This window comes from Nesterenkonia haasae, from assembly GCF_010119385.1.
Lineage (GTDB): Bacteria > Actinomycetota > Actinomycetes > Actinomycetales > Micrococcaceae > Nesterenkonia > Nesterenkonia haasae.
In genome coordinates this window covers 205,909-263,579 of record NZ_VFIE01000018.1, presented here as the reverse complement: position 1 = coordinate 263,579, position 57,671 = coordinate 205,909, and the positions used below count along the sequence as shown (strand labels likewise).

The following is a 57,671-nucleotide window of genomic DNA, read 5'->3' as shown; positions in this document are numbered from 1 at the left end:
CGCCGGGGGCGTCCCTGGCGGGGTTGTTGCGTAATGAAATATCTTAGAGACGCAACACCGAAATCTCAACGATTTACGTGTTTTTGCGCCCACTGTGAACTGTTTTTCAGGTTCTCAGCACCCGAAGCGCCTTAAGTCATCAGTCCACTAACCAGCAGGAGTCCACAATACCGGTGACGCCCCGGTACTCGGTGAGCAGTTCCGCGCTGTAGTAGTTGCTGCGGTCTGACTCACCCTGTCCCTCCTGAGGGCCGATGGTCACGATGCGTGCTCCGACGATCGCGTATGAGTCGTCCAAGGCGTGGAGCATGCACTGCGCAGTGTCATCGAAGTCCTTCGTGACCTCGAAATCCACCTCAATACGGGAATCAGAAACGACCGTATATCCCACATCCTGGTAGTCGAGCCGACCAACATTTAGGCTGATGGTGAACCATACGGTCGTGGCGAAAGCCACTAGAAGTGCGCTGAATATAAGGATTCGCTGGGTTCGGCGGGGCATACCTCGGGGCGTTGCCCCGTAACGCCTCGACACATCGGACTGCGAAGTGTGACCGTGGGATTCGGTGATACTCATCAGGGACTATTCTATGTGGTTATGCACCAGACCACGCCATCAGAAACCGCCCTGGATGCCTCCGCAGTTCCCGCAGATGATCCGCGCGCCTCTGTCGCAGCCCAGGAACTTCATGACCGTGCTCCGCGAGGGGCAACCTCTGTGCCGAATTCGGAAGGGCTGAGGTTACTCGCGGTGCACGCGCACCCCGATGACGAATCCTCCAAAGGTGCCGCCATGATGGCGGCCTATGCTGACGCCGGGGCTGAGGTGATGGTCGCCACCGTTACCGGGGGAGAAGCCGGAAGTCTGCTGAACCCTGCTGCTGCAGAGATTCAGCAGTGCCACCGTGATCTGACCGGGGTGCGGCGACGGGAGATGGCTGAAGCTGCACAGGCGCTCGGTGTCCAGCACGTCTGGTTGGGCTTCGTGGATTCGGGACTCCCGGAGGGCGACCCCTTGCCGCCACTACCCTTCGGCTCCTATGCGGCACTGCCGTTGGAGACGGCCAGTGCCCCGTTAGTCCGGCTGATCAGGCGTTTCCGCCCGCATGTTGTGACATGCTACGACGAGTCTGGGGGCTACCCGCACCCCGACCACATCATGAGTCATCAGACCACCGTCGAGGCCTACCACGCCGCAGGTGACGCAGCGAGGTACCCCGACTGCGGTGAGCCCTGGGAACCGCAGAAGCTGTACTACGATCGAGCATTCAATCCGGGCCGGTTCCGAGCACTCCATGACGCGCTGATCGCGGCTGGGATCAACTCCCCGTTCGGAGAGCGCCTGGCTCGTTGGGAGTCAGATGAACGACCGGACTGGCTGACCAACCACGAAGTGACCACCCAGGTCCCGGTCGGGAACTTCCTCGAAGCGCGCGACACCGCTCTGCGGGCTCACCGCACCCAGGTTGACCCGGATGGCTTCTTCTTCGCCACTCCCAACGATTTCCTCCGCGAAGTCTGGCCCTACGACGACTTTGTGCTGGCCCATTCCAGAGTGGAGACTTCCATCCCAGAAAATGACCTGTTCTCCGGATTGAGAGGCAACCCGTAGAATAGAGCTGTGCACTTTTCCGCTGACGCGTTAGTCCCCTCCCTCACCCAGTGGTGGCCGGGTGGCGGTGGAGGCGGTGAAACTCCCGACCTGCGGGATGGACTCTCCGAAGCTGATATCACGCCGGGCATCGAGGGTTTCTTGTTCACCCTGCTCATTGTGGTCATGCTGATCGTCGTAGTGCGGGACCTGGCAAAACGTATGCGCAGAATGAAGTACCGCAGCATGGCTGAGGCTGAACTTGCCGGCGAGGAGCCCGAATTTCCCGGCGAAATCACCCCGGCCGGGATGTCTGAAGCCCAGCAGCACGCCCGGAATGCAGCCGCTGATGCACGGTCCGGCTCAGCGGTGCCTGCCCCGGACTATCCAACTCCCGCAGCGAGCACACAGCCCGCGCCAGAGAACGAACCCCACACCTAACCCGAAGCGCAGAAACGCGCCTCCTGCTCTGCCTGGCGAGTGGCGCAACGTCGCAGCTTCCCCACCACCGCCGATATAAGCTTCCGTCATGGTGACTACCGCTCCTTATGGTTCCTGGCCCTCCCCGATCAGCGCTGAACAGATGGCGGTAGGAGGCAATAGGCTCGGTGGGCCGCAGTGGATTGGCAATCAGCTCTGGTGGACAGAGGGGATCGCCGCTGAAGGTGGACGGCAAGCGATTATCCGCACAGTCGGGGACGTCTCCGCCGCCTCCAAGAGTCCAGAAACGGCCACTGTGCTGCCGGCGCCATTCAACGCCCGTTCCCGAGTCCATGAATACGGAGGTGCCTCCTGGATCGCGATAGAGCACGACGGCGCCCCCACGCCCCTGATCCTGTTCGTCAACTTCTCCGACCAGCGCATCTACCGCTTCCATGAAGGCGAAGAGCCTGAGCCCATCAGCCCTGAAGGCTTAGAGGTGCCCACTGCTCACGGCCCCTCCTTGCGCTGGGCCCAGCCCACCGGCGTCGTGCTGGCACATGGGACTCACGAAGTCTGGTGGGTCTGCGAAGAGCACCAGCACGTTCAGGATGACACTGGCGCTCCGAAGATCGAGCGCTACATCGCTTCAGTGCCCCTGGACGGCAGCGCTGTTGATGACATATCCGCGGTGCGCCGCATCACTGACTCCTCGCGGTTCGTAGCCGACCCTCAAATCTCCCCAGACGGATCCCGTCTGGCATGGGTGACCTGGGAGCATCCGCACATGCCGTGGGATGGCACCGAGCTGCATATTGGTGAGCTGGCAGACAGTGAGGCTGGTGTCGTCGTTATCAAAGAATCTGTGGTGGACGGCGATACGTCCACCTCGGTGCTGAACCCGCGCTGGCGCAGCAACGAAGCTCTTGTCTACATCTCCGACCGGTCGGGGTGGTGGAACCCATGGACATGGGAAGTGGGGGAAGCCCCGCGACAGATAGTCCAGGTGGAGCAAGAGTTTGCCGGGCCGCTGTGGCAGCTCGGCATGAGTTGGTTGGAGGTGATTGACTCGGAGCGACTGCTGACTATCCATGGGACCGCCACTGACCAGCTCGGCGTTCTCGATGTAACGACCGGCCGGGTTTCGGAGCTCGAGTTGCCGCACACCGCCATAGCCTCAACGGCCTTCCGGCAAGACGGCGTGCTGGCCATCCACGGGGTGCGCGCCAACGATTTCGCCGCTATCAGCACCGCAGAGTTCGAACTCCCCAGCAGCACGTCCACCCCTACGATCGGGGAGCTGAGGACCATCCGGTCATCCCGTCACGATGCGCCGAACCCCGCGCTGCTCCCTACGCCCGAGCCGATCACCGTCATAGCGGAGAACGGGCAGCCAGTGCACGCCGTGCTGTACCGGCCGTTCCAAGAGGGGTACAGCGCGCCGGCTGGCGAACTGCCGCCTACATCGCCCAAGTACATGGAGGGCCCACGGGAAAGGCCAGTGTTGGGCTGTCGCTTGCCACCGCCTACTACACAAGCCGTGGCATCGGCGTGGTGGACATCAACTATGGCGGGTCCACCGGATTCGGCCGTGCTTACCGGGACCGGCTCAAGGGGCAGTGGGGCGTGGTTGACGTGGAGGACACTGTCGCGGTGATGGCCCACCTTGTAGATGCGGGGCTGGCGGATCCAGGTCGACTTGGCATCGAGGGAGGCTCTGCCGGGGGATGGACCACACTGGCCTGCCTGACCAGGACGGACGCCTTCCGTGCTGGCGTTTCCAGCTTTGGGGTTGCTGATGCGGTGGCACTTGCCCAGGACACCCACGATTTTGAGTCGCGCTACCTCGACCAGCTCATTGGCCGCTATCCAGAGGACGAGCACATTTACCGGGAGCGGGCACCCCTGAACCACGTGGATTCGCTGTCCTGCCCGGTGCTCCTACTGCAGGGCGATGAAGATCCGATCGTTCCGCCGAACCAGGCCGAGATGTTCCGGGACGCCCTCATGGCCAAGGGCATCCCGCACGCCTACTTGCTGTTTGAGGGCGAGCAGCATGGCTTCCGGAAAGTGGAGAACATCGTCGCCAGCCATGAGGCGTCGCTGAGCTTCTACGGCCAGGTCTTTGGGTTCGAGACCCCCGGGATACCCCGGTTGGCGCTCACAACCTGAGCCACGCGCCGTGCCGTGTGGTGCCAGATGTCAGATGTGACCGTTCTCAGGGGAGAGGCCAGGCTGAGAACGGTGTGTTTTGACACCTGTCAGCCGGACCACCGTGTGACGGACCGTTCTATCCACAGACCTGTGGAAAACATCAGCAAAAAGGCTGGCGATTCGGCAGTGTAGGGGTGTGCGCTATCCAGAGCCATTGCCACACCGCCTGCGCGGCAAGCCGCTGACGGCCCGACTGCTGCGCGATCACGGAATCGCCGTGTCCCGTCTGCAGCGCGGTGACGTCATCACACTGGGCTCAGGGATCTATCTTGAGCGTGAAACAGCTGAGGCCTTGGGCACCGAGGGGTGCTACCGGGCAAAGGCGTTCGGCCTAGTTCACGAATACCCTGGCAGCTGGCTCTCCCACACAACTGCCGTCAGGCTGCAGGGGCTCCCACCTCGCACCAGGGTTGATGACGTTGTTCACCTGTCCGTGCCCGCCACGCACCGGAACCCCGTGCGACGCCAAGGGGTGGTCGGCCATAAGGCAGCTGCCTACGCGGACGAGGTGCTCAACGTTCAGGGGACGTCCATGAGCGCGCCACACCGCATGTGGTGTGAATCCGCCGCTGAACTCTCAGTTGAGGGCCTCGTTGTTCTCGGTGACTCCTTGGTGCGCAGGCCTCGGCCCAGGTTCGAAGGGCGCAAAGAGCCCCTGGCCAGCCTTGAGTCGCTCCGCACTGCGATCCGTCGGCATGGTCGTGCACCTGGTCGGGCTAAAGCTCGGGCGGCTGCTGATCTGATCCGGGTGGGAGCCGATTCCGCTCAGGAGACGCTGTTGCGGCTAGCTATCCTCCGCGCCGGCCTCCCCGAGCCTGAATTACAAGTCCCCGCTGATCCGCGTCTGTCCACATCGCCTTGTGCAGACCTGGGTTATCCGCGATGGCGGATCGCTATACAGTACGACGGCGCATGTCATTTTGACCCCGAACGAGCCAAACGCGACCGAAGGGTTGACCGCCAATTCCACGCTCAGGGCTGGACGGTGCTGCGGTATTTCGACGCCGACGCCCGGGATGGCTTCCGCGGTGCTGTTCGGGAGATTGCCCAGATATTGGAGCAGCACCGTTGAGCCGGTCCGTGATGGGGTGCTGGTGAGCCCGCGGGGGCAGGGGCGCTGGATGGGTGGGACCCGCATCAGTCTCGCCGCTCGCCGTCCACCGTCTGCGGCCCGCCGTCCACTGAGGAATGTCGAATCGCACCGTTCCCAGGGCGAGACCAGCGGTGAGAACGCACAGATTCGACACCTGACGCGGGGCGGAAGGTCACTGCAGGGGAACCCGCACGGCCACGCGGGTTCCACGGAGGAAGCCCAGGTACGGTGGGGAGCATGGCACAGCGTCTGATCAATGCCCAGTCCGCGTATCTCCGGCAGCACGCAGACAACCCGGTGGACTGGTGGCCCTGGGGGAGTGAAGCGTTCGCCGAAGCTGCCCGTCGGGATACACCAGTTTTCGTCTCCATCGGGTACGCCGCCTGCCACTGGTGTCACGTTATGGCGCATGAGAGTTTCGAAGACCAAAGGGTCGCTGCCTACCTCAACGAGCGTTTCGTCAGTATCAAGGTGGACCGGGAGGAACACCCGGACGTTGACGACGCCTATATGGCCGCTACCCAGGCAATGACCGGCCAGGGCGGCTGGCCGATGAGTATCTTCGCGCTCCCCGATGGCCAGGTCTTCCACGCCGGGACCTACTTTCCGCCGCAGCGAGTTGGCCAAGTGCCATCTTTCACCGAGGTGCTCCAAGCGGTCTACGAGGCGTGGGACCAGCGCCGCGGGCAGGTCGAGGAGCAGGCGGCCACCATCGCGAAGGCGCTGAACCAACAAAGGCAGCGGCAGGCGCAGATGGCCACCGTGGTGCACACATCCGACGACGGGGCCCCCGCTTCCGAACTCGACCAGGAGCGTTTTGATGGGCTCACCGGTCAGATCCTCGAGGCGCTCATCGCCGATGAGGACACGGTGCACGGAGGTTTCGGATCGGCGCCGAAGTTCCCTCCCTCCCCAGTGTTGACCTGGCTGTTGGAGGAGTCCGCCTGGGCATTGCGCGAGGAAGCCCCTGACGGGAGCGGCGGGCCTGACCGTGCCGGTGGACTGGCCGTGCACACGCTGGAGGCAATGGCCCGTTCAGCGCTGTTTGACCATGTAGAAGGTGGGTTCGCTCGTTACGCGACAGACCGGGCTTGGCAGCTGCCGCACTTCGAGAAGATGCTTTCGGACAATGCTCAGCTGCTGGGAGCCTACGCCCGGCTCTCGCGCCATCCTGCGGCGGACGCAGACGTTCGTGCGCGCGCTAAACGGGTGGCCGAGACGACCGTAGAGTGGCTGCGACACCGGATGTGCACCGAGCAGGGCCTGCTGGCCTCCTCACTGGATGCCGACACAGTAGATGCCCAGGGCCATCGCTCCGAGGGTGCGACCTACCTCTTCAGTGATGAACAACTCGTGCAGGCAGCAACGAGCGCGGGACTCAGTCCTTCGCAGGCTCGCCAACTCGCGAGGCTGAACCAGGGCGTGCCGGCTGATGAGCATGCACTGAGGTCAGGGGCCCCGTTGAACATCACCGAGGCCACCCCTCGGACCGTACATTTCGATGAGCCGCTCACCGAGGATGACCGGACTCTGTGGGAGGCGGCACTGCCGGAGCTGCGTTCGATCCGTGCGGAGAGGGCCCAGCCTGCCCGTGACGACAAGGTGGTCGCCGCGTGGAACGCGCAGGCCATACGGTCCCTCGCTGAGGCTGCGATGATCTGGGACGACGTCGAGACGCTGGGTTTCGCCGAACAGCTCGCCGAGAGGCTCTGGGCAGTCCACACCGAAGCCGGTCCAAGCGGAACACGGGTATACCGGACCTCCTATGACGGGGCCCGGGGGCAGAAAATCGGCACGCTCGCCGATCATGCGCATACGGTCAACGCGTGCTTCAGTCTCGCCTCAGCACTGGCGGGCTCCGGCCGGGAGGCCACGTGGGTAGATCGCGGCCGCCAGGTGCTCGACTACACACTCAGCAGCGCTGTGGTGCGGCACGGCGATGAGGTGACCTGGTCGCTGGCGGACTCATTCGAAGCTATGGCGGCCCCGGGACAAAGCGGCCCCCAACTTGCCTCGCCGGTCGATGGGCCCGAGCCCAGCAGTGTCGCTGCCTTGGCGCAAGCTCTTCAGGCAGCTGCCGCACTCCAGCAGCCCGCAGGTGAGATCAGCACCGAAGACATCTTGCACCATGTACCGCTCATTGGGCCCCAAGCGCCACTGGCGGTGAGCGGATCCCTTTTGGCGGCCCGCAGAGTCGCTGCCGGGTCAGCAGCGTTCCGGATTCTCAGCGGCACTGCTGCAGATATCTCTGAGGCCAAAAAGGTCGGGGCGCTCCTGGGGATTCCTGTGGAGCCCCTGGGTGATGGCGTCGTCATCGGTTCCGCCCAGCCGTTGACGCTCAGTCTGTGTCTGTCCGGAGCAGGTGGTGGAGTGTGCCTGGCCCCGGTGTCCTCGATTGGTGAGGCGCTCTCGGCGATCAGGTGATTGAGATCATAATGGCGATGTAGTGACAGATGAACCCGACCAGCGTGCATGCGTGGAAAAGCTCGTGGAAGCCGAACCAATGCACCGAGATGTTGGGACGCTTCATTGCGTAGAAGATTGCGCCGGTGATGTAGGCCGCGCCCCCGGCGCAGATCAGCACTGCGGCGGGGACATCCGCGGCGAAGAAGTCGCCGATGAACCAGACGGCCGCCAGCCCCAGGACGATGTAGAACACCGTGTACAACCAGCGCGGCGCATCTGTCCAGAACAACCGGAATGCCACCCCGCCCAGGGCCCCGATCCACACCGTGGAGAGCAGAATCATCCGCTGCGGATCCTCCAGGAGTGCGAGGGTCATGGGGGTGTACGTGCCGGCAATGATGAGCAGAATGTTGGTGTGATCCAGGCGTTTGAGCACTCGCGCTGTCCGTTCCGACCAGCGTCCGAGATGGTAGATGGCGGAGACTGCGAAGAGCAGCAGCCCGGTGATCGCATAGATTCCGGCAGCGATCTGCAGCGTGGGCGTCGGGGCCAGCACAATGACGACGATGCCAGCAATCAGAGCCAGGGGCACCATGGCAGCATGGAGCCACCCACGCAGGCGAGGTTTAAGCGGCACGTCGGAATCAAGCAGTCGGTCTGCGGGTGCAACGCTTCTTCTGCGGCTGGTCTCAGAGCCCATGCCGCCAGTCTAATCTCATAAGATACTTACCGGTAACTTGCATGCAGAAAGTGCTGGGCGTGCCCATCCCCTACAGTGGTGCACGTGACTGAACGCGGACCGTTGAAGCGCTCGCTGTTGGGGCTTACGGATATGGCCTATGCCGTCTACGAACGACGGTTGCGCAGCGACTTGAACTCTTGTCGCCTGCCGCAGCACATCGCAGTCATGGTGGACGGCAACAGGCGGTGGGCCCGCTTGGCCGGCGCTCATACCGCCGATGGGCATATGGCTGGTGCGGACAAGATCGTTGAGTTCATCGGGTGGTGCGCTGATCTTGGGATTCCCACTGTGACGCTCTACATGTTGTCCACCGACAATATGAACCGTTCCGAGGAGGAGCTCGAGCAGCTGATGGGAATCATCAGCGACACCCTGGACCGCCTGACGGAAACGCGGCCCGGGGGCCGTCCCGTTCGGGTACATCCCGTAGGTCAGCCTGAGCTCCTCCCGGAGCCTCTGGCCACTAAACTCTGGGATGTCACCACTGCCACCGGCGCCATTCCCCGCGTGGATGCTCAGTCGCGCAGCAATGAGGCGGATGAACAGCCCTGCATCCATATCAATGTGGCGGTGGGTTACGGAGGCAGACAAGAGATCGTTGACTCGGTCAAAGACCTGATGCGCGCCGCTGCGAAGAAGGGCAGGACTCTCTCCGAAGTCGCCGAGTCACTGACTCCTGCGGAGATCGGTGAGTGGTTGTACACCCGGGGTCAGCCGGATCCGGATCTGATCATTCGGACTTCGGGCGAGCAGCGCCTGTCCGGGTTTCTGATGTGGCAGTCCGCCTATTCGGAGTTCTACTTCGCTGAGGCGCTCTGGCCTGATTTTCGGCGAGTGGACTTTCTCCGGGCGGTTCGCGACTATTCGAACCGCCAGCGTCGCTACGGCCAGTAGCCCTGGGGGCTGCCTGCGAAGCCCTTGGCGAGAATGTCACGGAGCCGTTAGCGCGTGTTTACCGAGATGTCACACAAATTTCGGTGTGTTTGCCCTCATCGGCGCGTTACGAGGTCTACATTGGGAATTGTCAGAACACTGACCGGAAGGCCCACAGCTTGATGCCACAAGGCAGATGGGGCCGGCTCGGTCCCTGGCCGCGGAATCGGCTGAGGGTCTGCCGCCCACCATCCGAGAACTGTTGCGGGGATGCACCAGGTCCTGCAGCCGAGTACTGGGACGAGCACGTCGAAGACCTCGAACTTGGGGAAGAGTTCGAAGAGGACGACGAGTCCGTCACCGCGATCTGCTCGCCTGTGGGGCCTTACCTGCACTCCGCTCGGAATACCCTTGTCTGGAGATATTGTGGCCTCCTTGAACACCACCCCCGACGTTACTGAGGATTTCGAGTCTGCCGTAGCTGTTGAGCTGGCACAGAAGTCGTATGTGCTCGACACCTCAGTCCTGCTCTCTGACCCTAAAGCTGTGCTCCGTTTCGCGGAGCACGAGGTCATTATTCCAATCGTGGTGATTTCTGAATTGGAGAGGAAGCGCCACGATTCCGAGCTCGGTTACTACGCACGCTCTGCGCTGCGCCTGTTGGACGAGCTGCGGGTCAAACATGGCGCCCTCAACTGCTCCATACCGCTCAATGATGAGGGCGGGCACCTCCTGGTGGAGCTCAACCACATTAACGAAAACGTGCTCCCTGCCGGTTTTCGACAGGGAGACAACGACTCTCGAATCCTCGCAGTGGCCAAGAGCTTCGCTGATGAAGGCCGCGAAGTCACCGTTGTCTCCAAAGATCTACCCATGCGAGTCAAGGCATCAGCTATGGGCCTGGCTGCTGATGAGTACCGGAGTGAATGGGTCACCGACTCCGGCTGGACGGGAATGGCGCAGATCAGCGCAACCGAGGAGCAGGTGGGCGAACTCTACGATGGTGAGCGCATAGAGCTCGACGTCGCGGACGACCTTCCTGCCAACACGGGCTTGGTGATTCAATCAGGTCACGGTTCTGCACTGGGGCGGGTCAAGGTGGACGCCACCAGCCGAAAGTACGTCCAGGTGGTGCGCGGGGACAAGGAGGTCTTCGGGGTTCATGGTCGGTCCGCTGAGCAGCGGCTCGCCATCGACATGCTCTCCGACCGGGAGATCGGCATTGTTTCTATGGGCGGCCGGGCCGGTACGGGGAAATCCGCGTTGGCGCTCTGCGCGGGGTTGGAGGCTGTGCTGGAGCGCCGCGAGCACAAGAAGATCATCGTATTCAGGCCTTTGTACGCCGTCGGGGGTCAGGAGCTGGGCTACCTGCCGGGTTCAGAGTCGGAGAAGATGAACCCCTGGGGGCAGGCTGTCTACGACACACTGGGCGCTCTGGTCAGTGAGAATGTGCTCGATGAGGTCATGTCCCGGGGTCTGTTGGAAGTTCTGCCGCTGACCCATATCCGGGGTCGCTCACTGCATGATGCCTGGGTGATAGTCGACGAGGCGCAGTCGTTGGAGAAGAACGTCCTCCTGACAGTGATGTCGCGAATGGGGCAGAATTCCAAGATTGTGCTGACTCACGATGTGGCCCAGCGAGACAATCTTCGTGTGGGCCGACATGACGGCGTTGCGGCAGTGGTGGAAATTCTCAAGGGGAACCCACTCTTTGCGCATGTGACACTGACCCGGTCCGAGCGAAGCCGGATCGCAGCCTTGGTCACGCAGCTCCTTGAGGAGAACTAGTACTGGATCTGCGGATTCCCGGAGGAGGAGGCCTGTCCGCGTTGCGCACGGGCCTCCTTCGTCAGGAAGAAAGCCACCGCGATGCCTGCGATGGCACCGGCCAAATGGCCGGTCCAAGAGACTCCGGTGGTCATGGGCAGCATGCCGATCAACATTGTGAGGCCGTAGACGAAGGCGACGAACAGGCCGAACAGCATCGCCAGGAAGCGCCGGGCGAGGATCGCATACGTGACGATGAAAGCCGCAAAGCCGTACACCACGGTGGACGCTCCGATGTGGTTCACCACACAGCCTGTGCCCTCTGGTGCGTGACACACCCAGGGAGTGCCGATGATCCACAGCACTGCACCGGAGATTAGCCAAAGGCTCACCATCACGGTGGTGAAGCGCTTGGTCAAAAGCGAGGTCATTCCGCCCAGGACCAACCAAGACATCGTGTTCCCGATGAGGTGACCGAAACCGCCATGTAGCAAGGGCATGAACAAGACCCCGATCAACCCGCTGAAGTCCCTGGCCTCCAGAGCCAGTGTCCTGTTGAACCAGTTGCCGAGCACCAATGACACGACGAACATCACCCACATCGCCAGCAGGGGCAGGACCACCGGCACGAAGGTTCGCTTTAAGGTGGTGCCAAAGTCGTTGCTGATCGAGCGCACTGAGTCCTGAGAGGCCATACAACCCATGGTACGGATTCAGAGGAGCAGCTGAGCCCTGACTCAGCCCTGAACCGACCCTGACGTTAGGATGATCCCATGAGCGATGCTTCCACTGAGACTGAATACCGTATTGAGCGCGACACCATGGGCGAGGTCAAGGTCCCCGCTCATGCTCTCTACCGCGCACAGACCCAGCGTGCGGTCGAGAACTTCCCAATTTCGGGTCGAACATTAGAGCCGGCCCACATCGAGGCGCTGGCTCGTGTTAAGAAAGCTGCCGCCCAGGCCAACGCTGAAGTCGGTGTGCTGGATGCTGAGCTGGCCGAGGCGATCGTGAAAGCAGCAGACCAGGTGGCTACGGGGGAGCTCAACGAGCACTTCCCTGTTGATGTGTTCCAAACAGGCTCGGGCACCAGCTCCAATATGAATACCAACGAGGTCCTGGCGACCCTAGCCAACAGGTACTTGGCAGAGCAGGGCTCGGACAAGGAAGTCCACCCCAACGACCACGTCAATGCATCCCAGTCCTCCAATGATGTCTTCCCTACGAGCGTGCACGTGGCGGCCACTTCCGCGCTGATCAACGACCTCAAACCAGCCTTGGACTACCTGGCGGAAGCGTTGGAAGAGAAGGCCGGAGAGTTCGCCGAAATCGTCAAATCGGGCCGGACCCACTTGATGGACGCCACACCGGTGACTTTGGGACAGGAATTCTCCGGGTACGCCGCCCAAGTGCGGTACGGCATCGAACGGATCGACTCCTCGCTTCCCCGGGTGGCGGAGGTCCCATTGGGCGGCACGGCAGTCGGCACCGGCATCAATACTCCTTTGGGCTTTGCGGAGAAAGCCATTGCCAATTTGGCGAAAGACACAGGGCTGCCGCTGACGGAGGCACGCGATCATTTCGAGGCTCAGGCAAACCGCGATGGGCTGGTCGAAGCTTCCGGACAGCTGCGTACAATCGCATACTCACTGATGAAGATCAACAATGATCTGCGCTGGATGGGTTCCGGTCCGAACACCGGACTCGGTGAGCTTGCACTGCCTGACTTGCAGCCCGGCTCCTCAATCATGCCGGGCAAGGTGAATCCCGTTATCTGTGAGTCAGCCATTCAGGTGTGCGCACAGGTCATCGGCAACGACACTACTGTGGCACTCAGCAGCACCAACGGTGCCTTCGAACTCAATGTTGGCATCCCCGTCATGGCAGCCAACCTGCTGGAGTCGGTTCGACTGCTGTCCAACACCTCGCGAGTGATGGCGGACAAGATGATCAAGGACCTCACCGCCAATGAGGAACGGTGCTCTTTCTTGGCAGGGGCCTCACCTTCTGTGGTGACTCCGCTCAACAAGTACATCGGTTATGAAGCCGCCGCTGACATCGCCAAGCACGCAGTGAAGAACAAGCTCACGGTTCGCGACGCCGTGGTGGAGCTGGGCTACCTGGAACGTGGTGAGTTGACTCAGGAGCAGCTCGACAAGGCTCTTGATGTCATGTCGATGACCCACCCGGGCTAATCGGGTTCCGCGCTAGGAGTTTCTTGGCCAGTTCAGCGTGTGCGAACAGTTAGCTGCTGGGACAGTGAACCGACAGGTCCCCGCACATCATGCAAGATGCTGTGGGTGAGTCCGAGCCCTGTGGGCCCGAACGAAACATGGGTGTCATAGCCGACCTGTTCACCTTCTGGGACTCGGAAGAATGAGGCGGTGAGGTCGACATTGGGGAAAGCTATGTGCTGCGGGTCTGCGCGCACGGCGAACCCGTTGGCAACATCGAGCAGAGCGCAGAACTGGGCGAAGCTGCTGACCGAGGTGTCCTCGACCAGGGGGAGTGAAGCCACCGTCCAGCCTAGGGCGCGGCCCGGCTCGCGGTAGTCGCGACGGCCTGTGATGGAGGCGATGAAACCACCGGGCCAGACTGATGTCGCGTCCCAGGCAGGGGTCTCATCAAAGGGCTGAAGCCCCGGGAAGGTGGAACCCTGAATGGACGCCGTGCTGAACTCGGCAAGTGCCCAGGCGCGCAGGATGACAATGGTCTTGTTCTGGTAGCTCATGCGTGCCTCCACCAACTCAATGGTGCGACCTGGACGCAACACGTCGACCTGTATGTGGACTTCGCCGACTGGAACCGTGCCGAGGATGTCGAAGGAGAGTCGACATAGTTGGAGCGGCTCACCGCGCCGAGTGGCCGCGTCCTTCTCGACGGAGTGAACCATCAGACCCAACGGAGCGGAAATGTGCTGCTCCGCCTCATTCCATGCTCCCGAGACGGCCTTCGTCGCGCGGTACCTCTCGTCTCCCAGCGGAATGAAGTACGCGGGCGGTTTTCCGCTCCTCATCACGTTGACCTCAGGTTTCTAGAATGGCGACAGGGTGCGGGGGTGCCTTCCTCGGTCTCACTCAATTGGAGTTCTCAGCTCGCGAATCATCTACCGCACCCGGTATGGCCAGCAGATCCAGTGCCTGCTGGCGCATTTGAATCTTCCGGACTTTTCCGGTGACCGTCGTTGGGAACTCATCAACTATGACCAGATATCGAGGGATCTTGTAGCTCGCCACCTCACCCCGGCAAAAGTCCACCACCTCCTGCGAGGTCAGCCTAGGAGCGCCCTGGCGCAACCTGACCCATGCCATGAGCTCTTCCCCGTACTTCACGTCTGGTACCCCAATGACCTGAGCATCAATGATGTCGGGATGGGTGTAGAGGAATTCCTCAACCTCTCTGGGGTAGATGTTCTCACCGCCGCGGATGACCATATCCTTGATACGGCCGGTGACTTTGACGTATCCCTGGGCGTCCATCCTGCCGAGGTCGCCGGTGTGCATCCAGTTGTCACTGTCAATGGCTTCGGCGGTCTTTTTGGCGTTCTCCCAATACTCCTTCATCACCAGATAGCCGCGGGTGCAGACCTCTCCATCGGTGTTTACCGGAAGTGTCTCTCCCGTGCTGGGATCTACTATCTTGACCTCCGCATGAGGGCCCACCCGTCCGACGGTGCCGACGCGCCGCTGGAGAGTATCTTCAGGGCGGGTCTGGAGGGAGACGGGGGAGGTCTCAGTCATGCCGTAGCAGATGGTCACCTCAGTCATGTTCATTTTGGCGATCACTTGGCGCATGATTTCTTCCGGGCACGGTGACCCGGCCATAATCCCCGTACGCAGGCTGGTGAGGTCAAAGTCGTCGAAATCCGCCAGGCCCAACTCGGAGATGAACATGGTGGGGACCCCATAGAGGCTAGTGCAGCGTTCCTCCTCCACTGTGCGAAGCGTGGCCGTGGGTTCAAAGGCAGGCGCGGGGATGACCATGGTCGAGCCGTGTGTGATGGCGGCCAGATTTCCCATCACCATGCCGAAGCAGTGGTAGAAGGGCACAGGGATGCAGATTCGGTCGGTTTCGGTGTAACCATTGATCTCCCCAACGAAAAAACCATTATTGAGGATATTGCGGTGGGTCAGCGCGGCACCTTTGGGGAAGCCGGTGGTGCCGGAGGTGTACTGGATGTTGATGGGATCCTCAGCGTCCAGCCCGGCGGAGATGTCGTCGAGAGTCTTCTCGTCGGCCTCGGCAAACAGCAGCCGGTCCCAGCTGGGGCTTCCCATGATGACTTTGAGCTTCAGGGCGCCCAGTTCCTGCTCGGCTGCTTCGAGCATGGCGGGATAGTTCTGGCTCCTGAACGGGTCCGAGGAGATGACTGAACGTATCCCGGCCTGCTCAATCACGTAGTTGAGTTCATGCTGACGGTAGGAGGGGTTGATGTTCACCAGGATCGCTCCGAGTTCTGCTGTGGCGAACTGTGTCAGCGTCCATTCCCACCTGTTGGGTCCCCAGATCCCGACCCGTTCGCCCTTCCGCACTCCCGAAGCGTGTAGGCCTGTGGCCAGGCGCCTGACATCATGGCGCAATTGGCTGTAAGTCCAACGTCGAGCGATGTGAGCATCCACCATCGCCTCGCGTTCACCAAACTGGTCAGCAGCCAGCTGCAAAGCTTGACTGATCGTCATTTCCAATAAGGGTGGTTCAGTGGGGCCAACGTCGTGTGAGAACTTCAAGCGAGCTTCATCAGCTGCTGGGGCAGTCGTGGGGACAGCGTCCACAGTGAGTCTCCTGCACGATTGGAATTCAGTTAACGGCGCCAAACTCAAACTAGCATGATGTGAGCTAACTCACAATGCGTGCGAATTCCTCGTCTAGGGCGTCGGATTGCTCTGCGGAAGGGGAGGCGGCTGCCCGCTGTCATGTACTGGGACGCGGCAGTCGATGGCAGCCTGAGCCATGGCGGCAAGAATAGGCGCACTCTCGGTCACCTCCTGGGAGTCAGGGAGCCGTTGGTAGGCGTGCTTCATCGAGTGCGCAGTGGAATTGATCAGCCCGAACACCCCGTGAATCCGTGTGCGTAACTCCACTGAACTTATTGCTGGGTGCAGCTTCCCGATTGCGGCACTCCAGATGTCGAGATACTGCCGCTGCATTCGCCGAACAGCATCCCTGTCGGCCTCCAGCAGCTGCGGCATCTCCCGTTCCTGTACGCGGATGATCTCCGGCGACGCTAGGGCGAAGTCGACGTGGAAGTCTATGAGTTGGGCAATCTGGTCGTGCACCTCGGCGGAACTGGCGCAGATTTGCTGACCACCCTCCAGGAGTTGTGCGCTTATTTCCACCAGTAGCCTGCCCAGCATGTCCTGTTTGCCCTTGAAGTGTCGGTAGATGGCCTGGCCGGAGACGCCCACCTCGTTGCCGATATCGTCCAGGGCTACCGAGGCATATCCGTATGTCCCAAAGAGCCTGCCCGCCGTCTCTAGCAGATCCCTGTAACGCTGTTCCTTCTCGGTTTGTCGCCGGGTCTTCGATTTGGCCCTGGCGTGGCCGCCCACTGTGCTGGACAAACGTGATCACCGCCACTATGTTGGATTTCAGTTATTCAACATTAACTCAAATGATTACTCCTGGCGAGCCTGATACGGAGGATACCTAGCGTGGAGCCACTCCTCAGCAAGGCTGATCCGCAGTCACCGGCGTTCGTGTCCAATGCGGAAACGAATCGCCGATTGGCCGCAGCGCTGAAGGACAACCTCCACCGCGCGTCGCTCGGCGGTCCGGAGAAGTCGCGGCAGCGGCATATCGATCGCGGGAGACTGCTCCCGCGGGAACGCGTCAACCGACTCCTGGACGAGGGAAGCCCCTTCCTCGAGGTCGGTGCTCTCGCAGCCAACGGGATGTACAACGATGACGCCCCCGGTGCAGGGATCATCACCGGAATCGGCTTGGTGCACGGACGTCAGGTGATGGTGGTCTGCAATGACTCCACGGTCAAGGGCGGGACCTACTTCCCCATGACAGTCAAGAAGCATCTGCGTGCCCAGGAAATCGCTGAAGAGAATCACCTGCCCTGTGTTTACCTTGTGGACTCCGGCGGAGCCTTCCTGCCGCTGCAGGACGAGGTTTTCCCAGATCGGGACCACTTCGGGCGCATCTTCTACAACCAGGCCAATCTTTCCGCGAAAAAGATACCGCAGATCGCCGCCGTGCTGGGCTCCTGCACCGCCGGTGGGGCCTATGTGCCGGCTATGAGCGATGAGTCCGTCATCGTGCGCAACCAAGGCACGATCTTCCTTGGCGGTCCGCCGTTGGTCAAGGCCGCCACCGGGGAAGTGGTCACCGCGGAGGAACTCGGCGGGGCGCGGGTTCACACCGCAGAATCAGGCGTCGCTGATCACTTGGCCGAGAACGACGATCATGCTCTGCAGATCATTCGTGACATTGTAGAGACCCTTCCTCGCCCCACTTTCGGGGCCTGGGCCATGAAGTCGCCACAGCCGCCACGCCATCGGGCTGAGGACCTCTATGGCGTCATCCCCAGCGATGTGAATCAGCCGATGGAGGTGCGTGAGGTGATCGCCCGGTTGGTGGACGATAGCGCTTTCCACGAATTCAAACGTGACTACGGCAGCACGCTGGTCACGGGATTCGCCCACATAGACGGTCACCCAGTTGGCGTCGTCGCCAATAACGGGATCCTGTTCTCTGAGTCTTCGCTGAAAGGGGCGCACTTTATCGAGCTCTGCGACCAGCGCGGCATCCCACTGCTTTTCTTGCAGAACATCTCCGGTTTCATGGTCGGCCGTGACTACGAAGCCGGAGGTATCGCTAAGAACGGGGCAAAGATGGTGACGGCGGTTGCCACTACCCGGGTCCCCAAGATCACCGTCATCATTGGCGGCTCCTTCGGCGCGGGCAACTACTCGATGTGTGGCCGCGCCTACTCCCCACGGTTTCTGTTCACCTGGCCAAATGCCCGAATTTCGGTCATGGGCGGCACTCAGGCCGCCTCGGTGCTGGCCACCGTCAAACGTGACCAGCACGAGTCAGCTGGTCACGAGTGGCCGACAGCGGAGGAAGAGGCGTTCAAAGCACCGATCCGCGAAAAGTACGAAGCCCAGGGGCAGCCCTACTACTCCACAGCAAGACTCTGGGATGACGGCGTTATTGACCCGGTGGACACCCGCAGAGTACTGGCCATGGCACTAGGGACTTGCGCTCGAGCACCTCTGCCCGAAACCGGCTTCGGCCTCTTCCGAATGTAGGGGGTAGACATGTTCAGCACTGTCCTCGTCGCTAACCGCGGGGAAATAGCCTGTCGGGTCATCAGCACGCTCCACAAACTGGGCATTACGGCGGTGTCCATCTACTCAGAGGCCGATGCAGAAGCCAAGCACGTTGCCCTGGCCGACCACGCCATATGCGTAGGTCCGGCTCCGGCAGCAGAGTCTTACCTCAGCATCGACGCCGTGATGGCCGCGGCTCATCAGGCGGGTGCGGAGGCTATCCATCCCGGTTACGGTTTTCTTGCAGAGAACGTGAAATTCGCCCGGGCCTGCACAGCAGCGGGCATCACGTTCATCGGTCCAAGGGAGCACGCTCTAGAGATCATGGGCGACAAGATCCGTTCCAAGAACCATGTCGCCGAGGCAGGGGTTCCGCTGGTGGACGGCATCAGCGAGCCCGGGCTTACCCACGAGCAGCTGATCGAGGCGGGATCACTGATGAACTTTCCCGTGCTGATCAAACCCTCCGCTGGTGGCGGCGGCAAGGGGATGCACGTGGTGGAGCGCCCAGCTGACCTCGCGCAGACCCTGACCACCGCCCGTCGCGTGGCCGCTGCCAGCTTTGGCGATGACACGCTCTTGATAGAGCAGCTGATCCGCTCCCCCCGGCACATTGAAGTGCAGGTTCTCGCCGATGGCTACGGGCATGTCATCCATTTGGGCGAAAGGGAGTGTTCCCTGCAGCGCCGACACCAGAAGGTCATCGAGGAGGCTCCATCAGCGCTCCTGGATGAGTCGACCCGACAACGCATTGGTCAGGCAGCCATCGATGCTGCCCGCAGCGTGGACTACCTCGGTGCAGGCACCGTGGAGTTCCTGGTCTCCGACGAGCAGCCAGACACATTTCACTTCATGGAGATGAACACTCGACTGCAGGTGGAGCACCCCGTCACAGAACAGGTCACAGGCATTGACATAGTCGAGCAGCAGATCCGCATAGCTGCTGGCGAGCCGCTGACTCTGAAACAGGAGGACGTCACCGTCACAGGGCACTCCATTGAGGCTCGCATCTACGCTGAGGACCCGGAGTCGGGCTTCATGCCCAGTACCGGCGAGATCCTCCGTCTGATTGAACCGGCCGGGGAAGGGATCCGTGTGGACTCCAGCATGCTCACTGGGCTCGCCGTCGGCACGGACTATGACCCGATGTTGGCCAAGATCATCGCAACTGGCGCTGACCGGGAGCAGGCTTTGGCCAGGCTGCACCACGCCCTGGGAAAAACGGTCATCCACGGACTTACAACCAATACATCCTTCCTCCAGCATTTGACGGCGGACCCCGACGTACGGGCCGGGCGCATAGACACCACCACCATTGAGCGCAAGCTGCCGGACCTGCAATTTCCCCTCCCAAACCAATATCACGCCATGGCCGCCGCACTGTTCGCCGCGCGGACCGATATTTCCGCTGTACCAGACGCGCATCCTGCTGGTCCCACCGGATGGAGGAGCGACGGGTGGAGGCACAGCGGCCCTCATTTTCCAGCATTCCAGGTCCGCTGGGAGCGGCCTGGCTACCCTGCTGAGCTGTTCGACGTCGTCATTGATGGTCAAGCGACACTGCGGCGCAGCAAGCTCGCTGACAGCTATCTGTTGCGCACCCCCCACACCGCCGTCGAGGTGCAGCTGAGTGCAGGGAACAATACGCGCCAGGGGAGCCCAGTGTGGGTGACTACGGAAGACTTCACTGCAATGCTGACCGTGCTGGACCACGAGGCGCGAACCCACCGGCAACTGGCCGAGATTGAGGCAGAGCTGGCAGAAGCCAAGCCAGAGGTCACTGCCCCGATGCCCGGAACCGTCGTTGCCGTCGGCCCAGATTCCGGATGTGAGGTCAGCGCCGGCCAGATGCTGGTGATCATAGAGGCCATGAAAATGGAGCACCGTCTCAACGCGCCCGCTGACGGCACCGCCCGCATCCACGTTGCTGTCGGAGACCAGGTGTCTCTGGGGCAGGTGCTGGCCGCAGTGGAACCAACAGCGACGACTACACCCTCGGAGAACCCCGACCACAGTAAGGACCAGTCATGACGCACCTGCTATCCGAAGAGCATCAGGCGCTCGCCGAATCTGTGCGAGATTTCGCTGAACAGGTCATAGCTCCCGTATCGGCGAAGCACGACGCCGAGCACAGCTTTCCCTATGATGTCGTTGCGCAGATGGGCGGTATGGGCCTGTTCGGGATTCCCTTTCCAGAAGAGTACGGGGGAGAAGGTGGAGACTACCTTGCCTTCTGTCTGGCGCTTGAGGAGATCGCGAAAGTCGACCAGTCGGTGGCCATCACTCTTGAAGCTGGAGTCGGGCTTGGAGCTATGCCGATCTTCAGATATGGCTCCGAGGATCAGAAGCAGAAGTGGCTGCCCGATCTCCTGAGCGGCAAAAGGTTGGCCGGATTTGGGCTCACCGAGTCGGATGCCGGATCGGATGCATCGGGCACGCGGACCTCCGGAAGGCTGGAGGGCGGGCACTGGGTGATTGACGGTACTAAAGAATTCATCACCAACTCTGGAACCGAGATCACCTCGCTGGTCACGGTCACTGCCGTGACAGGCACCTCTCAGGAAAGTGATGGCACGACAAAGAAGGAGATCTCCACCATCATCGTGCCTGCCGGGACTCCGGGGTTCACCGTCGGTTCCGGCTATGACAAGGTCGGCTGGAATGCCTCAGATACACACCCACTGTCCTTCACGGACTGCCGGGTCCCCGAGGACTATCTGCTGGGGCAGCGCGGGCGAGGATACGCCAACTTTCTCGGCATTCTGGACGAGGGCCGGATCGCTATCGCAGCTCTGGCAACTGGTGCAGCCCAAGGCTGCGTGGACCAGGCAGTTCGTTACGCCAATGAGCGTAAGACCTTCGGTTCGCCGATTAGCGCCTACCAGGGGATATCCTTCAAGATCGCCAGGATGCAGGCCCGAGCGCACACTGCGCGGCTTGCTTACTATGAGGCGGCCCACTTGATGGCGGCAGGAAAACCGTTCAAGACGGAAGCATCCATCGCCAAGCTTGTCGCAGGTGAAGCGGCCATGGACAACGCTCGTGACGCGACCCAGATTTTCGGTGGCTATGGGTTCATCAACGAGTACACAGTGGCTCGGCACTACAGAGACTCCAAGATTCTTGAGGTCGGCGAAGGTACCACTGAAGTGCAGCTGATGCTGATTGCCCGATCGTTGGGGCTCGTCTGAGATGGGTGTCGTCCAGCAAAGGGGCCTCTACTTCGACGAGATGGAGGTCGGCACAGTGTTCAAACATGCGCCGGGGCGCACCGTCACCGAGGCAGACAATGTTTTTTTCACCACTTTGACAATGAACACTCAGGCCCTCCATCTTGACGCTCACTGGTCTGCACAGCAGCCATTCGGCCAGCCGCTGGTGAACTCGATGTTCACACTGGCCACCCTGGTGGGGTCCTCGGTGGCGCAACTGACCCAGGGCACAATGGTGGCCAACTTGGGCTTCGAAACTGTGAACTTTCCGCACCCGCTCTACCCGGGTGACACGCTGTACTCAGCATCGGAAATTCTGAGCAAGCGCGCCTCCTCGTCCCGGCCCGGTCAGGGTATCGTCAGCATCAGACATACGGGCCGCAACCAGGAAGGGATCGTGGTGGCCGAGTGCACCCGCCAGGTGATGATGTGGATGAAGGAGCACCATGAACAGAAGTGATGACATTCCTTTCACTCTGGGACCAGCGCTGCTTTTCTGCCCTGCTGACCGGCCGGACCGCTTCGGCAAAGCCGCTGAACGTTCCGATGCCGTGATTTTGGACCTTGAAGACGCCGTGGCCCCTGAGGACAAAGCCAGGGCCCGCCAAAGTGTCGCGGAGTATCTGAGTGGAATCGACCCGGAGCTGGCGTCCCGGACCGTGGTGCGGATGAACCCTGTGGGAACATCGGATTTTGCAGCAGACGCAAGGGTGCTGGCCGACTTCCCGCCGGAGCATGTAATGCTCGCCAAGACTGAGAGCGCTGAGGACGTCCAAGCAGTACACAGCAGTTTCCCGAGCTCCCAGGTCATCGCGCTCTGTGAGACTGCGGCGGGAGGCGCGGCCGCCTACGAGATCGCTGACCATCCCGCCACCTCAGCCATCATGTGGGGAGCTGAGGATCTTATGGTTTCCATCGGGGGCACCTCCTCCCGTCATCCTGATGGCTCCTACCGCGATATCGCTCGCCACGTGCGCAGCACAATCCTCCTGGCAGCAGCGTCCCGCGGAAAAGCAGCCGTGGATTCGATCTACGCGGACATCAAAGACACTCACGGTCTCTCCGTGGAAGCTGCTGACGCCGTCGGCAGTGGGTTTGCCGCCAAAGCTTGTATCCATCCCAGTCAGGTCGCAGCGATCCGCGATGCCTTCCTGCCCACCGACGAAGAGGCAGAGTACGCCCAGGCCCTTCTGGAGGAAGCCAGGCACCACGGGGGCGCGTTCCAATTCCGTGGGGGAATGATTGATGCTCCGTTGCTTCGCCACGCCGAACGGATCGCTCAGCGGGCGGTCGGAGTTAGGAGTTGAAGCTCGCGGGAGCACCTGAATCCAGCGCCGCGTGAATCCGCCGTCTGTGCTGTGCGGTGAAAGGCTCGGGCAGCTCTTCGGCGGAGAACCAGCCGACGTGAGTCGATTCGTCGTCGGCCACATGTGCCGCACCGGAGACATACTCCATTTCGAAACAAATGTCAGTGAACCGGCACCGGTCTCCATTGGGGTAGACCACCAATCCATGGTCGGAGACACTCGCCACGCGAACTGGGCGGGCGACGATCCCGGCTTCCTCCTTGACTTCGCGAATCGCTGCGGAGGCTGGCCCTTCCCCGGGCTCCATAATTCCTGAAGTGACTCCCCAATGTCCGTTATCAGCACGTTTGACCAGGAGTACTTCCGGGACGGGCAACTGCACTGAGTCACTGCCCATGCGTCGAATCACCACAGCTGTGACCGCAGGCAGTAGGAGTTCTTTGTGCCCAATATCCTTGCGCAGATCTTTGATGTACTCCGGAGTTGGCATGAAATCCACCCTACCGTCGCAGTAGGGTATGACACGTGAAACTTCTCGTAACCGGCGGTGCCGGCTATATCGGTGCCGTTGTAGCCCAGCAACTGCTTCGCGACGGTCACACCGTTGAAATCCTGGACAATCTCACCACCGGTCATGGAGATCTGGGCCTTCCCGGAGCAGTCTGGCATGAGGGAGACATCAGCGACGCCAGCGAGGTGTTGGATCCCAGCTTTGACGGAGTGGTGCACCTCGCTGCCAAGTCCCTGGTGGGCGAGTCCGTTGCACACCCAGAGCGATATTGGCACGGAAATATCGTGGCCTCACTGCGGCTGATTGACGCTATGCGAGCCGCGGGTGTGCCACGAATGGTGTTTTCATCCACCGCTGCCGTATACGGCGAGCCCGGAGTGGACAAGATCACCGAGGATGTCCCCCCACGGCCCACCAACCCCTATGGTGCTTCGAAACTGGCCATCGACCATATGCTCACCGCAGAGGCTCATGCCCATGGACTCGCCGCAGTGAGTCTTCGCTACTTCAACGTGGCTGGCGCGGCTGGGGCGCTGCGAGAGCGCCACGACCCGGAGACACATCTGATCCCCAATCTGCTTCGCGTAGCACTCGGAGAGGTACCGCAGGCCAATATATTCGGCACCGACTATCCCACGAGGGACGGCACCGCCATCCGCGACTACATACATGTGGTGGATCTTGCCGACGCCCACGTTCGAGCCGTGCGGTCAGCCACGGCCGGCAAGCATGCAGTGTACAACTTGGGTACGGGCACGGGGACCTCAGTGCGGGAGATCATCGATGCAGTCCGAGTTGTCACCGGTCGTGACGTGCCGGCCGCAGAGTCTCCGCGCCGTGCCGGTGACCCGGCAGTGCTCGTCGCCTCAGGGGATCGTGCGGCAGAAGAACTCGGATGGCGCCCGAAACGGGACATCCGAGAGATGGTTGCCGATGCGTGGACAGCCCTTCAGCAATTCAGCTGAGGACTAAAGCAGCAGCGGCACCCAGGATGAGGAACGGGCCGAAGGCAATTCGGGACGACGACGTCGCCCGTCTGGTCATGAGCAACCAGATCGAGACTAGTCCGCCCAGCAGGAATGACAGGGCAACCCCGGTTGCCACCACCTCCCAGCCCAGGAAGCCGGTATAAAGACCAAGCACCACGGCGAGTTTTACATCACCCATACCGATGGAGGGTGGGTGGATCATCCGCACGCCGAAAAACAGCATTCCCCACAATGCGCCAGCTGCCAGGGCCCGGCCCAACCCTGTGATGTCGCCGAGCAGGAATGTCACCAGCACAAGAAGTCCGGCGGTAAAACCCGCCCAGGGGTACACGATGCGGTTGGGCAGGCGGTGCTGCTGAACATCTATGAACGCCAGTGCTGTCCCACACACCCCGAAGACGACGCCGCCGAAGAGCAGCAGAAGGCCTGCCACCACCGGCGCCGCGGCCCCGGAGGAAAGCAGTTCACCGATGTACGACATCACCGGTCTAGAGGTCTCCTATCTGTGAGACCACATCGGCTCTGCCTTCTTCAAGTCGATACGTCACCCCGACTACTGCGGTGCGTCCCTCTCCGACAGCGGCATGGAGCACTCGTGAGTGGTCGACCATCCGAAGAGCAGTCTGCTTGACGTGTTCCTCCACCGCGTCGTTAACAGTGGGCGTGCCAGTCTTCTGCGCACTGAGCACCGAGGGAAAAATCCGTTCGACCAGTACGCGCACATAACCAGCGGGTAGGGACCCCGTCTCGGCAGCGTTCAAAGCTGCTGACACTGCTCCGCACGAATCGTGCCCCAACACCACAATCAGGGGTACGTTGAGGACATCAACACTGAATTCCAGCGAGCCCATGACCGCGTCGTCAATGACTTGACCCGCAGTCCGCACCACGAAGACATCGCCGAGACCCACATCGAAGATGATCTCGGCGGCCAGCCGCGAATCCGAGCAGCCGAAAATGGCGGCAACGGGATGCTGAGACTCGGTCAGTGAGGAGCGCCGGGCTGCGTTTTGGTTGGGGTGGCGGACATCTCCGTTGACGAACCGGGCGTTGCCCTGCCGCAGTAGCTCCCAAGCCTCAGCAGGGGTGGGCTGTTTCACTGCCTGCTCAGTCATTACCCTCCTCGGCGTCATCGTTCTGGGGAACGTCCCGGCCGATCGAATCAATGATCGCGTCCAAACCTGCCTGGAACTCGGCCTCCTGCGCATCTGTGCTGATCACGACTGTGGTGCCATCAATTGAGTTCTCCTCAGCCTCCAGCACATAGTAGCGCCGGTCTCCCTCCTCGCGGGTCTCCAAGGTAAGCCCTTCCGCAGTGATCGAGCCGGTCGCCGGTGCCATGTTCGTCTCCGCGTTCACCCACGCTGGGTTGGCGTGGTCGGTCTGGGCGAAGCCGAGGAAATTGACGTTCGCAGTGGTGTACCCGACCTCCCAGACCTCGACACCCTGCTCGGCTCGGGTCTCCCACCGGGCATAGTTGGCCGTCCAGCCATCTGGTACATCAGCTGCTATTGGAGAGTAGTCCGTGACATCGGCCGCCCAGGCGGCAGCCTCATGAACGTCCTCATCGCGGCTGTATGTCACATCCGGCTCAGGGTTCATGAACCAGAAAACTGCCAAGATCCCGGAGAGCACGACCATGGTGATGATCATGCCCATCATCGGTGTGCGCAGGCGCTGAGCCTGTGAGGGGGTGATCTGTACGGGGCGCTCATCATTCACACTCCCCATTCTCTCATTAGCGAGACGAGAGCCACCCGATATGCTGGTCTTCAGCCAGACATGGACGTCGGGCGCATTCTGAGATCCGGAAGGTGGACCACAGTGACCCCAAACACTGAAGCCCAGCAGGACGATGACTACTCTCACCTGAACCCACGACTTGCTGTGGGGGACGATGAACCGGACCGCAACCTTGCTCTGGAGTTGGTGCGAGTCACTGAGGCCGCTGCCATCGCCGGCGGCGCCTGGGTCGGCAAAGGTGACAAGAACGGTGCCGATGGGGCAGCTGTAGACGCCATGCGGTCCCTATTGGACACCGTCAACCTCAACGGGGTGGTTGTCATCGGTGAGGGGGAGAAGGACGAAGCTCCCATGCTGTTCAACGGCGAACATGTGGGCAACGGCAGTGGCCCTGAGGCAGACGTGGCAGTAGATCCCATTGACGGAACCCGACTCACCGCCCTGGGCTATGACAATGCCCTGGCCGTATTGGCTGTAGCGGAGCGGGGCTCTATGCTCGATCCCTCCGCTGTGTTCTACATGGACAAGTTGGTCACCGGGCCCGAGGCTGCTGACATGGTCGATCTTCGACTGCCCGTGAAGCAAAATCTGCATTTGATCGCGAAAGCCACCGGCAAGAGCGTCGACCAGCTCAACGTCTGCGTTCTTGACCGACCCCGGCACTCCAAGCTTGTTGAGCAGATCCGTGACGCTGGGGCCCGGACCCGTTTCATCATGGACGGTGACGTAGCCGGCGGAATCGCCGCGGCTCGTCCCGGCACCGGCGTTGACGTCCTGATGGGAACTGGCGGCACGCCTGAAGGCATCGTTACTGCCTGCGCCATCCGAGCCGTGGGTGGAGTCATCCAAGGCAGGCTCGCGCCCAAAGACGACGAGGAGAAACAACGGGCCCTCGACGCTGGTCACGATGTAGAACAGGTTCTCACCACCAATGACTTGGTGAGGTCGGACAACTGCTACTTCGCGGCCACTGGTATCACCGACGGGGACCTGCTGCGCGGAGTCCGCTACGAGGGTGACCGAGTGACGACCCAGTCGATTGTTATGCGCGCTAGGTCCGGCACTGTGCGAATCGTTGAAGCCGAGCACCGCCGCCGTAAGTGGCAGTCCTACACCCGCTAGCTAGCAATAACCAAGGTCGCGAAGCCGAGTCTGGGATCCGACCAAAGGGATAGCCTTGGGAGACCACTGCTCTGATGTGGAAGAAAGTGAGGTGTCGTTCCTGTGAGCGACACATCGCAGCCGGATATTGCACTGGATCGCCGCTTCGCTCAGGAGTTCCCAGAGCTGTCGATTCCGTGGTCGGCCGAAGAGGCGGCCGCCCCGCGGCTGATCATGCTCAACGAACCTCTGGCTCGTCTCTTGGGCCTGGACCCTGCAGACTTGCAGAGCCCCGATGGCGTCCGCCTGCTGCTAGGCAACCGAGTCCCCCGCGGTGCTACGCCAGTAGCGCAGGCGTACTCTGGCCACCAATTCGGCTCATACTCTCCGCGCCTGGGTGACGGCCGCGCGCTGCTGTTGGGTGAACTTACCGACGCGGAGGGCCAGCTGTGGGATATGCACCTCAAAGGATCGGGACGGACCCCTTTCGCCCGCGGCGGCGCCGACGGTAAAGCTGCACTCGGCCCAATGCTCCGTGAATACGTCATCAGCGAGGCCATGCACGCCCTCGGCATCCCCACCTCACGTTCTCTGGCGGTCCTCGCCACCGGTGACGTTGTGCAGCGCGAAAAGCCGTTACCGGGTGCGGTGCTTACCCGGGTGGCCGCAAGTCACCTGCGGGTAGGGAGTTTCCAGTACGCCCACGCCACCGGTGGCAGCGAGCTGGTCCGCCGTTTGGCCGACCACGCCGTCGACCGGCATTATCCTGGCGCCGCGAATGCTGACAACGCGTGTCTCGCGCTGTTCGCCTCGGTGGTCTCTGCGCAAGCAGAACTGGTCGCGCAGTGGATGCTGATCGGATTCGTCCACGGGGTGATGAACACTGACAATATGGCAATTTCCGGAGAGTCCATCGACTACGGCCCCTGCGCGTTTGTGGACGCCTTCGACCCCGCGGCGGTCTACAGCTCCATCGATCAGAGCGGCCGCTACGCCTATCAGAGCCAGCCCGTCGTTGCGGAATGGAACCTCGCTCGTCTCGCCGAGACGCTGCTCCCACTGTTCGACGATGACGCAGACGAAGCACTCGCCCTGGCACAGGAAGCCCTGGGTGCCTTTCGTTGCGAGTACAGTGCCGCATGGGTGCTGGGTATGAAGGCCAAGCTCGGGCTGTCGCCTGACCCAGACGACGAGACCAGCACTTCGGTGGCCAATGACGTGGTGGTCCTGCTGCAGGCGCAGTCACTCGACTACACCTCGTTCTTTAGGGCACTCAATCACGCAGCCCGCGGTGACGCTGAACCTGTTCGGGAGATGGCCCTAGATCTCGAGGCGCTCGATGCCTGGTTGGATCGCTGGCGCGATCTCGCCCCGAATGCAGAACAGATGGACAGGGAAAACCCCGCCTACATTCCGCGAAACCACCTGGTGGAGGAAGCCCTCGAGGCAGCAACCCGGGGTGACACGGCACCGTTTCACCAACTCCTGGAAGCCGTCACCGATCCATACCGCGAGCGTGAGGGTTTCGTTCGCTATGCTTTGCCAGCGCCTGCGAGTTTCGGTCCCTACCAAACCTTCTGTGGGACGTAAGGACCCGACAAAAGGTGAAACAAGGGCCGGGTTCGAATCCACAGACTTGTTGATGCTTACACAACGTGCGTGAAACTGCGAGGGTGAGATCCCCCTCAGGAGTGTGGCGTTCAGGCCCCTGGGGCATCAGTCGAGAGCCGATACTGCTGTTTGCCACCACGATCGCGAACGACGATGCCGTGGGCGGCCAACTGCTCCCGCAGAGCGTCAGCTTCCCCCGCTTTCCCGTCTGTCAGAGCTCGATGTCGGGCTCGCAGCAAAGAGTGCGTGACGGAGTGGAGATTACCGCTGCGGTCCACCCATTCGATGAATGCCTCGTCCCTTGGATCTTTCGCCCCGGCCCAGGGATATTCAAATTCGATGAAAGAAGTGGCAAGTTTGGATGCCAGCCCGTTGTCTGAGGCGGTGCGAGAAAGCTCCCGGAAGCGGTGATCCAGAATCACCAGCTCATCTTTGTCCAGGAACACTTCAGCGATTTCTTCACGGGAGTAGACGCTGGTGGTTTTCTTCGACTCGAGACGGACGGCCTGGTGATCGATGACGACTCGCCCTACCTCTTCGTTCCAGACTGCGAAGACTATCCATCCGCCAACTGCCCCGAGCACCGTCAGCAGTGGGATCGACCACAGCAGGGGCAGCTGATCGATCAGACGGAGTGGCCCGGGCGCTGTGTCGATGCGGTTCAGCAACCAGGACACCACGGGTCCGACCAGCAGCGCGCCGACGAATCCCGCAGCGGCACCTGTGGCAGCGAAAGCGGGGGCCATTTTGGAATCGATGGTCACAGTGGTGCTGGGTGCGAACACGAGGCCCTCCTACTCGGTTTCGTAATGACTGTTCACGGCTCTCGGCATGACGAATAGTGGACATAGTAGCCTATATCCGAGTGATCACTCGATTAATTCCTGAGGAAAGGCCGCTGTGGCACGAACCGTGGATGTGGAAAAATACGCGCACAATAGGCAACATGTCCTTGACTGCGCCGCTGCTCTCTTTGCGAAACGGGGTTACGAGCGCACTACAACGGCGCTGATCTGTTCGCAGGCAGGCATCAGCCCGGGGAAGCTCTACCACTACTTCACAAGTAAGAAGCAAGTGTTTCTGGCGGTGCTGAGCCAAGACGAGCAGGACACGAAGATGCTGCTGGAGAGCCTCGTGAGCGATCCGGATCCGTTGGAGGCCCTCTTGGCTTACGTGGCGCATTTGGCAGAGCCGGCAGCCGCTCATCCGATGGTCCCACAGCTGGTCTTGGAGGCGATGCTGCAAGCCCACCGCGACCCCGAAGTGCGGCAGGAGTTGGAGAGGGTCGATCAGGGAGAGAAGGAGGGGATCCGACTCCTGATGCGCAGAGCAGCAGACGCCGATCAGATCGGAAGGTCTCTGGCCATTGACCACGCCGCCTCCTGGATCAGTGCCATGGTCAGTGCCGTGTATCTAAATGCGGCGCTGGACCCTGATTTCGACGCAGCAGGGCACATTCCCCAGCTGGTGGTTACTGTGCGAGCCTTCCTTGCTGTGAGCTGAGGCAGCCTGTGTCCGTTTCGCATCGCCATGGTTGTGACAGAGTCGGTCTCCGTCAGGCTCAGTCGGAGTCGCTAGGCGCGACTCTGTAGCGCCGTGCCGCATCGACCGACGCGACGCCTGCAACCGCAGCGAGCGCCTGCCGGAGCGATTCATCATCCTGCTGCGTCGATGTCGTCTCTCCAGTCACTTGGCCCAGACTGCGCAGCACTCCGCTGGCACGAAACCCGACTGCCTCGAGGGCGTCGACCACCTCATCTATGCCCTGGACATGCTCGTCGTCCACAGTGATGATCCATTCCTGGTGTGTCATCCTCAGACTTCCTTCGCTGGAGTCACCAGCTGTGGGGCTCCGGGAGTTTCGCCAAACCGGCACCGACATCTTCCGGATCCTCGTGCATCAGGGGCACGGCGTGCCCAACCACAGTTCTCCACAGGGCTTCACCGCGTGAACCGGTGGCCCCGGATATCAAGGCAGCGATCCCAGCCACATGAGGTGCTGCCATAGAGGTGCCACTGATGCTCCGGTAGCGCTCATCGCCCGGCCAGGACGAATGCACCTCAACGCCCGGGGCTGTGACATTGACCTCCCCGCCGTCCTGAGACGAAGACCGCGCAGAGAAGTCCGCGGTGCTCAGGTGCTGCCCAACCGCCGCCACGGCCAGCACATGTGGACTGTTTGCCGGCGCCCCGACGAACCCAGGGTTCCCAGCGCTGCGCTGGGCGTTGTTGCCGGCAGCGGCGACGATCAATGAACCCCGCTCCAGGGCTCGGCGCCCTGCGGCGACATACGGCGGATGGACCTGCCGAACATCTGCACCCAGAGACATGGAAATAACCTGGCACCCATTCTGCAGCGCCCAGTCGATGCCAGCGAGGATCGAGGAGTCGGATCCGGTGCCGTTATCCCCCAAGACCTTCGCGGCGTAAACCTCAGCCTGCGGTGCCACACCATACCCTGGACCGGAGCCGGATTGCCACGGTCCACAAGCGGTGCCCAGACAGTGCGTACCGTGACCGTGAGCATCCTGCGGCCCTTCGTTGGCAACGAACGACTCCGCAGTGACTCCACGCGAAGCAAAGTCCGGATGAGCGAGGTCGACACCAGTATCCAGAATGGCCACACGGACACCCTCCGCACAGTGACCACGCTCCATCGCGGAGCTGATCCCGATCGCCTGCAACCCCCAACTCAACTCGGAAGTATCCCGGTAGGTCGGTTCAGCCGCACCAGCCGCTGCCGGGGAGTCCGAGATGGCGTAATACGTCAGCTCCGGTGTGAACGTCATAGGACGCCGCTGTTCACGACACCGGCTGCTGAAACTCTCCAATTGCTCGGGCTCAGCATCAACCACACCAATGCCCAACTGGGAGAAATAGGTATCAGCGGAAAACCCATGGCTCACCAACAAGTCGGGAGCGTCCGCCTGCAAGACCCCGGGATCAGCCGTGTCAAAAGTCACCACATACCGCGCCATAACTCTTTATCCCTCCCCGACACACTGCGTTCAACAACTCGACAATAGAATGTCAGCCTCCACATTCGCAGAGTGCTTGAGGTCGCGACCGGTGTGGTGATTGCAGTATTGAACCGGTCCGTGGCACATAATGGGGGACTGTGAATACTTCTGTGCCGAAAATCGGAGTGCTGGGTGACGGCCAGCTGGCTCGTATGATGGCGCCCGCTGCTACACACCTCGGTATAGAGCTCCACCTGCTCGCCGGGTCGGCAGAGTCCTCCGCTGCTCAGGTCATCGCGCACACCGTCATCGGTGATTTTCGCAACGTACAGGACGTGCTTGCATTCGCCGAGCCGCTGGACGCCATTACCTTCGACCATGAGCATGTGCCCGCGGACGTGCTCTCGGCCCTTGTCCAGTCCGGAGCGACCCTGAACCCGTCGCCTGATGCGCTGCTCTATGCCCAGGACAAATTGGCCATGCGCCGAGCCGTCGAAGAGCTTGGTCTGCCCAATCCCCACTGGGCTGAAGTGCGTACTCCAGAGGACCTTCTAGCATTTGGCAACGCTGTCGGGTGGCCCGTGGTCCTGAAGACACCACGCGGCGGTTATGACGGTAAGGGCGTCATGGTGCTCGACGACGCCGCGCGCGTTGACGACGCCGCAGTGAACAGTTGGTTCGAGCGAGCAGAGAAAGAGAAAACGGGCCTCCTCGCGGAACAGAAAATGCCCTTTACGAGGGAACTCTCCGCACAGGTGGCGCGACGGGCCTCCGGAGCCACCGCGGCCTACCCCGTCGTCGAATCGAACCAGAAAGACGGCGTCTGCGATGAGGTCGTCGCGCCGGCGCCGCGCACCTCACCGGCTCATGTCGCCGAAGCGGAGAGAATCGCCACCGTGATCGCAGAGAAGCTCGCCGTCACCGGCATGCTCGCGGTCGAGCTTTTCGAAATCGCCGAAGATGATGGCGTGGCTGGGGCATCACCTGGTCTCTATGTGAACGAACTGGCTATGCGCCCTCACAATTCCGGTCACTGGACGATGGACGGTTCAGTCACCAGCCAGTTCGAACAGCATCTTCGTGCGGTCCTCGACCTTCCCCTCGGGGCGACCTCAGTCACCGGTGGGGCTGGGGGTTATGTTGTCATGAAAAACCTGCTCGGCGGGGCGAATCACGACCTCCATGCTGCGCTCCCAGCTGCCATGCGACGCTCGGGAGCGTCCAAGATTCACATCTACGGTAAGGACCCCAGGCCCGGCCGCAAGGTCGGCCACGTCACGCTCCTGTCCCAGACCAGCAAACGCGATGAATCCTTCGACGCCACACGCGCCCGACTCGGCCGGGTCCGCCAGAACGCTGCTGAGGTTGCGCGCATCTTGACTGATGGGGAGGCCCCACTATGACATCCCCAGCTGAGCAGAGCCGCCCGCAGGTGGGTATCGTGATGGGATCCAACTCCGACTGGCCGGTGATGAAAGCCGCTGCAGAAACACTTGACGAATTCGGCATCACGTTCGAAGCCGACGTCGTTTCCGCTCACAGAATGGCTGCCGAAATGATCGATTACGGCACTGAGGCGCACACCCGCGGGCTGCGGGTCATCATCGCTGGTGCCGGCGGCGCTGCGCATCTGCCGGGAATGCTGGCCTCTGTCACGCCGCTTCCTGTCATCGGCGTGCCTGTGCCATTGAAATACCTCGACGGCATGGATTCGTTGCTGTCGATCGTTCAGATGCCAGCGGGTGTGCCGGTGGCCACCGTCTCCGTCGCGGGGGCGCGAAACGCCGGTCTGTTGGCTGTGCGAACCCTGGCCTCTGGAACTGACCAGCAGGCAGCAGACCTCCGCGACAAGCTCTTAGCCTTCCAGTCTGACCTGGCTGCTCAGGCGCACGCCAAGGGAGAGGCGCTACGCAGCGAGGCAGCGCAGCTGGGAACCTACCGGGCGAGAGGCGGACACCCCGGGTGATGAATCCGACCATCACGTACCACGAGTTCCAAGGGCAGAATGATGCGCTGCGAAACCCTCGCTCTGCCAGCGAGCGCGATCGGACCAAACGAGCCTGCCTGCTCACCCTGCTCACCCTCGTGGTCCCGGGCGGAGCACAGGTCACAGTGGGATCCCGGGCACTCGGCAGGATCGCGCTCGCTGTCACAGTGGGCTGTTGGTTCACGGCATTGCTTGGACTCGCGATGTATTTCACCATGCGCTCTGTGCTACTCAGCGCATTGACTCAACCTTTCGTGATGTGGGCAGCGTCTATCGTTCTAGCTGCGCTGGCGATCGGCTGGTTGCTCCTCTGGCTGGATACATTCCGGTTGATTCGAATAGGACAACTGGCACCCGGTTTCAAACCGATTCTCGTGGTGCTGATGGTTGGGCTCATAGTGCTGACCTCAGGCGGGCTCGGCTACGCATCACATATCATCAACGAGGGACGCCAGGCGCTGGCTGGAATTTTCAGCGAGGGCGCAGCCATTCCTGCCGATGAGGGGCGCTATAACTTTCTGATGCTCGGCGCGGACGCAGGTGAAGGACGCCAGGGGCTGAGGCCCGACTCCATCCACGTCGTCTCCGTCAGCCAGGACACCGCAGAGACCATCATCTTCTCCATCCCCCGCAATTTCCAGAACGCACGATTCAGTGAAGACTCTCCCATGCGGGAGGTCTATCCCAATGGATACAACTGCGGCAATGAGTGCATCATCAACTTTCTCTACACGGAAGTGCACAACTCCTACAGCCACCTGTACCCTGAGGCCGAAGACCCCGGTGTAGAGGCCATGATGGACGCGGCCTCAGGAACCCTCGATCTAAACATGCACGGGTACGTCATGGTGGACATGGGCGGTTTTTCTGATCTCATTGACGCGATGGGCGGGATCACCGTTGAATCCGGTGGTTGGGTCCCCTACCGCGGCCGCCACCCTGAAACCAATGAATGGGGAAATCGCTGGTTCGAACCCGGCACGCTCGAACTTAACGGTGACGATGCCCTCTCCTTCGCGCGCTCCCGTGACTTCAGTAATGACTATGCTCGCATTGAGCGTCAGCAGTGCGTCCAGCAGGCGATGATCGGGCAGTTTTCCCCGCAGACGCTGCTGACTCGGTTCACTGAGCTGATGACGGCAGGGGAGAACCTCGTTGACACTAATCTGCCGCAGTCTCAGTTGGGCAGTCTGCTCAGCCTTGCCGCAGAGGCTCAAGACCATTCCCCGCAGCGGTTGACGCTCGGCGCCCCAGACTTTGGCAGCGCAGGAGACCTCTTCTCGACCTACCCAGACTTTGACCTGATTCATGCTCGAGTTGACGAGCTCATCGCCAGGGAAGGAGATGGTCCCGAAGAACAAGATGCCGCTCCCCAGCCTGAGGCCGATACCCGCGATGATGAGGCCGATCCCGAGGAAGACGCTGAACCGCCAGGGCCCAGCCCCGACCACAGCGACGAGGCCGTAGCAGGCGATGAACCAGAGGTAGCACCAACGCCGGAGCCGACAGAGCTGACCCAGCCCGACGGCTCACCGCTCACCGAGACGTATCTGATTGAAGCCCAACAACGTGGAGAAGTCGGCATTCTGGAACAGGCCGCAACAGGCAATGGTGACTGCAGCCCAGCTGACTGAGTCTCCTGTGCACTCACACTGAGTGCAGGGTCCGCTGGGACCTTCACCACAGTTTGAGCGGCACAGGGCCAACCCGCAGCCTAGTTCCTGGAGGCCGCTGATAGAGTCTAAGTAGTGTTCAGAATGACAAACCCCATTCGAGAGTATGCATGGGGCTCAAGAACGGCGTTCAGTGACCTTTTTGGTTGGGCGCCCTCAGTGAGTCCGCAGGCCGAAATATGGATGGGCTCCCACCCCGCGGCCCCCTCGTTTCTTGAGACTGGGGACAAGCTCTCAGATGTGCCTTTTATGGTCAAAGTCCTTGCCGCAGAGATACCGCTCTCCATTCAGGCACACCCGTCGCAGCAACAGGCTCAGACAGGCTTCGCCGACGAGCAGACAGCCGGGATCGCCGTAGATGCCCCAGAGCGGACGTATCGCGACCCACACCACAAACCTGAGCTGGCGCTCGCCCTCACCCCATTCATCGCGTTGTCCGGATTCGACACGCCAGATGCCGTTGTAGGCCGTCTCACCCAGGTCCAGCGCCTCATTGCGGAAGGTGACCTCGCCGTTGCCATTGAAGCGCTGTCTGTGGACATCCTTCGAGAGGATTACGCCACCGCTGTGCGCAGCGCGTTGGAAGACCCATCAGGTCTGCTGAGCGTTGCGGCTGAGGAACTGTCCATGAGAGACACCTCATCATTGGAACCAGCCTTGGCTGACACTCTCAAACGCACCTCAACGAGTTTTCCAGGTGACTCCAGCATCTTTGTTGCCTTGATGCTTCATCGCGTCGACCTGTCCCCGGGTGAGGCGCTCTATGTGGCTCCGGGCACACTTCACGCCTACCTGCACGGTGCAGCGATAGAGGTGCAGGCCTGCTCGGACAACGTGGTGCGTGGAGGTCTGACATCTAAGTACATCGACGTCGGTGGGCTGCTGAAAACTATCAACACCGCACCAGAGACCCCCCGTATCGTAGAACCGACACCACTGGGTTCGGGCGTCCTGCGGTATGCGACCGAAGCCAAGGAGTTTCAACTGACCCAAATAGACTTCCCGGCTGTTGGTGCGGAATACCGGACCGACGGCGCAGGGCCCATGATCGCGCTCTGCACGTCGGGCCATCTCACTACAGGCGAAATCTCCCTCAGCGCCGGCGAGTCGGCATACATCGCCGATGGCGTCTCCGAGGTTCTGGCTGGGGATGACGCCCGATTGCTCATCACACAGCCGCGCAGTCCGGAAACCCAGCACTGGGCCTCCACAGGGCGGGGACTGTGATGGTCGACCTTTTGCGAAGAGGACTGCGACTTTTCCAGGCGCTGTGGCGCGAGCTCGCCAAGTTCGGAGTCGTCGGGGCTGGTGCATTCGTCATCGACTCCGCAGTGTTCCTTTGGCTGATCACGGGTCCGATGGGTGAATCTCATGTCAAAGCCAAAGCCATAGCTGTGGCAGTAGCCACCCTCTTCTCATGGATCGGGAACCGCTACTGGACCTTCCGGCATCAGCGCACTCGCACCCGCCTGCGCGAACTCGCCATGTTCGTCCTGATGAATGTGATCGGTCTGCTCATCATGTCTGGCTGCGTCGCCTTCAGCTTCTACATCTTGGGCCTGCGCAGCGAACTAGCCTCATTCGTCTCGGGCTCGATCATCGGTATGGGACTCGCCATGTGTTTCCGATTCGTCGCGTACAAACTTTGGGTCTTCACCGGTGACGATGAAAGTGACACGATTCGCGCCGTCGCACATGCAGCTCCCTACACTGACGAGATTCCGCGTATCACGGGATCCGCTCACTGAGCCCCTCGTTGCGCAGCATCTGTTCCCACATCTCGCCGTCCTCAGGTCCCTGGAACAGCACGACGACGCCGCCTGCCGCCCATGTGCCCACCATGTGGGCGAGGCTGTGAGAATCCCACCGCCGGATCACCAGCGGGCCCCCACCTGCCGCGGGTTCCACTGAAGGCAGCGCCACTGTCGGAATCGGGGTCAGCAGCTGATCCGGGAACTGGCGTGCCTCAGCTGAGACATCGGTGACCCACACTGGGAGTTCAGCGCCGGTGGCCTCCTGGTAGGAGGCATCCACCATGCCCAAGGAGACTGCAGCGAGTTCTGCGTCTCCCAGCTCATCTCCGGTGAGCCACCGCATCGGGCGGTCGGTCACTACCAGGCGAGGGTCCGGATGAGGCGGCTCAGCGTCAGCGTGCTGAAACAGAACCGCAGCCCCTGCTGATGCAGCTGCCAGCGCCACCGCTGCGGCTTTCCAATGAGGCATCATGTCCACCAACACCGGGTCACCCGTGGAGAGGTCATGTTCCTCCGTGAACAGTCCGATGAGTTTGTTAGCCCAGTTCGCGAGGACTTTGCCCGAGAGTTCGATCCGTGCCGACTCCTCAAGGGAGGCCGAGCTGCCGTCGTAGTAGACCAGTGCAGGCTGCGGACGTGAGTCCAGAAGGCGGAGAAGTTCGCCGAACTCTGTGGGTTGCTTCTGCTGGGAGCCTCCCAAGCTGAGTGGGCACATAAGTGATCGTCCTTCTGATAGGGGCTGACAACGGCATCGTCCCAGATGGCGCCTCCGCAGCGCCGGCTCGGCGCGACTCGCCGACGGCACTTGACGAATGTTTACTCACACCAGTGTAATTAGGGACGAGACAAGGACCGTTACGAGTGTATAAGCGTAGGGAAAGAGCCGGGGGAGGCCCACAGCATGGGGAAGCCGCAGCGGCTGAGTGAAATCGGCCCCGAGCAGGACCAAAAATCTGTCCGCAGCAGCGGACTCGACGTGCCGCCAGACTGGTTCGTCGATCCGGCTGACCCAGCAGCAGCAGAAAGACTCGAACACGGCACCGCGTTAGAGGATCAGGCGACTGCCTTCCTTGCAGCGGCTGAGGCCGCGGAAGCTGAGACCCGCGGGACGGTGACGGCTCTGAGTGAGGCGCCTTCCCGCCGCACCCAGGCCAACCCCGGGACGAGCACCTCTGAATCGACCGATTCGATTTGGTTGGGTATCCCTACACTGATGCCAGCCGAGCAGGTTGAAGGTGAACTGTCCTGGCAGGTAGATGCCCTGTGCGCCCAAACTGATCCAGAGGCATTCTTCCCTGAAAAGGGTGGATCCACCCGCGATGCCAAAAAGGTGTGCGGTGCCTGCAATGTCAAGCAGGAGTGCCTCGACTATGCGCTGGCGAATGACGAACGATTCGGTATCTGGGGTGGGCTCTCTGAACGAGAACGTCGGAAGTTGAAGAGACGAGCTCGCTAAAGTGCTCCCGATAGACCCCCCAGGGGACACTAGGTGAGTGGCACTCCTGCTCGCCTCCACATCGCCGCCGTCGTAGTTCATGACGGCGGCGGTTTTGCGTCCCCGCAGTGGGACACTCACGGTCGGGCACTGAACGTTGCTGCGGGTCTGGAATGGCAGAGTCGACAGGCTGACAGTGTCATCGAGCTGAGTTCATCGGACTACACCGGACCCCAGGACTTATCCCGGTCGCTCCACTCGCGTTTGCTCAACGACCGCCGTCAGCCTAAGCGAACACTATCCACTGGACCCGGGGGAGTGAAGTCCACCCCGTTGTGGAGAACTTTTGAGCGGCAACTGGGGGATGGCTTTACGCCCCGTTTCCAGTGGTTGTGGATTCTTCCCGCGGATGCCGTACCGGAGCCGGAGGCGCTGAAAGACCTCGAAGACCGAATCTTCACCGTCAAGGATGAGGAGACGCATCGGTCCGTGGAGATCGTCGGAGCCAAACAGTGGGTGGCCGGAATAGAGGAGCCCCGCTTGCTCAATGCCGGTCTCTGGAGCACCCGATCAGGTGAAGTGACCACGTTGACTGAGCCCAAGGAGCTGGATCAGGGCCAATACGACGGGCGAGACGAAGTACCAGGGGTCTCTGCCCACGGAATGCTTGTCCGAGCCAGCCTCTTTGGAGACTTAGGTGGATTCAGTCCAGAGTTGGAGGCGGATTACGCAGCTGCCGAATTCTGCGCCCGCGCCCGCGAAATAGGCTCTCGCGCTGTCCTGGAGTCCCGCGCGGCAGTCCGCCGAGTCGAACCACCCCAGCGAGAGATGGTGCACCGGCTGGCAGGCAGCCTCCTGCTTCCCGCAGCCCAGCGGAGCAGCCAGATTCGGGTCCGGCTGAGCCAGGCGCACCCTGCCCTGCTGCCGCTTCTGTGGTTGGGTTTGTGGCTCGCAGCCGGAGGCCGCCTCGTCGCTCTCCTGGTCTGCAAGGCCCCCGATGCCGGGCTTTCCCAGTTCGGCAGCTCAGCCGGCGCCCTGATGAACTGGGCCGCCATAGCTCGACTTCGCCGCCACCGCGCTGCCGGGCGCAGAGCGGCCCTTTCCCGACCCGAGAGGTCAGGCGACTCCGGCAAAGAAGTGCTGGCGAGAGGTAAACAAGCTGTACGTGAGAACCGACTCGACGGGGCCCAACTGCGTGACCAGCGTCGCCGAGACACCACCGCTGAGACAGTTGGCGTCAGTGGCGAGCACACTGCAGCGGTCAGTGGAGCGCCGGGGGATGAGCGGGCTCTGCTGGAAATCGGCTCGGGTGACGGTGAATTCGATCAGCTACCGGCCCGAGGGTCGGGGGACCGTTTAGGGTTATTTCTCCTGCTGACAGCACTGACTGGTGTGTCGTTGGTCGGGTTCAGGGAGCTGCTCCTGGCAGGGGCATTGGGCGGAGGCGCCGCGGTGCCGGTTTCCGCATCAATCAATGAGGTATGGGCCCATAGTCTGTCGTTCTTAGTAGCAGACTCGTTGGGCGAACGTGCTGCTGCTGACCCCTTCAACCTGGTACTGCTCATTCTGTCAGCGGTGAGTGTCGGTCACGCCTCAGCATTGCTGCTGTGGGTAGTGATCCTCGCAGCGCCACTAAGCGCTCTTACGGCCTGGTGGGCGGCGGGACTTTGGAGCTCCGCGTCCTTCCACAGAGTGATCACTGCGCTGGTCTGGGCGCTTCTTCCAGCGCTGCAGGCAGCAACGGGCCAGGGCAGAGTTGGTGCCGTGATGGCGCATATTCTCCTTCCCGTGCTTGTCCTCACCACTGTTCGAGCGGTCCGCGCCCACGGTCGGCGGCGGGACAATACAGGCCGTGTGGCTGCTCTGCGCCTGACCGCAGGATGGGAGACTGCTGCAGGAGCAGCCCTTCTCTTGGCAGTGGTGACGTCTGCCGCTCCTGTCTTGCTGATACCGGCCGTGCTCTGCTGCGTGATCGCCGCGTTGCTGCTGCGCGGGCAGGGACGCGTGCTCTGGCTGCTGCCGATTCCTGCACTGGCGATATTCTCGCCGATGCTGATCTCTGCGCTGGACCGCGGGTCCAGCGTGATCGCCGTATTGGTCTCGGAGCCAGGCCGGACCCTGACAGGCGCAGAGGCAGGTGCCTCCGCTCCGGTGTGGCAGCAGCTGCTGGGATTTTCACAGGCCTTCGACCCCGTGGCTGGGCTTCCAGGAGCCACGAATTCGGGGGGCCTCGTGTGGCTGCCGGAGGTGCTCGGCGCTGACTTTTGGGCATTGCGACTGGCGCTTCTGATCGGCGCGCCACTTCTGGTCATCGCATTGCTGGCGATGTTGGCAGCGGGTCGCCGAGCTCTGGTGATCACCTGTGGGCTGATAGCACTTGGCTTGGTGGGATACTCCGCACTGGTGAGTCGACTAGCGGCCGGTACGGTGGGCGGCGAAGTCGTGGGAGCCTACACCGGACCTGTGGTTTCGGCACTGGCCCTGTGCTTGGTCGCTGCAGCAATCAGCGGCCTTCAAGCGACCCACCGTTCCTCCTCTGCTTTGGGCGGGGTCTTCAGCCCCGTGGCATCAACCCTGTTGGTGTTGGCGATCTTCGCGGCCGGTGTGTTCTGGGCTGCGCCGCGACTGATGCCGGCCACCGAACTCTCGGACAAGACGATTACGGCAGTCAACGACGAACAAGTCCTCATCCGACCTGGTACCGTCCGGACGTTGCCCGCCACCGCTGCAGACCTGGGCATGGGGCCAGCGGCCAGCCGAACATTGGTGCTCTCGTCTTCGCATGAGGGCGTGACCGCTGAGATCCGCTCTCGCGGCGGTGAAGCTCTGGATAAACACCGCAGCGCTGCCGCCGGGCAGCACCTTCCCGTGTGGGCATCCGCGACCATCGAGGCCTCATCGTTCGGGGCTGGGGACAGCGTTCCAGGGGAGCTCAGTGAGTCCGAACAGCGGCTGGCGGACTTGGTTGCCGGCGTCGTCGTACCCGGTTCTGAGGGCATCGCAGAGATGGCCTTTGAGCTTGGCATCGGCTATGTGCTGGTCACAGAAGGCACAGCTCTGCGGGAGGCCGCTGACACCTCTGGTGGACTGACATCGGTCGGTGAGACCGAGTACGGTGCGCTGTGGCGGATAGACTCGGGGCTATCTGACGAGCTCGCTGCCACAGAAGAAGTAGTCGGAGCACCCGCAGCCTGGGCCCGGATCGTTGCTGCCGACGGTGAGCAGGTTGCTCTGCTGCCCAGCGAACACCACCGGATCGACGTGGATCTCTCCGCGGTTCAGCAGCCCGAAGGCGGAGACCTTGAAGTCATCCAAGGCACCGACTACTACGTACAGATCGCCGCAGAGAGAGCATCCGGCTGGCAGGCCTCGCTAGACGGAGAGAGACTGCGGCCGGTGACAGCCGACAGTCTAGGAGTGGATCCGGAAGACGTCGGCTGGATCCGACAGTTCCACCTCCCGGAGAGTTTCGCCGACGACCCTCAGGGCAATCTGACGCTGAGCCACAGTTCCCAATTCCAGTATCCGATTCTCATCTCGACGGGAGCGCTGCTGCTGATATTCCTGCTCATCGCGCTGCCTCTGCCCCGCAGTTGGAGGATTCTGCCCGTGGTCTCCGATGAGCGCCTGAGGTATCGAACCGAGGGGGCGATATGACCTCGAGAAAAGTTAAGAAGTACATCAAAGCCCAGCAGAAGGCTCGACGCCGCGCGCTCAAAGAGCAGCGGATGGCCGAATCCCGGGATGCCCGTCCCGCTTCGAGATCGACGGGGTCCCCACACGGAGTTGAAGAGACAGAACCTTCCCCCGATACACCTAGGCGACCGGCGCGGTCAGCACAAGCCGCGCGAGCCGTGGCAGCGCTGGCGGGGCTCAGCCTGGTGGCAGTTGCAGTGGGGTCGGCGAGTATGGAACTAGCTGGAGACGACGAGGAGCGCACAGTCGTGCTCGAACCGTACGCGGTGGCTGGACCCGAGGTGACAGAGAGGTTGGCGTGTCCGGCAGTACCCGGAGTGCCGGATTCTCTCTCCGACCAAGGCGTTGTGGACTACGCCGACCGGGACGACTCGGTCACGACAAGCGGACGGGCGCTGGTATTCGCGGCCGTCAATGGAGAGTTTCCTACCGCCGAGTGGTATTCGCTGGATGATGAGGGACGTGGCGAGGCAGAGCCCCTGGTGTCTGCAGGCGAACGCGAAGACAATACTGAAGGGCCCCTTGTGGACCGGCCCTTGACCACAGGCGAGTTCGACACTGAGCAGGGCCTGCCCCTGGTTGAAGTCGAACCATTGGAGGGACGTTCCCCCTCCCGCGCCGCAGTCACTGCTGCAGGTTTTACCTACAGCGCCGACTCCGGCCTGGTGACAGGCATGACGGCAGCGATGTGCGAAGAGCCGGCCCGGAGTCAATGGTTCCTGGGGCCTGAGACAGGTGGTGGTGCGAACTCGCTGTTGACTCTTGCGAATCCGCACAGCCGTGACGCCACTGCAGAAGTAACGACTTACGATGGAGAGGGCGATACGGGGGCGTTGGGCGCTACAACGTTGCTTATTCCGCAGAATTCGGTGCGCACCGTGAATTTGGCGGCACTGGTTGAGTCAGACGCCCAGGTCGCTGTACATGTTCAGGCCAGTGGCGCTCCGTTGGCCGGTCAGTTCCAATCTGCCCGGTCCTCCGGAGGGACAGGTCTCGGGGTGGAGATGTTGACGGCGCTGCCGGGACCCCAGCAGCAGCACACGGCCCTGGGGGTGCCTGCCGGGGCCGATGAGGACCCGCAAATGTGGTTCTATGTCCCAGGCGAAGATGCAGTCACCGTTGAGTTTCAGGTTTTCGACCCCGAAGGTCAGGTGGAAACGGAGACCCCGGGAGTGTTCACGCTGGAGCCGGGACGAGTCTCGGCAGCAGGACTGCACGGCTTACCGGCTGGCACCTACGATGTTGTTCTGAATTCCGACTACCCGATGTTCGCAGCAGTACGCAGCGCGGGAGACGGAGAGCCTGTCACAGTTGAAGTCGGTGGTGAGCCAGAGTTCGATCCCATCACCGGCGAAGAACTCGACGCGGAGATCCAGGAGGAGGAGACGGCTCCCATCGCGGATTTCAGTTGGTCCACCGCAGCAGAACCGCTGGATGCAGGTTCCGGGGTGGTGCTTTCTTCCGGGTATGAAACTGAGCTGCGTTTTCTTGCCGCGCAGGCAGAGCCGCAGGCCCAGGTCACCTACCGTCTCTTCGACAGTCAGGGAGAACGAACGGAGGACTTGCATCAGGAGATTGCCCCTGGTGCATCAGCGGTGGTGACCTACGACGAACTCGTCGACCAGGCGCAGTCAGCGGGGCTCGAGGATCTTGTGGCCGTGGTGGTTGCCTCCACGGAGGGTGAAGTCTACGGTGGGGCTTTGTCCCGTGATGAGACCGGGGGCTTCACCTCCGCTCACCTAGTGCCGATCAGCCCCAGTGCCCAGCATGTCCCGTTGCGCATCGAGCAGTAGGACACGGGTAGGAGCAGAATCCCCGCAATGTCGGTGCGCGCTGGGTAGGCTCAGTGCTCGTGGATTCTAAACGCCGTTGTACCAAACACAGTTGCGCTGCCCCGGCCGTGGCGACCCTGACGTATTCCTACGCCGACTCGACCGTTGTCGTAGGTCCTATCAGTGTCTACGCTGAGCCGCACGCCTATGACCTGTGTGCTTCCCACGCTGATGCGGTGCGCGCACCCCGTGGGTGGGAACTGCTGCGATTGGATTATTCGTCGCCGGAGGGCGGCGAGGACGATCTCTTGGCGTTGGCTGATGCTGTGCGTGAACCTCGCCGCGAGTCGGTTGCGGCCGCGCCTGCGAGGCAGGCTCCGACCCCACTGTCAGCCCCGGAGAACAGCTCCAATGTGAGCCGAGGGCACCTCCGGCTCCTTCCTGACTAGGTAGGCTCGCACTCAGCTGAGGCGAAGACCGCCGGAGGATTACGTCGGCACATGACAAGAGGAGCACCCGCCCGCCGTGGGTGAGAGGTATCCTGGAGCCCATGCCCAGCGCGTCCTCGATCGAGTCCTCCATTGTGCAGATACTGCGATGCCCGGCGACTGGCAGTCGCTTGCGCCAAGAGGGCCAGGAGCTGGTTGCCGTCAGTGATGACAGTCGGCGATATCCGATAGACCAGGGCGTCCCAACTTTGCTGAAGGATCACTATTCATGAGTTTCGACTACAAAATCGCCGACATCTCTCTGCACGAGGCAGGCCGGCACCAGATCCGTCTTGCTGAGCATGAAATGCCAGGCCTGATGGCACTGCGCGAGGAATTCGCTGAGGAGCAGCCCTTGAAGGGTGCACGGATTGCGGGGTCATTGCACATGACCGTGCAGACCGCAGTGCTGATTGAAACTCTGGTAGTCCTGGGCGCGGAGGTTCGGTGGGCCTCATGCAACATCTTCTCCACGCAGGACGAGGCCGCCGCGGCCGTAGTCGTCGGCCCGAACGGCACCCCAGAGGACCTGCAGGGAGTCCCGGTTTTCGCCTGGAAGAACGAGTCTCTCGAAGAGTACTGGTGGACCGCCGCCCAGATCTTTGCCTGGCCAGGGGTTGACGAGGATCCCGCCGTCGGGGCAAACATGATTCTCGATGACGGTGGAGATGCCACGCTGCTGGTCCACAAGGGTGCAGAGTTCGAGGCCGCAGGCGGTATTCCCTCAGCACAAGAGGATGACCCAGAAGAGTACCGAATCATCCTGCAGACACTGCGGCAGAGCATGACCGAGAACCCTCACCGGTTCACCGGCATCGCTTCGGCGATTAAGGGTGTGACCGAGGAAACCACCACCGGTGTCAACCGGCTCTACCAGTTGGCACGCGACGGACGTCTGCTGTTCCCGGCCATCAACGTCAACGACTCGGTCACCAAGTCGAAATTCGACAACAAATACGGCGTCAGGCATTCCCTGCCAGACGGGATCATGCGAGCCACAGATGTGCTGCTCGGAGGTAAGACCGCAGTGGTGTGCGGTTATGGCGACGTCGGAAAGGGTAGCGCCGATGCACTCCGCGGACAGGGGGCACGGGTCATCGTCACAGAGATCGATCCGATTAACGCGCTCCAAGCCGCGATGGATGGCTACCAAGTGGCTCAGCTTGACGACGTTGTTGACCAGGCACACCTGTTCATCACCACAACGGGAGGCAAAGACCTCATCACTGCTGAACAGATGCAGCGGATGCGGGACAAGGCCATTGTGGGCAATGTCGGGCACTTCGACAACGAAATTGATATGGCCGGACTCGCCAGAATTCCGGGAATCCAGAAGGTGGAGATCAAGCCTCAGGTCCACGAATGGGTATTCCCCAGCGGCAGCTCGATCATCCTCCTCTCAGAAGGTCGGTTGCTGAACCTCGGCAATGCGACGGGCCACCCGTCGTTCGTGATGAGCTCGAGCTTCGCCAACCAGACGATTGCCCAGATTGAGCTCTTCGCCAAGTCCCACAAAGGGTTCAAGGGCGCTGAGGCGTACCTGTCCGATGTCTACACCCTGCCCAAGATTCTTGATGAAAAGGTCGCCAGACTGCATCTCGATGCCCTGGGCGTCAGGCTTACTGAGCTGACTAAGGATCAGGCAGAGTATCTGGGCATCGATGCAGCAGGTCCCTACAAGCCTGAGCACTACCGCTACTGATCTACGAGTACGGCAAAGTGTGAATGCGCCGGTGCAGATTCTCAGCCCGGGTCTGCTTGATGCGCAGCCGTTGATACTCGCGGTTTCTGCGCTCCGCCATCACTGCGGATAGGAATTCCACTGAAGAAGTAGTGGGGGGCGCCGGGGCCACGCATGTGACGACCTCCGAGGCGAGCCGGTCGCCGACTGCGGTAATCGCCTCACTGTCCACCTTCTGACCACCTGCCTGCACCGTGCCCAGCAGACGCGAAGTGCGGGCGGCGAGGTCGTCGGGCACCCGGCCGATGTCGGCGATCTGCGCCCAGGCCGCCATATTGGGCGGTACGGGGAGCATCATGGGCCGCACGCTCGGGTGGCGGGCTCTGATGGCGTAGGTGCCGGCCATGACATCTCCCAGACGTTTACCACGCTCGGTGAACACTCCGGTAAGCAGCGGAAGCAACCCGAGGGTCAAATAGATTTCGGCGAAGCCCGCTAGGCCACGGATCAAACAATGCCGGAAGCGCACTCCGCCGCCATCGTCGCGCACGAGGCGGATCCCGAAGATGAGTTTGCCCACTGAACGCCCTCGTGTCAGCGTCTCGACAGCAATTGGGACGATGACCAGAAACCCGATGACCGTGGCGAGGCTTACGGCCGCTACGGCTGCTTCGTTGACTCCCAGTCCGGCGCCGGTGAAACCCAGCGCGACAAAAGCGAGCACCAGAGCCGTCCAATAGATCACCAGATCAACCAACAGAGACGCGCCCCGGGTAATCAGAGACACAGAGGCGAGTTCGAGGGCGACTGCTTCACCGGTGACCACGTGGCGCATGCTCCAACCATATAGTGTGGGACCCGTGGACATCGATGCGTTTGTTGCCGTGCACAAGCCGCAATGGGACCGACTGCATACCCTCGCGTCGAAGCGGCGGCTATCCGCCGCAGAAGCCGACGAAATGCTCGTGCTCTACCAACGCGCGTCCACCCACCTGTCCATGATTCAGGCCGTTGAGCCTGATTCACCCGTAGCGGCCAGACTCTCAGCAGGAATTGGCCGAGCGCGCTCGCAGCTGACGGGCACCGGCGAGAACGTCTTCGTCGCGATCGCCTACTTCTTCTCCCAGGGACTGCCGGTGGCCTTCTACCGGTTGCGCTGGCTGACGCTGATCATTGGGACACTGTTCGTTGGCCTCGGAGCTGCTTCCGGGTGGTGGGTGTACCACCACCCCCAAATCGACTTGATCATGCCAGAGGCAGCCAGAGAGTCGTATGCCGAACAGGACTTCGTCAACTACTACTCCGAACACCCAAGTTCCGCCTTCGCCTCCCAAGTCTGGACGAATAACGCCTGGATAGCGGCCCAGTGCGTCGCCTTCGGCATTACGGGCGTCTGGCCGGTCTGGATCCTGGGTGTCAACGGCGTTAACGTGGGCATCGCCGCGGGTGTGATGTACGAACAGGACGCTGCCGCCGATTTCTGGGTGAACATCCTCCCTCACGGCCTGATGGAGCTCACTGCGGTGTTTGTCGCCGCGGCGGCGGGATTGAGGATCTTCTGGGCGTGGATCGCTCCGGGGCAGAAGAAGCGCCTCACCTCAGTAGCAGAGGAGGCCCGCAGGCTCATCACCGTCGCTCTGGGGCTCTGCCTGGTGCTGCTCATCTCCGGCGTTGTCGAGGGCTTCGTCACGCCCGCACCCTGGCCAGATTGGCTCCGTATCGGCATTGGCGTTGCGGTTCTCGCCGGGTACTGGACCTACACGTTCGTCCTCGGCTCGCGCGCCTCTGCCGCTGGGGTCACCGGTGACCTGGGGCGATATGACTCTGGAAACCACGAACTCACCGCCTGACCAGAGATAATTGCGCAACTTGCCGCGCGAGTTCCGGCACAGTTGATCGTCCGGGCCCTACTGTGTAGTCAGGCCAGTAATGCGTGGAGAGGCGAATAATGAGCCAGAACCCTGACGAACCTCGCGAAAGCACTTCGGAGGAGAAGTCATTCGAGTCCGGTCTGGACTACGGTGCCTTTGCCTCGGAAGAACCAGATTTCCCGGAGGACCATCTTGGGGAGGAGACTCCTCAGAACGACGACGCCGCCGCGCACACCTCAGCAGCCCCTGCTGCGGGTGTGCCTGCGCCCGCAGACCAGGACGAGTCGGCGCGGGATGCCCAGCCGACCGAAGTGGTCCCTCCGGTGAGGTCGGAGCAATCCCAAACGCGTTCATTATCTGATGAGCTAGCCGCGGCACCCACTGCTACGTCTGGAGACAGGGTCGAAGCTGCTGAGAGCGCCACAGCGAGCGCGCCAGCAGCAGCTGATGAGCAGCCGACTACTGCGTTGCCGCAGGAGCAGCCAGCACAACGGTCCTCCGCACCTGCTGTGTCGCCGGCTTCCCCGGTGCCACCGCGTCACCAGCGTTCACCTGAGCACCCTGCTGATACCCCACGCCGCGAACAGGTCGTGGCGCCTCCGAACGAGGATGAGCTGCAGGAGGAGGTGGAGAAAGACAAGCGCGGAGTCTCGAGATTCTTCACTGTGCTCATCGCCATCTTCACGCCGCTGTTGTTTATAGTGTTGGCACTACGGCTTGTGGCGAGTCCACTGTTCCTGATGTTCACCTACTGGCGACCCGGGTTCCCCGCTGACCCTGGCGGCTGGGACCTTAGCGATCGGCTGCTCTACGGCTCCTACGGCACGGACTTCCTGCTCAATGCCGCAAACTCGAATTACCTTGCGCAGCTGGCGCCGGAGGGTGAGCCTCTGTTCACGGACGCGGAAGTGTCCCACATGCTGGATGTGAAGTTCCTGCTCTGGTACGCAATGATTATCGGGGTGGGGCTTCTGCTGCTGACCCTGCTGATGGCGCTGCTGCTGCGTGCCTGGCGTCCCGGGGGCTTGGCCCGCGGAGTCTCTTCGCCGGGGCGTGGGCCACGATTGGACTGATGGTCGGGATCGCCGTGTTGGCAATAGTGGACTGGCAATTCTTCTTCACCGAGTTCCATAATTTGTTCTTCCCACAGGGCAACTGGAGCTTCCCATCGGATTCCACGCTGATCAGGCTCTACCCGGAGCAGTTCTGGATTGACGCCGGAATCTGGGTTGCCGCTCTACTGCTGATCTTCAGCATCATCGCCTTGTTGGTCACCTGGCCCACCAAGCGTAGACGGGCCCGTCGTGCCGAGCGCCTGGCTGAGATTCAGGAGCGCAAGCGCACGAAGCTCGAGGATGAACTCAATAGGGCTGCAGCCGAGAGCTGACGCCTCCAGAGTGGCCACGCTGCCGCGCCCACCGTCAAGGTGGCGCGGCAGCGGCCGTTAAATGGTGACTTCTCCATTGGGACTGGAGAACGTCACACTCATAATTCCCGGGGTACCGGAGGGAGCGATCCAATCGACCTGAACATTGTCGAAGGGATCCGCGTCGGGGGAACCCAACCAATCAGCTACTCGCTTCGGAGATCCGGCGATCGACAGCTTGATGAGTTTAGCTTGGGGCTCGTAGGCCCGTGACGGGTGCAGGTGCTCGGTGCCATCATCCCAGCGCAGCAGATACGGAACCTGCGGGTCGGCGATGAGCCCCTTGATCCCGATCTGTTGCCACGTGAGTTCTTGATTGTCGGGGAACTTGCGGTTGCCCGGCACACTCCGGCGGCCCAGTCTGTTTTCGAAGGGGAGAAGGTCATCGACGGTGACGCACCAACCCATCCAGCCGCCGCCGATCTGGGATCGATTGCGAACAGCCTGCCCGAAAGGGGCCTTATTTGCGCTGGGATGGTCAAGTACCTCGACAATTTCTAAGTATTGTCGATCCGCCAAGGGAATGATCGCATTCGCTGTCCCGAACCGAGGATGGATACCACCCTTGACCCGGTCTACCCCTAAAGCATCAGTGATTCGCTTGACTGTGGCATCCATTCCGTCTGGACCCACAGCAAAAGAGACGTGATCTAGTCGCATCATGTCACCTATCCTGACACCGGAAACGGGATAGCCGAAATCGGGTATTTCTACCTGATGTAGAACTCATGCGAGAGCACGCGTATTCTAGTGTGGTGCCCTCTTCTTCCTTCTGGGCGACTGCCCGCCAACCACAGTGGATCACTATGCTGGTTCTCTCCCTGGTGCTGGCTACTGTGTTCGTCGTCCTCTCAGCCTGGCAGTTTGACCAGTCCCGCACCGAGCACAGCTATGCCGAGGACACTGAGACTCCTGTCGAGCTCACCGCGATCTATGAACCTGAACGCCCGATCGGCCTTCCAGAAGCCGATCGAATAGTTAACCTCACAGGAGAGTTTGTTCCGGAGACTGACGTGCTCATCGCTGACCGTCTCCAGGATGGGGAGGATGGGTACTGGGCAGTGGCCGCGTTCCGAGTTGATGCCGCCCCAGATGAACAGGTGATTCCCGTCGTGCGGGGTTGGACGGCGGACATAGACGAAGGGCTTTCCCCAGCACCAGAAGGGCAACTCTCACTACAAGGCAGGCTCCTGCCAACCGAGGCTCCCGGACCGGGTCCCCGAGATCTTCCATACCCGGTGTTGCCGACTCTTTCTGTGGCCGAGCTCATCAATCTCTGGGGAGAAGACTCGTACTCTGGTTTCGTAGTGGACTTCAGCGAGGAAGCGTTGGGCGCGTCGTCGTTAGCCTCGGTCTGGGTGGGGCCCCAGCCGGAGGGCAGCGACATCAACTGGCTCAACCTCTTCTACGCTGTGGAATGGGTCGTCTTCGCCGGATTCGCCTTCTACCTGTGGTGGCGGCTGGTCAAAGACGCACACGAACGTCAGCTCGAGGAGGAACGCCTGGACCGCGAGTGGGCAGAGCAATGGCGGGCAGAGCAGTTGGAGAAGCAGAGGCAGCAGACCGAGCACGTTGAGGAGACAACATGAGTGACCAGCAGGCCAACACGGACGTCACTTTAGGTGACCCTCCGCCAAGGCCGAAGAAACGCACCCAACGGCTCTACGGTACGTCCGCGCAGATTCGCAGCGGACTGACGTTCTACCGTGTGATGGCGATTATCACCGGCATCTTCCTACTCATTATGGTGGCCAAGATCCTGATCAGCGGCTCCCTGTTCGGATGGACCTTCTGGGACGGTTTTGAGTTGTACATCGGTGGCACTACAGTCGACGGCACCTCGAATGTGATCGGCTTCTATCCTGCTGAGTCTCTGCAGGATGCACGCTCCACGTCAACAATGATCGCCCAGGCTCACGGCGTCGCCTACGTCGTCTACCTGGTGGCCGGTTTCCGCCTCTGGTACATGCTGCGCTGGGGCGCGGGACGGCTGGCTCTGATCATCAGCGGCGGCCTGGTGCCCTTCTTCAGCTTCTTTGTGGAACGGAAAGTTGTTCGTTTCGTCAATCGTGATCTGCAGAGCAGCCAGGTGGCTGCGCCGCGGTATTGATGGTCCGCCCCATGAAGCCGTGGTCTACGATGATCGGGTGATGATTGAGCGCCGGGGGAGAGCCCCGTCGATGATTGACGTAGCGAAGCAGGCTGGTGTCTCTCATCAGACAGTCTCTCGTGCGATCAACACACCAGAGGCGCTCAGGAGCGACACTTTAGAACGGGTGCGCCGGGCCATGAGAGATTTGGGGTACCGCCGAAACTCTCAGGCGCGTGCACTGAAGACGCGGAAAACCGGGCTGATAGGTGTAGTCAGCCCCGGTGACGCGTCCTTTGGGCCCAATAGAACAACTTTGGCCATCGAAGAGGCGGCACGCAAAGAAGGGTTCGCCACCGCACTGAGCGTTGTTCGGGACGCTCGGCGGAAAACCGTGGAGTCCACCCTGGATTTCTTTCTTGGGCACGGGGTAGAAGCAGTCATCGTCATTGCTCCAGTGCCAACATTGGCTGACGCAGCCCGGCAGCTGTCAGCGCGGATGCCAGTGGTGATTGTCACTTCGGGTCTGAGCTTGGTCGACCACCAGAATGTCGTTGGTATTGACCAGGAGATGGGCGCACGGCTCGCAGTGGAGCATCTACTGAGCTTGGGTCATCGGAATGTGGCGCATATTTCTGGTCCTGAGGACTGGTATGACGCCAGAGGGCGAGTCACCGGGTGGAGGCAGCTGCTGTCCGAGTCGGGGCTCCACGCTGGAGCGCAGGTAGGAAGTTCTGATTGGACCGCCGAAAGTGGTTATGTCGCTGCTCAGCAGCTGCTGGGTCAGGACCGCCCGGAAGCAATTTTTGCTGCCAACGACTACATTGCTCTCGGTGCAATTCGCGCTTTGGAAACCGAAGGGTTGAGTGTGCCGGGTGATGTGTCGATCGTTGGGTACGACGACGTCGACGCTGCCGGATACTTCATGCCTCCGTTGACAACGATCCGACAGCCGTTCGAACAGGCAGGAAGGGCGGCGATGAACATGCTCCTGAGAATCTCTGCTGGTGATCCTCCGGGTGAGGGGTTCATCGCGCCTGAGTTGGTTGTTCGGTCATCGGCTCGAAGACTCTGACCGACCGAATGCGTGGTCAAGTCGCTCCCACTCGCTGCGGGATAGGGCTAGTACTGAACCGTGTTTGGTGCTCTCAGGTGCGGAGAAACCCGGGGACCAGCTCCAGTTTCCCGAGGCTATGCGGTCCGTGTAGAGACCCACATAGCCCTGAGGCTCATCCATGTACTGATCAACCATGAGGTGCCAGCGCCCGCTGACGAGGCGATCGGGGAACACCACTGGTCCTTCAACCTGACGGTAACGATCGTTGCCGATGTTCTCGGCGAGACGGAGAAAGTCGTCCGCGAAGAAATGATCGCCCACCTCGTGACACAACCCTGGGGAGTCCTCTCGGAATGAGTCCTCTTTGAAGAATCTGTGAACCTTTCCATCGGCTTCTATTGCGCACATGTCGATCACGGAGGAGCCAGTGTCGAGAACCGTTTGCGGCGTCGAGAAAGTGTGGAAATCTGCGGTGCGTGAAGCCAGGATTCGGCTGTAGCTGGGCTGGGTGTGGGTGGGGTCGTCGTCGCCATAGAGGTGCGAGGACCAGAAGACCAGATACTCCTGGTGCACGGTGTCGTACATAGCTTTGGGAGCCCAGGCCATCCCCGCTGACGGCGGGGCCACCTCTTTGAGGCGGGGTGCAGACCACGTCACCAGGTCCTCGCTGTCCCAGAGGACCAGAGAGCGGCTTCCATTGCTGGTCCAGTGCCGCCACGACTCCGGTGTGTGGTGCCCATGCTCCCAGACTCTGAGATCGGTAGCCATCAATGTGAATCCGGAACCGTCTCGTCTCCGAACGATGTGGGGGTCACGGACGCCACCGGTGCCCAGGTGAGATTCCAGCACGGCATGACCGGCATTCAAGCGCTCCCAGCGGGTGGGGTCGTTGCCCTGGGAGCGCGAGAAGTAAATTTTCTCCATGTGGGTTGTGCTGCTCTCCACAAAGTGGACAAGGAGGTATCCGGACGTTTGCTCGATGGACATACTGCCCCTTTTGTTGTGTGATCTTGCATTAAGTGAACGTTAACATTATTGTGCTGAACATCACACTTGTTCGTGAATGCGTGCGGGTGTGACGTTCACATCGCACTGAGAGGAACTTTGAATATGACGCATAACCAAATTCTGAGGCCCCGGCGGCGTCGCCTGTGGGCGCCTGCTGCCATGTTGTCAGTGGGCGCGTTGGTGCTCACTGCATGTGGTAATGGCGACGATGCCGATGCTGTGGAGATCGATGAAGATGACCTCGGTCAGGGGGCAATGGAGTCCTTTGAGGTGGGGGACACTTTCGTGGCGACGGAGCCGGTTGACTTCTCCCTCCTCTACCGAAACAACCCAGACCATGGGTTCGACGACGATTGGATGTTCTTCGAACACTTAGAAGAAGAGCACAATGTGACGTTCTCGGTGGTCAACGCGCCACTGAGCGACTTCGAAGAACGGCGTTCGCTTGTCATCGGCGCTGGAGATATGCCGGACTTCATTCCCGTGACTTATCCCGGGCAGGAAGTACCGTACATCTCGGGTGGCGCAGTGTTGCCGATCAGTGACTATCTGGACTACATGCCGAACTTCACGGACAAGCTTGATCAGTGGGATCTGTGGGAAGAGTTTGATGCCCAGCGGCAGGAAGACGGGAAGGCCTATGTACTTCCCGGTTTGCTCGAGGATCCGTTCTACCACTTCAGCGTTGTGGTGCGGGGCGATATTTGGGATGAGTTAGGGCTCGACACGCCGGCTACCTGGGATGAGCTGGAAGAGCAGCTGCGTGTAGTGCAAGAGGAGTACCCCGACGTTGTGCCCTACTCTGACCGTTGGGAGCTGCAGAGCACGCTGAACATCGCCTCTGCGAACTTCGATACCGTCGCTGGCTGGGGGTACGGTCAGGGCCTGTACTTCGACCACGATGCCGACGAGTTTATCTACGCTGGCGCCTCAGACGGCTATCGGGAGCTGCTGGAGTATTTCGCTGGCCTCGTCGATGAGGGCCTGATGGACAGTGAAACGTTGACTCAGGACGATCAGATGGCCGAGCAGAAATTCGCAGCCGGTGATTCATTTGTGATCGGCGGCAACGACGAGTCGACCCAGATCTACCACCGAGGTTTCGAAGAGCTGGGCACCGAGGGTGCCGAGGCTCGCCTCATTCCCATTCCAGGAGGGCGCAACGGGGACTACATCCACAGTGGCGGGCGCTTCGACAGCGGAATGATGCTCTCATCCTCAACAGCTGACCAGGATAACTTCTTGGCGTTGTTGCAGTTCATTGACTGGCTGTACTACTCCGACGAAGGGCTTGAATTCGCTACTTGGGGGGTTGAGGGAGAGACCTACGAACGCGACGACAGCGGTGAGATCCAGATCGCCGAGAACATCGACGTCAACAACATCAACCCTGACGGTGATGAGCACCTTCTGCGCGACTACGGCTTCTACAACCAGCCATTCCTGCACGCCAGTGGTTCGACGACCGAACTCGTGCACTCGGCCTTCCGGCCGCAGGTGATCGAATGGCAGGAGAGCATGATGCATAAGGAAGAACTTCCTGTGACGCCCGCTCACCCCTTCACTGACTTGGAGCTTGAGCAGGTCGGGCTCTGGTCCACCGCACTGACTGATCAGGTGCAGACCGCCACCTCCCAGTTCATCCTGGGACAACGGTCCTTCGACGACTGGGATGACTACGTCTCCGAGTTGGAGAGTCTAAATATGCAACAGTTTGTGGACCTGGCCAATGACGCGTACGAACGCGCTCAGGAGAGTATTGAGGATGCCTCCGCCGAAGAGTAGACAAGAGACTCGACGGGACCGCGATGAGCAGAGCTCGTGGGCTCTTGCATCGCTGATGTGAGGATCACACAGTCCAGCGAGCTTCACGGGCCAATAGACCTTTCTAGCGGGTGTGATCCACAGAAAGGGTCCGGTCTGGCGGTCTCCGCATCGCCAGGCCGGACATTCCCGAAGGTCACATATCCGATAGATCTACACGTTCATTCCGGGAGGGGTGTATGACTGCGTCGTCTCAGGTGCCTGTGGGGCAGCCGCCGGGTCATGGTGCTGGTTCTGCTGCGGTGTTAGCGGGTGAGGATTCTTCTTCGGGTAGGAGGGGGAAGTCTCGCCGGGTGCGGAAGAAGGACCTGTATCAGGGCACGAATCGTACTGATACGTGGTCCCATCATCTGAAGCGGGATTGGCGGCTCTATAGCCTGTTGATCGCGCCGTTGATCTTCTTATTGATTTTCCGGTATTTACCGATGGCGGGGAATGTGATCGCGTTCCGCCGGTTCCGGCCAGGATCGAATATTTTTGGTGATGAGTGGGTCGGTTTCCACTACATCGAGATGTTCATCTATGACCCGAAGTTCTGGGATGTTTTCGGAAACACGGTCATTCTTGGGGCTTTGACCCTCGCGGTGTGTTTCCCGTTACCGATTGTGTTGGCGTTGATGTTCAATGAACTGCGCTCGAACACGTTCAAACGCATCGCCCAATCGATCAGCTACCTACCGCATTTCATGTCGATTGTGATCGTTGCGGGCATGGTCATCCAGCTCACCAGCCTCAATGGGACCATCAACCAAGTCATCGGCGCTTTCGGTGGCGACGCGGTCCCGTTTATGCAGCTACCAGAATGGTTCCGCACCGTCTATGTCACCTCAGAGGTCTGGCAGACCGTCGGATGGGGCACCATCCTTTACCTCGCAGCGCTGACCACGATCGACCCGCAACTCTATGAAGCAGCCCGGATCGATGGCGCGAACCGGTGGCAACAGATGTGGCATGTCACCATCCCAGGACTGCTCCCCACCATGGTGGTGCTACTGGTCCTCAACGTCGGCACCTTCATGGCCGTCGGGTTCGAGAAAGTACTCCTGCTCTATGATCCGCTGACCTACGCCACCGCTGACATCATCGCGACCTATGTCTACCGGGTCGGGATCACCTCATCGAACTTCTCCTACGCCACCGCGATCGGCCTGTTCGAAGCGATTATCGGGTTGATCCTGATCCTGTCCGCTAACTACGCAGCACGCAGAATGACGGGGACCTCACTATGGTGACCATCGCCGCTGAACCAGAGACGAAACCCGGGAAGAAAACCACCTTCGACTCCCGCCCCACGAAAACCACCGCGATCCAAGACTCCAAGTCTTATACCGCGTTCCGGATCGTCAACGCCACCGCGATCATCCTGATCTGCGCAGTGACCTTATACCCGTTCCTGAACATCATCGCTCAGTCCTTTTCCTCCGAAGGGTTCATCAACGCCGGACAAGTCAACCTCATCCCGCGTGGCTTCAACATCACCACCTTCGAAGTCGTCATGTCCGACCCGATGTTCTGGCGTAACTACGCCAACACCGTCATCTACACCGTGGTCGCGACCCTGATCGCGATGATCCTCACCACCACCATGGCCTACGCACTGAGTAAGAAATACCTCAAAGGCCGGACCTTCTTCATCGGCGTCGCCGTGTTCACCATGTTCTTCAACGGCGGACTCATCCCGAACTACGTACTGATCAACACCCTCGGAATGACCAACACCATCTGGGCGATCGTGCTCCCCAACGCGATCAGCATCTTCAACCTGCTAGTGATGAAAGCATTCTTCGAAAACTTCTCCACCGAACTCGAAGAAGCCGCCTCCATCGACGGACTCACCACCTACGGCATCCTCTGGCGCGTGGTCATCCCACTCTCCAAAGCCGTCATCGCGACCATGGTCCTGTTCTACGCCGTCCAATTCTGGAACGCCTGGTTCCAAGCCTTCCTCTACCTCGACCGGCGAGAACTCTACCCAGTCACCGTCTACCTCAGAAACCTCCTCGCAGGAGCCACCGGCACCGAACAACTCGGCGGCGAATCAGCAGAATCCACCCAAATCGCCTCCAACGTCCGAGCCGTCACCATGCTCC

General features: G+C 61.2%; 54 protein-coding genes. 37 read left to right on the top strand and 17 right to left on the bottom strand.

Annotation, left to right across the window (positions count from 1 at the left end; all coding sequences use genetic code 11):
- Positions 1–139: 139 nt before the first annotated feature.
- Positions 140–577 carry a DUF4307 domain-containing protein gene (locus tag FH975_RS04555; RefSeq protein WP_162320272.1) on the bottom strand — a complete coding sequence of 146 codons (438 nt, stop codon included), beginning with the start codon at positions 575–577 and terminating at the stop codon, positions 140–142.
- Between the two features lie 21 nt (positions 578–598).
- On the opposite strand from FH975_RS04555, the gene mca reads away from it, so the two are divergent.
- From mca to FH975_RS04530, 6 genes are all read left to right on the top strand, one after another.
- Positions 599–1,612 carry a mycothiol conjugate amidase Mca gene (mca, locus tag FH975_RS04550; RefSeq protein WP_162320271.1) on the top strand — a complete coding sequence of 338 codons (1,014 nt, stop codon included), beginning with the start codon at positions 599–601 and terminating at the stop codon, positions 1,610–1,612.
- A 9-nt stretch (positions 1,613–1,621) separates the two neighbouring features.
- Positions 1,622–2,032, top strand: coding sequence for a hypothetical protein (locus FH975_RS04545; protein ID WP_162320270.1), 411 nt, complete (start codon positions 1,622–1,624; stop codon positions 2,030–2,032).
- A gap of 88 nt (positions 2,033–2,120) precedes the next feature.
- Complete coding sequence (locus tag FH975_RS16885) at positions 2,121–3,668, top strand: TolB family protein (RefSeq protein ID WP_328821780.1); 1,548 nt, start codon at positions 2,121–2,123, stop codon at positions 3,666–3,668.
- A complete protein-coding gene (locus FH975_RS16490) occupies positions 3,563–4,183 on the top strand; it encodes a S9 family peptidase (RefSeq protein WP_328821779.1) in 621 nt (206 codons plus the stop codon). The genes FH975_RS16885 and FH975_RS16490 overlap by 106 nt, the downstream gene beginning before the upstream one ends.
- A gap of 196 nt (positions 4,184–4,379) precedes the next feature.
- On the top strand, positions 4,380–5,297 hold the full coding sequence (locus FH975_RS04535; RefSeq protein WP_162320269.1) for an endonuclease domain-containing protein: 918 nt from the start codon (positions 4,380–4,382) through the stop codon (positions 5,295–5,297).
- A gap of 258 nt (positions 5,298–5,555) precedes the next feature.
- Complete coding sequence (locus tag FH975_RS04530; protein WP_162320268.1) at positions 5,556–7,742, top strand: thioredoxin domain-containing protein; 2,187 nt, start codon at positions 5,556–5,558, stop codon at positions 7,740–7,742.
- Here the strand turns inward: FH975_RS04530 and trhA are convergent.
- Positions 7,735–8,424: a PAQR family membrane homeostasis protein TrhA gene (gene trhA, locus FH975_RS04525; RefSeq protein ID WP_162320267.1), complete on the bottom strand. Its 690-nt coding sequence runs from the start codon at positions 8,422–8,424 to the stop codon at positions 7,735–7,737. The two genes, FH975_RS04530 and trhA, sit on opposite strands and share 8 nt — an antisense overlap.
- 132 nt (positions 8,425–8,556) lie before the next feature.
- Here trhA and uppS point away from each other — a divergent pair, with 132 nt between their 5' ends.
- On the top strand, positions 8,557–9,360 hold the full coding sequence (gene uppS, locus FH975_RS04520) for a polyprenyl diphosphate synthase (protein WP_162320613.1): 804 nt from the start codon (positions 8,557–8,559) through the stop codon (positions 9,358–9,360).
- Between the two features lie 468 nt (positions 9,361–9,828).
- The gene (locus FH975_RS04515) at positions 9,829–11,127 is read left to right on the top strand and encodes a PhoH family protein (RefSeq protein WP_235928511.1); all 1,299 of its coding nucleotides are present in this window, start codon (positions 9,829–9,831) and stop codon (positions 11,125–11,127) included.
- Here the strand turns inward: FH975_RS04515 and FH975_RS04510 are convergent.
- The gene (locus FH975_RS04510) at positions 11,124–11,801 is read right to left on the bottom strand and encodes a rhomboid family intramembrane serine protease (protein ID WP_162320266.1); all 678 of its coding nucleotides are present in this window, start codon (positions 11,799–11,801) and stop codon (positions 11,124–11,126) included. The genes FH975_RS04515 and FH975_RS04510 overlap by 4 nt on opposite strands.
- A 78-nt stretch (positions 11,802–11,879) precedes the next feature.
- Between FH975_RS04510 and FH975_RS04505 the strand changes: the two genes are divergently transcribed.
- Positions 11,880–13,301, top strand: coding sequence for a class II fumarate hydratase (locus FH975_RS04505; protein ID WP_162320265.1), 1,422 nt, complete (start codon positions 11,880–11,882; stop codon positions 13,299–13,301).
- A 32-nt stretch (positions 13,302–13,333) separates the two neighbouring features.
- Here FH975_RS04505 and FH975_RS04500 read toward each other — a convergent pair whose 3' ends face one another.
- The 3 genes from FH975_RS04500 to FH975_RS04490 form a co-directional block, all read right to left on the bottom strand.
- A complete protein-coding gene (locus tag FH975_RS04500; protein WP_162320264.1) occupies positions 13,334–14,122 on the bottom strand; it encodes an acyl-CoA thioesterase domain-containing protein in 789 nt (262 codons plus the stop codon).
- Between the two features lie 61 nt (positions 14,123–14,183).
- Positions 14,184–15,785: an AMP-binding protein gene (locus FH975_RS04495; RefSeq protein ID WP_162320611.1), complete on the bottom strand. Its 1,602-nt coding sequence runs from the start codon at positions 15,783–15,785 to the stop codon at positions 14,184–14,186.
- Positions 15,786–15,971: 186 nt separating this feature from the next.
- Complete coding sequence (locus FH975_RS04490; protein WP_162320263.1) at positions 15,972–16,667, bottom strand: TetR/AcrR family transcriptional regulator; 696 nt, start codon at positions 16,665–16,667, stop codon at positions 15,972–15,974.
- A 135-nt stretch (positions 16,668–16,802) separates the two neighbouring features.
- Here FH975_RS04490 and FH975_RS04485 point away from each other — a divergent pair, with 135 nt between their 5' ends.
- The 5 genes from FH975_RS04485 to FH975_RS04465 are packed head-to-tail and all read left to right on the top strand — an operon-like array spanning position 16,803 to position 22,905.
- Positions 16,803–18,365 carry a carboxyl transferase domain-containing protein gene (locus tag FH975_RS04485; protein ID WP_407938615.1) on the top strand — a complete coding sequence of 521 codons (1,563 nt, stop codon included), beginning with the start codon at positions 16,803–16,805 and terminating at the stop codon, positions 18,363–18,365.
- A 9-nt stretch (positions 18,366–18,374) separates the two neighbouring features.
- On the top strand, positions 18,375–20,417 hold the full coding sequence (locus tag FH975_RS04480; protein WP_162320261.1) for an acetyl/propionyl/methylcrotonyl-CoA carboxylase subunit alpha: 2,043 nt from the start codon (positions 18,375–18,377) through the stop codon (positions 20,415–20,417).
- The gene (locus FH975_RS04475; protein WP_162320260.1) at positions 20,414–21,577 is read left to right on the top strand and encodes an acyl-CoA dehydrogenase family protein; all 1,164 of its coding nucleotides are present in this window, start codon (positions 20,414–20,416) and stop codon (positions 21,575–21,577) included. The genes FH975_RS04480 and FH975_RS04475 overlap by 4 nt, the downstream gene beginning before the upstream one ends.
- A gap of 1 nt (position 21,578) precedes the next feature.
- Positions 21,579–22,058 (top strand): MaoC family dehydratase, encoded by a 480-nt coding sequence (locus tag FH975_RS04470; protein WP_162320259.1) that lies wholly within the window; start codon positions 21,579–21,581, stop codon positions 22,056–22,058.
- A complete protein-coding gene (locus FH975_RS04465) occupies positions 22,045–22,905 on the top strand; it encodes an HpcH/HpaI aldolase/citrate lyase family protein (RefSeq protein ID WP_162320258.1) in 861 nt (286 codons plus the stop codon). The genes FH975_RS04470 and FH975_RS04465 overlap by 14 nt, the downstream gene beginning before the upstream one ends.
- On the opposite strand, the gene FH975_RS04460 is transcribed toward FH975_RS04465, so the two are convergent.
- A complete protein-coding gene (locus FH975_RS04460) occupies positions 22,895–23,395 on the bottom strand; it encodes an NUDIX hydrolase (protein ID WP_162320257.1) in 501 nt (166 codons plus the stop codon). The genes FH975_RS04465 and FH975_RS04460 overlap by 11 nt on opposite strands.
- A gap of 35 nt (positions 23,396–23,430) precedes the next feature.
- Between FH975_RS04460 and galE the strand changes: the two genes are divergently transcribed.
- Positions 23,431–24,381 carry a UDP-glucose 4-epimerase GalE gene (gene galE / locus FH975_RS04455; protein ID WP_162320256.1) on the top strand — a complete coding sequence of 317 codons (951 nt, stop codon included), beginning with the start codon at positions 23,431–23,433 and terminating at the stop codon, positions 24,379–24,381.
- On the opposite strand, the gene FH975_RS04450 is transcribed toward galE, so the two are convergent.
- The 3 genes from FH975_RS04450 to FH975_RS04440 are packed head-to-tail and all read right to left on the bottom strand — an operon-like array spanning position 24,374 to position 26,127.
- Entirely contained in the window at positions 24,374–24,886 is a 513-nt protein-coding gene (locus FH975_RS04450) for a prepilin peptidase (RefSeq protein WP_235928509.1), read from the bottom strand. The genes galE and FH975_RS04450 overlap by 8 nt on opposite strands.
- Before the next feature lie 7 nt (positions 24,887–24,893).
- On the bottom strand, positions 24,894–25,520 hold the full coding sequence (locus FH975_RS04445) for a carbonic anhydrase (RefSeq protein WP_162320254.1): 627 nt from the start codon (positions 25,518–25,520) through the stop codon (positions 24,894–24,896).
- Entirely contained in the window at positions 25,513–26,127 is a 615-nt protein-coding gene (locus tag FH975_RS04440; RefSeq protein ID WP_162320253.1) for a DUF4245 domain-containing protein, read from the bottom strand. The genes FH975_RS04445 and FH975_RS04440 overlap by 8 nt, the downstream gene beginning before the upstream one ends.
- Positions 26,128–26,229: 102 nt before the next feature.
- On the opposite strand from FH975_RS04440, the gene glpX reads away from it, so the two are divergent.
- Both glpX and FH975_RS04430 read left to right on the top strand, forming a co-directional pair.
- Positions 26,230–27,270: a class II fructose-bisphosphatase gene (gene glpX / locus FH975_RS04435; RefSeq protein ID WP_328821777.1), complete on the top strand. Its 1,041-nt coding sequence runs from the start codon at positions 26,230–26,232 to the stop codon at positions 27,268–27,270.
- 102 nt (positions 27,271–27,372) lie between these two features.
- On the top strand, positions 27,373–28,839 hold the full coding sequence (locus FH975_RS04430) for a protein adenylyltransferase SelO (protein WP_162320251.1): 1,467 nt from the start codon (positions 27,373–27,375) through the stop codon (positions 28,837–28,839).
- Between the two features lie 110 nt (positions 28,840–28,949).
- Here FH975_RS04430 and FH975_RS04425 read toward each other — a convergent pair whose 3' ends face one another.
- The gene (locus FH975_RS04425; RefSeq protein WP_162320250.1) at positions 28,950–29,645 is read right to left on the bottom strand and encodes a YqeB family protein; all 696 of its coding nucleotides are present in this window, start codon (positions 29,643–29,645) and stop codon (positions 28,950–28,952) included.
- Between the two features lie 115 nt (positions 29,646–29,760).
- On the opposite strand from FH975_RS04425, the gene FH975_RS04420 reads away from it, so the two are divergent.
- Positions 29,761–30,363, top strand: a complete 603-nt coding sequence (locus FH975_RS04420; RefSeq protein WP_162320249.1) for a TetR/AcrR family transcriptional regulator — start codon at positions 29,761–29,763, stop codon at positions 30,361–30,363.
- 58 nt (positions 30,364–30,421) lie between these two features.
- Here the strand turns inward: FH975_RS04420 and FH975_RS04415 are convergent, their stop codons facing one another.
- Both FH975_RS04415 and FH975_RS04410 read right to left on the bottom strand, forming a co-directional pair.
- Positions 30,422–30,673, bottom strand: a complete 252-nt coding sequence (locus FH975_RS04415) for a hypothetical protein (RefSeq protein ID WP_162320248.1) — start codon at positions 30,671–30,673, stop codon at positions 30,422–30,424.
- A gap of 22 nt (positions 30,674–30,695) precedes the next feature.
- A complete protein-coding gene (locus FH975_RS04410) occupies positions 30,696–31,823 on the bottom strand; it encodes a S8 family serine peptidase (RefSeq protein ID WP_328821776.1) in 1,128 nt (375 codons plus the stop codon).
- 155 nt (positions 31,824–31,978) lie between these two features.
- Between FH975_RS04410 and FH975_RS04405 the strand changes: the two genes are divergently transcribed.
- From FH975_RS04405 to FH975_RS04385, 5 genes are all read left to right on the top strand, one after another.
- A complete protein-coding gene (locus FH975_RS04405; protein ID WP_162320246.1) occupies positions 31,979–33,223 on the top strand; it encodes a 5-(carboxyamino)imidazole ribonucleotide synthase in 1,245 nt (414 codons plus the stop codon).
- Entirely contained in the window at positions 33,220–33,786 is a 567-nt protein-coding gene (purE, locus tag FH975_RS04400) for a 5-(carboxyamino)imidazole ribonucleotide mutase (RefSeq protein WP_162320245.1), read from the top strand. The genes FH975_RS04405 and purE overlap by 4 nt, the downstream gene beginning before the upstream one ends.
- The gene (locus FH975_RS04395) at positions 33,786–35,441 is read left to right on the top strand and encodes an LCP family glycopolymer transferase (RefSeq protein ID WP_162320244.1); all 1,656 of its coding nucleotides are present in this window, start codon (positions 33,786–33,788) and stop codon (positions 35,439–35,441) included. The genes purE and FH975_RS04395 overlap by 1 nt, the downstream gene beginning before the upstream one ends.
- Before the next feature lie 123 nt (positions 35,442–35,564).
- The gene (gene manA / locus FH975_RS04390; protein WP_162320243.1) at positions 35,565–36,707 is read left to right on the top strand and encodes a mannose-6-phosphate isomerase, class I; all 1,143 of its coding nucleotides are present in this window, start codon (positions 35,565–35,567) and stop codon (positions 36,705–36,707) included.
- Positions 36,707–37,228: a GtrA family protein gene (locus FH975_RS04385; RefSeq protein ID WP_235928504.1), complete on the top strand. Its 522-nt coding sequence runs from the start codon at positions 36,707–36,709 to the stop codon at positions 37,226–37,228. The genes manA and FH975_RS04385 overlap by 1 nt, the downstream gene beginning before the upstream one ends.
- On the opposite strand, the gene FH975_RS04380 is transcribed toward FH975_RS04385, so the two are convergent.
- Positions 37,209–37,949 (bottom strand): TIGR03089 family protein, encoded by a 741-nt coding sequence (locus FH975_RS04380; RefSeq protein WP_162320241.1) that lies wholly within the window; start codon positions 37,947–37,949, stop codon positions 37,209–37,211. The two genes, FH975_RS04385 and FH975_RS04380, sit on opposite strands and share 20 nt — an antisense overlap.
- Positions 37,950–38,135: 186 nt before the next feature.
- On the opposite strand from FH975_RS04380, the gene FH975_RS16880 reads away from it, so the two are divergent.
- The 5 genes from FH975_RS16880 to ahcY all read left to right on the top strand — a co-directional run bounded on the left by FH975_RS16880 (position 38,136) and on the right by ahcY (position 46,327).
- A complete protein-coding gene (locus FH975_RS16880) occupies positions 38,136–38,690 on the top strand; it encodes a WhiB family transcriptional regulator (RefSeq protein WP_162320240.1) in 555 nt (184 codons plus the stop codon).
- Between the two features lie 33 nt (positions 38,691–38,723).
- Positions 38,724–42,326: a glycosyltransferase family 2 protein gene (locus tag FH975_RS04370; RefSeq protein ID WP_162320239.1), complete on the top strand. Its 3,603-nt coding sequence runs from the start codon at positions 38,724–38,726 to the stop codon at positions 42,324–42,326.
- Positions 42,323–44,158, top strand: coding sequence for a DUF5719 family protein (locus FH975_RS04365; RefSeq protein WP_162320238.1), 1,836 nt, complete (start codon positions 42,323–42,325; stop codon positions 44,156–44,158). Before FH975_RS04370 ends, FH975_RS04365 begins: the two co-directional genes overlap by 4 nt.
- A 59-nt stretch (positions 44,159–44,217) precedes the next feature.
- Positions 44,218–44,586 (top strand): DUF3499 domain-containing protein, encoded by a 369-nt coding sequence (locus tag FH975_RS04360; protein WP_162320237.1) that lies wholly within the window; start codon positions 44,218–44,220, stop codon positions 44,584–44,586.
- A 268-nt stretch (positions 44,587–44,854) separates the two neighbouring features.
- Positions 44,855–46,327: an adenosylhomocysteinase gene (ahcY, locus tag FH975_RS04355; RefSeq protein WP_162320236.1), complete on the top strand. Its 1,473-nt coding sequence runs from the start codon at positions 44,855–44,857 to the stop codon at positions 46,325–46,327.
- 1 nt (position 46,328) lies between these two features.
- Here the strand turns inward: ahcY and FH975_RS04350 are convergent, their stop codons facing one another.
- Entirely contained in the window at positions 46,329–47,141 is an 813-nt protein-coding gene (locus FH975_RS04350; protein WP_162320235.1) for an RDD family protein, read from the bottom strand.
- A gap of 25 nt (positions 47,142–47,166) precedes the next feature.
- Between FH975_RS04350 and FH975_RS04345 the strand changes: the two genes are divergently transcribed.
- The 3 genes from FH975_RS04345 (at position 47,167) to FH975_RS04335 (ending at position 49,564) form a co-directional block, all read left to right on the top strand.
- Positions 47,167–48,156, top strand: a complete 990-nt coding sequence (locus tag FH975_RS04345) for a stage II sporulation protein M (protein ID WP_328821775.1) — start codon at positions 47,167–47,169, stop codon at positions 48,154–48,156.
- Between the two features lie 98 nt (positions 48,157–48,254).
- Positions 48,255–49,250, top strand: a complete 996-nt coding sequence (locus FH975_RS04340) for a hypothetical protein (RefSeq protein ID WP_162320234.1) — start codon at positions 48,255–48,257, stop codon at positions 49,248–49,250.
- The gene (locus FH975_RS04335) at positions 49,250–49,564 is read left to right on the top strand and encodes a lipoprotein intramolecular transacylase Lit (protein WP_162320609.1); all 315 of its coding nucleotides are present in this window, start codon (positions 49,250–49,252) and stop codon (positions 49,562–49,564) included. The genes FH975_RS04340 and FH975_RS04335 overlap by 1 nt, the downstream gene beginning before the upstream one ends.
- 57 nt (positions 49,565–49,621) lie before the next feature.
- Here FH975_RS04335 and FH975_RS04330 read toward each other — a convergent pair whose 3' ends face one another.
- Positions 49,622–50,266 (bottom strand): VOC family protein, encoded by a 645-nt coding sequence (locus tag FH975_RS04330; protein ID WP_162320233.1) that lies wholly within the window; start codon positions 50,264–50,266, stop codon positions 49,622–49,624.
- A gap of 92 nt (positions 50,267–50,358) precedes the next feature.
- Here FH975_RS04330 and FH975_RS04325 point away from each other — a divergent pair, with 92 nt between their 5' ends.
- The 3 genes from FH975_RS04325 to FH975_RS04315 all read left to right on the top strand — a co-directional run bounded on the left by FH975_RS04325 (position 50,359) and on the right by FH975_RS04315 (position 52,767).
- Positions 50,359–51,192 carry an SURF1 family protein gene (locus FH975_RS04325; RefSeq protein WP_162320232.1) on the top strand — a complete coding sequence of 278 codons (834 nt, stop codon included), beginning with the start codon at positions 50,359–50,361 and terminating at the stop codon, positions 51,190–51,192.
- Positions 51,189–51,713, top strand: coding sequence for a DUF3817 domain-containing protein (locus FH975_RS04320; RefSeq protein ID WP_162320231.1), 525 nt, complete (start codon positions 51,189–51,191; stop codon positions 51,711–51,713). The genes FH975_RS04325 and FH975_RS04320 overlap by 4 nt, the downstream gene beginning before the upstream one ends.
- Positions 51,714–51,783: 70 nt before the next feature.
- Entirely contained in the window at positions 51,784–52,767 is a 984-nt protein-coding gene (locus FH975_RS04315; RefSeq protein ID WP_162320230.1) for a LacI family DNA-binding transcriptional regulator, read from the top strand.
- Here the strand turns inward: FH975_RS04315 and FH975_RS04310 are convergent.
- Positions 52,747–53,736, bottom strand: coding sequence for a glycoside hydrolase family 43 protein (locus tag FH975_RS04310; RefSeq protein ID WP_162320229.1), 990 nt, complete (start codon positions 53,734–53,736; stop codon positions 52,747–52,749). The genes FH975_RS04315 and FH975_RS04310 overlap by 21 nt on opposite strands.
- Before the next feature lie 123 nt (positions 53,737–53,859).
- Between FH975_RS04310 and FH975_RS04305 the strand changes: the two genes are divergently transcribed.
- The 3 genes from FH975_RS04305 to FH975_RS04295 form a co-directional block, all read left to right on the top strand.
- Positions 53,860–55,542, top strand: a complete 1,683-nt coding sequence (locus tag FH975_RS04305; protein WP_235928446.1) for an ABC transporter substrate-binding protein — start codon at positions 53,860–53,862, stop codon at positions 55,540–55,542.
- A 332-nt stretch (positions 55,543–55,874) separates the two neighbouring features.
- Positions 55,875–56,813 (top strand): ABC transporter permease, encoded by a 939-nt coding sequence (locus tag FH975_RS04300; RefSeq protein ID WP_328821774.1) that lies wholly within the window; start codon positions 55,875–55,877, stop codon positions 56,811–56,813.
- The coding region (locus tag FH975_RS04295) for a carbohydrate ABC transporter permease (RefSeq protein WP_235928444.1) at positions 56,807–57,671 on the top strand (865 nt) is incomplete at its 3' end. The genes FH975_RS04300 and FH975_RS04295, both read left to right, overlap by 7 nt.

Excerpts from the sequence above, each read along its gene's own strand:
- FH975_RS04555 (WP_162320272.1), bottom strand. The coding sequence starts at position 577 with ATGAGTATCACCGAATCCCACGGTCACACTTCGCAGTCCGATGTGTCG.
- mca (WP_162320271.1), top strand. The coding sequence starts at position 599 with ATGCACCAGACCACGCCATCAGAAACCGCCCTGGATGCCTCCGCAGTT.
- FH975_RS16885 (WP_328821780.1), top strand. The coding sequence starts at position 2,121 with ATGGTGACTACCGCTCCTTATGGTTCCTGGCCCTCCCCGATCAGCGCT.
- FH975_RS04530 (WP_162320268.1), top strand. The coding sequence starts at position 5,556 with ATGGCACAGCGTCTGATCAATGCCCAGTCCGCGTATCTCCGGCAGCAC.
- trhA (WP_162320267.1), bottom strand. The coding sequence starts at position 8,424 with ATGGGCTCTGAGACCAGCCGCAGAAGAAGCGTTGCACCCGCAGACCGA.
- uppS (WP_162320613.1), top strand. The coding sequence starts at position 8,557 with ATGGCCTATGCCGTCTACGAACGACGGTTGCGCAGCGACTTGAACTCT.
- FH975_RS04510 (WP_162320266.1), bottom strand. The coding sequence starts at position 11,801 with ATGGCCTCTCAGGACTCAGTGCGCTCGATCAGCAACGACTTTGGCACC.
- FH975_RS04505 (WP_162320265.1), top strand. The coding sequence starts at position 11,880 with ATGAGCGATGCTTCCACTGAGACTGAATACCGTATTGAGCGCGACACC.
- FH975_RS04500 (WP_162320264.1), bottom strand. The coding sequence starts at position 14,122 with ATGAGGAGCGGAAAACCGCCCGCGTACTTCATTCCGCTGGGAGACGAG.
- FH975_RS04495 (WP_162320611.1), bottom strand. The coding sequence starts at position 15,785 with ATGACGATCAGTCAAGCTTTGCAGCTGGCTGCTGACCAGTTTGGTGAA.
- FH975_RS04480 (WP_162320261.1), top strand. The coding sequence starts at position 18,375 with ATGTTCAGCACTGTCCTCGTCGCTAACCGCGGGGAAATAGCCTGTCGG.
- FH975_RS04475 (WP_162320260.1), top strand. The coding sequence starts at position 20,414 with ATGACGCACCTGCTATCCGAAGAGCATCAGGCGCTCGCCGAATCTGTG.
- FH975_RS04470 (WP_162320259.1), top strand. The coding sequence starts at position 21,579 with ATGGGTGTCGTCCAGCAAAGGGGCCTCTACTTCGACGAGATGGAGGTC.
- FH975_RS04465 (WP_162320258.1), top strand. The coding sequence starts at position 22,045 with ATGAACAGAAGTGATGACATTCCTTTCACTCTGGGACCAGCGCTGCTT.
- FH975_RS04460 (WP_162320257.1), bottom strand. The coding sequence starts at position 23,395 with ATGCCAACTCCGGAGTACATCAAAGATCTGCGCAAGGATATTGGGCAC.
- FH975_RS04450 (WP_235928509.1), bottom strand. The coding sequence starts at position 24,886 with ATGTCGTACATCGGTGAACTGCTTTCCTCCGGGGCCGCGGCGCCGGTG.
- FH975_RS04445 (WP_162320254.1), bottom strand. The coding sequence starts at position 25,520 with ATGACTGAGCAGGCAGTGAAACAGCCCACCCCTGCTGAGGCTTGGGAG.
- FH975_RS04415 (WP_162320248.1), bottom strand. The coding sequence starts at position 30,673 with ATGACACACCAGGAATGGATCATCACTGTGGACGACGAGCATGTCCAG.
- purE (WP_162320245.1), top strand. The coding sequence starts at position 33,220 with ATGACATCCCCAGCTGAGCAGAGCCGCCCGCAGGTGGGTATCGTGATG.
- FH975_RS04395 (WP_162320244.1), top strand. The coding sequence starts at position 33,786 with ATGAATCCGACCATCACGTACCACGAGTTCCAAGGGCAGAATGATGCG.
- manA (WP_162320243.1), top strand. The coding sequence starts at position 35,565 with ATGACAAACCCCATTCGAGAGTATGCATGGGGCTCAAGAACGGCGTTC.
- FH975_RS04385 (WP_235928504.1), top strand. The coding sequence starts at position 36,707 with ATGGTCGACCTTTTGCGAAGAGGACTGCGACTTTTCCAGGCGCTGTGG.
- FH975_RS04380 (WP_162320241.1), bottom strand. The coding sequence starts at position 37,949 with ATGTGCCCACTCAGCTTGGGAGGCTCCCAGCAGAAGCAACCCACAGAG.
- FH975_RS16880 (WP_162320240.1), top strand. The coding sequence starts at position 38,136 with ATGGGGAAGCCGCAGCGGCTGAGTGAAATCGGCCCCGAGCAGGACCAA.
- FH975_RS04365 (WP_162320238.1), top strand. The coding sequence starts at position 42,323 with ATGACCTCGAGAAAAGTTAAGAAGTACATCAAAGCCCAGCAGAAGGCT.
- ahcY (WP_162320236.1), top strand. The coding sequence starts at position 44,855 with ATGAGTTTCGACTACAAAATCGCCGACATCTCTCTGCACGAGGCAGGC.
- FH975_RS04350 (WP_162320235.1), bottom strand. The coding sequence starts at position 47,141 with ATGCGCCACGTGGTCACCGGTGAAGCAGTCGCCCTCGAACTCGCCTCT.
- FH975_RS04340 (WP_162320234.1), top strand. The coding sequence starts at position 48,255 with ATGAGCCAGAACCCTGACGAACCTCGCGAAAGCACTTCGGAGGAGAAG.
- FH975_RS04335 (WP_162320609.1), top strand. The coding sequence starts at position 49,250 with ATGGTCGGGATCGCCGTGTTGGCAATAGTGGACTGGCAATTCTTCTTC.
- FH975_RS04330 (WP_162320233.1), bottom strand. The coding sequence starts at position 50,266 with ATGATGCGACTAGATCACGTCTCTTTTGCTGTGGGTCCAGACGGAATG.
- FH975_RS04320 (WP_162320231.1), top strand. The coding sequence starts at position 51,189 with ATGAGTGACCAGCAGGCCAACACGGACGTCACTTTAGGTGACCCTCCG.
- FH975_RS04315 (WP_162320230.1), top strand. The coding sequence starts at position 51,784 with ATGATTGACGTAGCGAAGCAGGCTGGTGTCTCTCATCAGACAGTCTCT.
- FH975_RS04310 (WP_162320229.1), bottom strand. The coding sequence starts at position 53,736 with ATGTCCATCGAGCAAACGTCCGGATACCTCCTTGTCCACTTTGTGGAG.
- FH975_RS04305 (WP_235928446.1), top strand. The coding sequence starts at position 53,860 with ATGACGCATAACCAAATTCTGAGGCCCCGGCGGCGTCGCCTGTGGGCG.